Below are 56,616 nucleotides of genomic sequence, written 5' to 3'. Positions count from 1 at the left end.
ACCCCGTGTGGGGCGGGCGCATCGCCTTGCAGAGCGACGCGGCCATCGGCGCACTGGATGCCGCGCTGGCTGTGCAGGGGGCAGGGCTGGCAAGCTTCAAGGACATCGGCAACATGAGCATCGAAGAGATCGATCGGCTCGCCGATGTGCTAGTGCGCAAACAGCAGCAAGGGCATTTTGCTGCGTTCTGGTCAGGCGACGAAGAGGCCGCCGAACTGATGCTCAGCCCGAACATCGACATTCAGAGCCTCTGGTCACCGACCCTGGTCAGGCTGCACCGTGCGGGTGTGAAGTACCGCGTCGCGGTGCCCAAAGAGGGCTATCGCGGCTGGTTTGGCGGGCTTTCCCTGTCACGTCACGCCAAGGGCCCGGTGCTGGATGCCGCCTATGCGTACCTGAACTGGTGGCTGTCGGGCTGGCCCGGCGCAGTGATGGCGCGGCAGGGCTATTACATCGGCAATCCGGCACGCAGCCGCGATCACCTCAGCGCTGCCGAATGGGATTACTGGTACGCCGGCCTGCCTGCCCGCGAACAACTGCTCGGCAGCGACGGCTTGCCGCTGATCGATGCCGGAGAAGTCCGCGACGGCGGCTCGTACGAGGAACGCATGGGCCACATCGCCGTGTGGAACTCGGTCATGAACGAGCACAACTACCTGGTGCGCCGCTGGAGCGACATCCTGCGCGCCAGTGACAAAAGCAGCGCCAAAGCGCGCTAGTCATTCGCACCGGGAAGCGGACGCAGAGCGTCCAGAACGATAATCGTCTGAACATCATCGTGCCAATGCTCCGCGTTGGCATGCATTTCGTGACGCTCCGCGTCACAGATCCGCGCCGCACCGCACATTAAGAGAGGACGCAGAGCGTCCAGAACGGCATTCCCACGCAGAGCGTGCGGAACGATAGTCGTCTGGGAGGGCACTTCAGGCAGGACACTTGCGCGAGAACACTATCGTGCCAATGCTCTGCGTTGGCATGCATTTCGTGACGCTCCGCGTCACAGATCCGCGCCGCGCTGCATATTCAAGAGAGGACGCAGAGCGTCTGGAACGATAATCGTCTAGCCCGAAGATCCGCAGTCTTGCGCGGTAGCTGGCGCCACTGAATCAGGTTTCAGTGGCGACAAAAAAAGCGGCTACCTCTCGATAGCCGCTTTTCATTGACCTCAGCAACGCATCACTTCGGCAGTTTGAACGCCATCACGTAGTCACCCTGTTTGGTGCCCAGTGAGCCGTGACCGCCCGCAACGACCAGCACGTATTGCTGACCATCCTTGCCGGTGTAGGTCATCGGTGTGGTTTGCGCACCTGCTGGCAGACGAGCTTCCCACAATTGCTTGCCGTTACGCACGTCATAGGCACGCAGGTACTGGTCAAGCGTAGCGCTCATGAACGCCAGGCCGCTGGCGGTGGTGAACGTACCACCCAGGCTTGGAACGCCCATGGTCAGCGGGAGCGGGATCGGCGAGCTGTCGCGCACGGTGCCGTTCTTGTGCATCCAGATGGTTTTTTGCGTGGTCAGGTCGACCGCCGCCACGTAACCCCATGCTGGCGCCTGACAAGGCAGGCCCATCGGCGACAGCAGTGCTTCCAGGATCACACCATAAGGCGCGCCCTTGTTCGGCTGTACGCCTTCGGTTTCGCTCTTGCGACCCGGACCGCCTTCAACTTCGGCAGACGGTACCAGCTTCGAACGGAAAGCCATGTAGTTAGGATTGACGAAGGCGATCTGACGCACCGGGTCGACGGAAATACCGCCCCAGTCGAACACACCGAAGTTACCCGGATAAACGATCGAACCCTGCAGCGAAGGTGGTGTGAACGGACCATCGTAGCGCAGCGACTTGAAGTCGATCCGGCACATCATCTGGTCAAACGGCGTCACGCCCCACATGTCGCGCTCCTTGAGCGGCGGCGGCATGAAGTTCAGGTCGGACTTGGGCTGGCTCGGCGAGGTGTGATCGCCCGCGACAGCGCCTTGCGGGACTGGCACTTCATTGATCGGCACGATCGGTTTGCCGGTGCTGCGATCCAGCACGTAGATGCTGCCCTGCTTGGTCGATGCCAACACTGCAGGCTTGACGCCATCGGCTGTTTTCATGTCCAGCAGGGTCGGCTGACCACCGACGTCCATGTCCCACAGGTCGTGGTGAGTGAACTGGAAGTCCCAGCGCACACGACCGGTCGCGATGTCCAGTGCAACCAGGCCCGCGCTGTACTTCTCGGACTCTGGTGTACGGTCTCCGCCCCACTGGTCAGGGGTCTGGTTACCCATCGGCAGGTAGATCATGCCGAGCTTTTCATCGACGCTGAACATGGACCACATGTTCGGCGAGTTGCGCGTGTAGATCTTGCCTTCGGCAATCGGCGCAGTTTCTTCCGGATTGCCGCTGTCCCAGTTCCAGACCAGACGGCCGGTGTGCACGTCATAGGCGCGGATCACGCCGGACGGCTCGTCCATGGAGACGTTGTCAGTGACGTGGCCACCGATAATCACCAGGTCTTTGGTGACCGCGGGTGGCGACGTGGAGTAGTAGCCGCCCGGAGCGAAGGTGCCCATGTTGGCGGTCAGGTCAACCGAACCCTTGTTGCCGAAGTCTTCGCACATCTTGCCGGTGTCGGCGTTCAGCGCGATCAGACGGGTGTCGGCAGTCGGCAGGAAGATTCTGCGCGGGCAGGCAGCACTGGCGGTGGCCGTGCCGTCGGCAGCCGGGACCGTCGGGCTTTGTGCCGGGGCGCTGGCGGCGTAGGCAGCGTCGTCATGATAGGTGACGCCACGGCAGGTCATGTGCGCCCAGCCCTTGAAGTTGGCCGCGTTCTGAGTGCTGAGCTTCGGATCGAAGCGCCAGATTTCCTTGCCCGAATCCGGGTCAAGCGCGATCACCTGGCTGTGCGGCGTGCACACATAAAGCATGCCGTTGACCTTGAGCGGGGTGTTCTCGGCAGTGGTTTCACCCGGGTCATTCGGTCCCGGAATGTCGCCCGTACGATAGGTCCACGCCGGTTCCAGCTTGCTGACGTTCTCCGGCGTGATCTGTGCCAGTGGCGAGTAGCGGTCACCGAAGGCGGTGCGGCCGTAGGACTGCCAGTCGCCGTCAGGCATGGCCGGGGCGGTGTTGGTCGTGCCAGCCGTCTCGCGGTCCAGCTGGCCTTCGATGCGACCCGGATTAGTGAACTGGCTCGCCAGCGCGGTCAGGCCGGCCAGCACTACTGCGACGCTCAATGCACCGGTGCCCATGCGTGCCGGACCGTTGCGCAGCAGCGGCTTGCGGAACCACGGCAGCAGCAACACGATACCCAATGCGAACCACAGCGCCAGGCGTGGCACCAATTGCCACCAATCGAGGCCGACTTCCCACAACGACCACACTGTGCTCGCGAACAGCAGCAGTGCATAAAGGCCCAGCGCAGCCGCACGACCGGTGATGAGCAACACGCCAGTCACGGCGAAGCCGATACCGGCCAGCAGGTAATACAGCGAGCCATCCAGTTGCAGCAGTCGGGCACCACCGACCAGCAAGGCCAGCCCCATCAACAGGATCACCAGCCCGAGCAGGGTCGGTAACAGGCGATTTCTATTTGAAGCACTGTCAGTGCTCATAATGCGAATCTCCGCGAGAAGTAAGTAATTGACATCTTGTTTTAAGCATCGCCTGCCTTGGCGCTATTCCTTGAAGCTGCTTGTTGAGACGAATCGCCGACGGTGGAATTAAACCGTCAGGCAGAACGCGGCTGCACGTTCGGCCGGCGCGGTCATTGAGTCGTAGACCATTACCGCCCGAATTCGTGCATAGGCTTTTGTCCGAAGGAACATCTGCAGAAGGGGGAATCTTCAATCCTTAACCCGGCAATGATAGGGCGCTAACGATCTTTCTAAAAGCGAAAAACCTGACATGGATCATTGCAAGGCCGGCAATAGTGCCCCAGGTCGACGGTGTTTTATCAAAGCATGGCGCTTACAATGGCAGACTTTCGGGAAGCCCCTGCGGACTCCAGAGATCCGTTCAGGTTCGTCTCCTCTTCATCCGTTGCAAGGCTCATCATGACAACACCCAACTCCGAACCATTGCATGGCGTCACGCTGGAGCAGATCCTCAGGGCGCTGGTCGAACATTACGAATGGTCCGGCCTCGCCGAGCGCATCGATATTCGCTGCTTCAAAAGCGATCCGAGCATCAAGTCCAGTCTGACTTTCCTGCGCAAGACACCCTGGGCGCGTGAAAAGGTCGAAGCGCTGTACGTGAAATTGCATCGCAGCAAGGGCTGGTAACAGGCCCGCCAGAACAGTCCGGCATGGAGGCCGGCACTCAAGGATACCGATTGATGCTCAGCGAACATCCACAACCTGCGCACGGACAGCGCTATTACGCCCTTGTGGCCGCTTGCCTTGGCTGGTCGGGCCTGGTGATTCAGCTTTACCTGATCCTGATTGGCCGCTACGCCGATCACGCCAGTCTGCTGGGCGGGCTGGTGCGCTTTTCAAGTTTCTTCACCGTGCTGACCAACACGCTGGTAGCGGTCGCCCTGAGTTGCGCGCTGACCACACAGCAGTCGGTAGGCCACCGGTTCTTCCGGCATCCAGTCGTGTGTGGCGGCATTGCGGTGAGCATTGCGCTGGTGGGCATCGCCTACAACATTCTGTTGCGTCACTTGTGGCACCCGGAAGGCTGGCAGTGGGTGGCCGACGAACTGCTGCACGACATAATGCCGCTGGCATTCGTGCTTTATTGGTGGCTGTACGTGCCCAAGGGCGCGTTGCGTCTGAGCCACGTAGCGCTCTGGGCGATCTATCCGATCGTCTACTTCGCCTACGTCCTGCTGCGTGGCCACATGTTCGGTGATTACCTGTACCCGTTCATCGATGTCGGCACGCTCGGTTTTCCGAAGGCATTCATCAATGCGCTGGGCGTACTGCTCGGTTTCGTGCTGATCGCATTATTGCTGCTGGGTGTCGATAAACGGGCGTCTCGTCGTACGTTGTGAGTCGCCCGGTCCAGCTCATTCTTCAGTGCTGTCCAGCTTCCAGTAACCGGCGGCCTTGACGAAGTCTTCTTCCAGGCCGAACTCGTCGAGCAGCACGCGACGCAGCTTGCGTGATAGCGCAGATTCGGTCGCGACCCAGGCGTACAGCTTGCCCTCGGGCATCTCCAGGCGACGCGTGACGTCCAGCAGATTCTGTTCGTCGCGTACGATCCAGATCACGTCGACCTGTGCGGCGCTATCGAACACCTGCTGTTCCTGCGGATTGGCCACTTCGACCACCACCAGCGCAGCACGGTTGGCGGGCAGCGATTCGAGGCGTCGTGCGATGGCGGGAATGGCTGTTTCGTCGCCGATCAGCAGGTAGCTGTCGAACATGTCCGGCACCACCATCGAACCCTTTGGCCCTGCGATGTGCAGGAATTGCCCGGGCGCTGCCTGAGCGGCCCAGGTGGCCGCCGGTCCTTCGCCATGCAGCACGAAATCGATATCCAGCTCCCCGGTTTTTTCGTCGTAGCGACGCGGCGTGTAATCGCGCATCGGCGGGCGCGGCGTGTCCTTGTCGCCGGCAGGGTTGAGGTTCTCCAGCGCGGCCTGTTCTTCTGCCGTTTGCGGGAAGAACAGTTTGACATGGTCATCGGTGCCCAGGCTGATGAAACCCGCCAGCTCCGGCCCGTGCAATGTGATGCGGCGCATCAGCGGGGTCAGTTCCGTGACCCGCACCACCTGCAGCTTGCGACGCTTGATTTCATGCATGACGCGATGGATTGACTGAGGTGAATTCATGCCGACTCCTCCGCTACAGGTTGAGGCCCATCGACCACAGCCTTGGCCGTGCTGTTGAGCAGTTCGCTGACGCGCAGAATTTCTTCCGGACTCCAGCGGCCATGGTGCATCTGCAGCGCGTGGCGCAGGTTGTGCACCGCTTCATGAATTTCCGGCGGGCGATCATGGCCGCGCAGTGAACGCTTGCTGACATCGATGCGCATGCGCACACCTTCCAGAGCCACCGCCTGATCCGCCAGGGATTGGCGGCCCGCATCGGTGACGGTGTAGAGCTTCTTGCCGGCCTGGGCATCGCCGAGGACCATTTCGCTTTCTTCAAGAAATGTCAGGGTGGGGTAGATAACGCCGGGGCTGGGGCAGTACGCCCCCTCGAACAGACCTTCGATCTTGCGGATCAGGTCATAACCGTGGGCGGGCTGTTCGGCAATCAACGCCAACAGCAGCAATTTCAGATCGCCAGGGGCGAAAACCCGTGGGCCACGTCCACCGCGTTCGCGGCCTGGGCGTTTTTCAAAACCGTCGCGATCTTCACCTGCTTCACGAAGATGCGGCGGACGGTGGTGGGGTGGGTGTTTGTCTTCACGCATGTTTTTGATCTCTGGTTACAAGTTAGATATACCTTAAGATATATCTTATTGTAATCACAGAGCCGGCAGACGAGCGGTCATAGCCGATCAGGCACCCCTGGGCGGATCGGCAAGCGGGGCGTTGCACATTGCCTGTCCGTGGTTTTCGAGGTACGGCGTCAGGATCGGTGCCATGCCTTTGAGCACCTGCACCGGCAACGCCGAGGTGAAGCGAAAGCCCTCGGCAGCGCGGCCCGGCACAAACGCCGTCAGTGCGCCAAAGTGGTTGTCGCCGATATAAAACACAAACGTCGCCGTGCGGTTGATCGCTCTTGAGCTGAGAATGCGCCCGCCCGCACCGACGCTTTCGATCCTGTTGTCTCCGGTACCGGTCTTGCCACCCATCGCCAGAACGCTGCCGTCCTGCATCTTGAATGTGCCTTGCACGCGTTTGGCCGTGCCGCCGTCCACCACTTGCGACAAGGCCTCGCGCATTGCCGCTGCAACTTCCGATGGCAACACACGCTTGCCCAGTTCCGGATTGATGCTCAACTGGGTGTCGTAAGGCGTATCGGCGGCAAAATGCAGACTGTCGATGCGCACTGCAGGCAGGCGGATGCCATCGTTCTGGATGATGCCGATCAGCTCGGCTAGCGCCGCCGGACGATCTCCCGAACTGCCGATAGCCGTCGCCAGCGAAGGCACCAGGTGGTCGAAGGGATAACCCACGCGTTGCCAGCGTTGCTCGATGTCCAAAAACGCTTCGACCTCCATCATGGTCCGCACCCGGCTGTCGCGAGCGCCCTTGTGGCGACTCTTGAACAGCCAGCCATAGACTTCCTGACGCTCGAAACGACTGGCGGCCACTGCATCCTTGAACTGGGCTTCCGGGTGTTTGAGCAGGTAGCCTACCAGCCACAGTTCCAGAGGATGGACGCGGGCGATGTAGCCTTGATCGGGCAGGTCATAAGTGCCCGGACCGTAACTCTTGTACAGATCGGCAAGACGTTTGTCGGTGAGTTTCGAGCTCGCCCTGGGCTCGTCGAGGTGGGCGCGGATGAACGCGTTGAATGTTCCCTGATCAGCGCCCGGCAACAGATAACGGTGTACCGCAGCCAGGCGAATAGCCGTCGGGTGAATGCCGTCCAGAAAGGTGTCGAGTCGCTCTTGCGTAGTCTTTTCTTTGTAGCGTTTCCAGAAGCGCAGCAGAAATACCGTGCCTTCGCGGTCGGCAAACTGCGCCAGGTATTCCTGGCGGCGCGGGTTGTCGTCATCCTTGAGCAGCTCGGCGCTGTTGTTGGGCGCCTGATAGGTGCTGTAGCGCACCACATCGCGCATCAGGCGAATGAACGGCAGGTTGATCGACTCACGCAGCGATTCGCGCAGGGTCGGAATCCGCCCGTTGTCCTCGCGCCGGAAATTATTGAAACGGTGCATACCGCCACCGGTGAAGAACGCTTCTGCCGGGCTGGCCGAATAAGTGCGGTCGAGTGCGGCCGAGAGCATCTTCGCCAGGTCACGGTCCTTGTTCATCAGCAGGTAATCCACCGCCCAGCGGGTCAGCCGATCCGGTTCCTCGACAGGGACTTTGCGCAGTTGCGCAGGGCTCAAGCCTGCATAGCGCCCATGCAGCTCGGCGATGATCTCCAGATACGTCGTCAGCACGCGCATCTTCGCCGTCGAGCCCAGCTCCAGCTTGCTGCCTTCGTTGATGTCGAAAGGCTGATCGGTGCTGTCGGTCTGGACCCTGACCCGCGAGCCGTCCACGCCACGTTCAAACAGCGTGAAGCTGTAGCGCACCTGTGTTGTGCTGGCCGGGGTCAACAGGCGCTCGCCCATCAGACCGGTCTTTGCGGCAAATTCAGGGTTGGCCAGGTCACGCAGGTACTGGCTGACGCTGCGCTGCAATTCGCCATGCAGGGTGCTGGTGGCGGACAGGTCGAGACGGTCCAGGTCGTAAAGCGGGCGATTGAGCAGATTCGACAGGCGAGTGCGCGCAACACTTATACCCTTGTTGGTTTCGATAGGCTGCAGGGTCGGTTGCTGCGCCCAGTCGCGGTAGGTGACTTGGGATGCCAGCGCGGCATCGGCCAGCGGTCGGTCGATGACGTTGGCTTGGGCCAGCAAACGAATATGGCTGTCGGTCAGTTCTGCCAGCTCTGGACGACCCTTGGCCAGATAGTGCGACGGACGACGCTGGGCGATCACCAGCGAGAGCACTTCCCGCAACGCCAGCGCCTTGTCGGCCAGCGCCTGTTTATCGCCCGGATTCGAAGCCATTATCTCGTTGGTTTTGGCGAAGTCTGCGCCGAACCACACCCTCAGCCCTTCGGCCAGACCATGCACCTCGCCATGCCCCGGCACCGCAGACAGCGGTACGCTGTTCAGGTAGTCACGCACCACTCGCTGGCGCACGGCGAGTGTTTCGGTCCCCGGCTGATAGGCGCGAACGCTGGCGGAAATCATCTGCCGCAACTTTTCCGAACCCGACAGCGTCAGCCCGTCGGGGGAATGACGGTATTTTTCCAGCTGAGTGGCCAGCGTGCTGCCCCCGGCGGACTGGCCGGGGAGTGCAAACATCTTCGCCAGTTGCGACCAGGCGGCTTTGACAAAACGTGGCCAGTCCACCGCAGGGTTGGCCATGGGCTGCTGCGGATCGAGCAGATCGCGGTTTTCGATAAACAGCAGGCTGTTCACCAGCAGCGGCGGAATGGCGGCAAAGGTCGGGTAAAACTGCTGTGGGTATCTGAACTCGTACAGCGACTCGTTCCGGCAATCGGTGATCGACAGCCCGGCCTGGGTCTTTTCCTCGTAAGGGACGAAAAACCCATGCCGGACGTAACGCAACAGTTCCGGGGAAAAACGGGTCTGGCGCGTAATCACATAATCGCGCTTGAGCAGGCGCGACAGGAATTCATCCATGGATGAATAGCCCAGGCGTCTGTCGAACGGCCCGTCACCGGGATACACCACATCATGGCTTGCCCCCGGCTGCATCGAATAACCCAGGCTCGCGGCAAAGCGGCTGAATTCCCGCGCCTGAAGCCTGGAGGTTCTGCTCTCCACGGCAACCGCAACGCCCAATGCAATCCCGGCCAACACCACCACTACCCAGAACACCCGCCATCCGTATCGCTTGCGACGAGGATGTCTGGGCGTACGAGGATCATCCTCACGATCAGCGGATAGCGTCTCTTGCTTGCTATCTGAATGCCGAAATGCGCCCATAGTCGATTGTCCGGTCATCCTGTCAAAGCACCTGACACAAGCTTAGACGCTGGACGGGATTGCGGGGAGGGAATTGTCTGGAGGTTTTCGAGGGAGGATGGCGCGCAGTGGGGATGAGCGTCATCAACTAATCCCACTGCAGTCACACATGAACTGCAGTGGCGCTGGCTTGATCAGACGTGAAGATCAACCAACGGTTTGCGCTCCTCTTCACGCTTCGGCGCATTGCGCTCGATCTGGTAAATGATCGTGTCCATGAAGTTGCCAATGTGGTTGCGGCTGAAGACCTGTCCGTAGTCGATAACCTTGCTGTAATTCTCAAGGTTGAGTGTGTGCTGGTTGCCGAATTTCTCCGTGTAGTGATCGAGTAACGTCATCACAATTTTTGCGTGCGCACGCAGATCCTCCTTCAGTTGTTGACGTTCGTTCAGCTTCTCGGTCAGGTACGCGAACTCTGCCGGGGTGAGCACATCGTCTGGGTCGGTCACCTGAATGTCCTGATTAAAACCCAGCGTGAAGCCGAAGTGCTTATTTGACAGCTCCGTATTAAGGTAAAAAAGCTGCTGCTTGAAATCGTGAAAATTGTCGTACATACGGCATAGGGTCTTGTCAAAATCTTTAGTTAAGTTATTCAGGTATGTGCTTCGGAGTAAGTTCGATATCTCTTCAGACATACTGTCCAGAATAACCCGTACTGCCGCCGACGTTTTGTAGTCGGATAACCAAGGTGTTTCCTCGGTGGTATAGAACTCAGCGTTCGGATCACGCACGTTATCACGCGCCTGAGGGATTTTGATCGGCGAAGCAGCAGGTGAGGTGAGGGAACTCGAGTCTGAGAGAGTGCGTTGTTGATTTTGTGATGCAGACGCTAAAGGGTTGATATGCATGCTAAGCGCTCTTTGGTATCAATGATAACTAGCTAGCGGCAGACCTTCGCAAAACTTTGCCTGATAAGTGTGTAGGATTTTTCCTAGACTGTAGTGGTGATTATTTTTTGTAGGAAGTTTCCTTGATTTTAATGTGAGGGTTGACCAAGTGCCTAACTTTCTATTACGTCAATTTTGTCAGTGGCAACCGGCCTCTGCATAATCTGCGTGAATACCTATGAATACTTATGGAAGAAAATGTGTTGATTTTTGCTTGTTGTCTATTTTCGTGATAATGGCATCGGCTTCCGGCGCTCATGCCAATACAGGTGCCGAGGACCCGGTCGGTGCATCAAATAATGAAACTAATGAAGCCGTCGCGGCTGAAGCTGCGCAAGAAATTTCCGAGCCAAGATTTACCGTCATGCTGGATATACTACACTCGGTGGTAGATGTGTTAACAGATAAACATCCCGTCCACTACTACGGCTTTGTCTCGCATCGTGGGCAAGATGTATTGCTCTATACCCCTGTCGGTGATCCGGTCACTAACGAGTGGAAGACCGAGTATTACGAAAATGGTGAGTGGGTTGCTCAGACACTTGAGACCAAGGTTTTTAAAGATCTGGCTCCTGGGGCTGAGGTGATCATCAGGGTCACGCCAAGAAACTCACTGGTAGGTGGCAGGCTTCCATACACTGTCAGATTGGGTTCCTATCCTGTTTTAAAAAGCTATGAACTGCTCGACGAACCGGGAGTGATAAGAATTCCAAGTGGGTATACGGAGCCTCAGTGGTTGGCAACCCAGATTTATAAAGAAGCTGTCCTTGAGGTGAGGTTCAGCGATACTAAAGGTACGCCGTTGGAAGGCGGTATGGCTATTTTGGATCTGAGTTTTGGTGAAAAAGATGCCTCGATCAGGCATGTTCTGGTTAGCGGTGCTGATGGGTTCGCCTCTGAGCGCATTGAGTTCGGACGTTGCTATGGAGGTGTGGAGGCCCAAGATTTTGTCCACACGCAAAGGGGGTTCAATACTTGGAGAAGTCACTATAGAGTGGCTCGCTACTTCGTAAGTAATTTGTCTTTAGGGCCCCTCACGGCGATGCCTCATGTTTTTTACCTGGGACACATCTGCACACAAACCGTTCTGCGAACCGTCGCCCCACGTGGTTAACATTTAACTCAGCCTGGCGAGTCATTTGTCTCGCCAGACTGATGTCTCATACTGCCAGGGAAATAGATGAGGGATCTGGTTTTTCAGTAGTGCTTTAGACATGCTGTATCCATTTATCCTGCCTTTTGTACGATGCTATTCATAAATTTTCTGTAGCCGATCATGTCATGAGAATTACTGATGTCCAGATTTATATTAGCCGCCAAATATTTTATGAATTCGGGGTGGGTATCTTGTTGATCTCATACCGAATAGCGGCCAGTTCCTGAAAAACTTGGCCTGACAAACCAGTAGGAAATCTCCGAGAGGGCATGCAAACGTGACGCTGTTCTCAAGTTGGCAATAGGTGGGGCGATTTCCCCAACCGCTTATTCAACTCCAGCCCATTGGCCATCAGCATCATCAACCCCAACCCGACAATCGCCGTCGTCACTTGCATGGGCCATGTATCGCCTGCCAGTGCATTGGCCATGTCTGCCAGTGGCGCGAGCAGGACGCCCAGGCAGAAGACTTCCAGCGAATAGCGGCCCATGCGACAGGTCTGTCGCGCGGGCCAGTTTTCAAGCCAGGTGCTTGAGGTTGGCAGCAGTCGCGCGACGACGTAGACCAGGGCCAGGAAGTGCAGTAATCGGGCTGGCGCAAGATCGGTCTTGCTGATCGGGTAAAGGCTTTCAAGGTGCAGGGTGGAGATCAACGCGGCGTGCAGGTCGGGCCATTTTTCGCTGAAGGTCAGGACTCCGGCGATCATCACGTAGAAGGCGGCCAGCATGAACAGAGGCTGTTGGCGCAACGGCGGGCGCTCAGCTGTTGTGGCTGTTTCGCTGCGCAACGCGCACGCACCGCCGAGTACGAACAATAGTTGCCAGGCGACCGGGTTGAAGTACCAGACACCGCCGCCTTCGTAGGCGCGCAGGTTCCAGCCGAACAATGGCACCATCAGGTACAGGGCAATCGACAGGCCGACTGCCACCTCGAGTTTGCGCAACATCAATGGCAGGGTCAGCGGCAAGGTCAGCAACAGCACGATATACAGCGGCAACGGGTCGGTCAGGTTCGGTTTGAAGCGCAGCAGCAGTTCATCGGCCAGTGCCTGTTGCGGGTTGCCGACGAAGTATTCAAGGCCCATTTGCTGGACCATGTCGCGCGTTTCGACGTGATTGTTGGCGACGAAGACGATGCCCATCAGCAGGGTCAGCAGAAAGATGTGCACCACATACAGCACCCAGGTCCGGCGCAGGATCCGTACGCCCGCCACCAGCATGCCGTCACGTCGGGCGATCCGTCCGTAGGCCAGGATCGACGCGTAACCGGCGAGGAAAACGAAGATTTCCGCTGCGTCGCTAAAGCCGAAGTTGCGTACGGTCAGTTGCGCCAGGGGATTGTCCGGCACGTGATCCCAGAATATGAAGATCAGCGCCAGGCCGCGAAAGAAGTCGATTCGATGATCGCGTCCGTTATTCATAACGGTGGACTCTTGAAAGTGCTAATGAGTAAAGATAGGCCACAGAGGCTCAGGTTCCAGGCCAGCGACGAGTGACGTTCGGCGGCGCGGCAGGGTGCCGCTAATCGAGGGCAATTGCAAAGGTGCGATATTACAGAATGTCTCTGGGCCGGGCGGTTCAGTGGCTTCCCGCCGACAGCGGCGCCATGTGCGTGTTCGATCAACCTCACCGATGATGGCAATCAACAGCAATCATTCTCATCTTCCGTTATGTTACTGTATAACTATTCCAGTCAACTCACCGGAGAGATCACGATGAAACCCGATATCCATCCTCAATACCGCACCGTGCTGTTTCACGACACCGCTGCCGACGTCTACTTCCTGATCGGCTCGACCGTAGACACAGACCGCACGCAACAGCACACCGACGGCGCTACCTATCCTTATGTTGCGCTCGACGTTTCCAGCGCCTCGCACCCGATGTACACCGGGCAGCAGCGCAAGACCACCACCGAAGGCCGGATCGCGGGTTTCAACAAGCGTTTCGCCACCTTTGGCTCCGCTGGCAAGAAAGAAACCGCAGCCGCTCAATGAGCGGTCTGACCTCCCGGTCGTGGGCATTTCGCATGGATTGCCCACCCCCGGGATTTTTTTGTCTGAATTTCAGGCCTGCGGCCAATCATCTACTGGACTAACAGCCGACATTGCTTTTATCTTCGCGGCCTGAAAAACAGGAGTAACCGCTTTGAAAAAGTCAGTCGCCATCGTTTTCGGTGGGCAATCCAGCGAGCATGAGGTTTCGTTGCAGTCGGCACGCAACGTGATCAATGCGATTGATCGTGAACGCTATGCGCTGACCCTGATCGGCGTCGACAAGCTGGGTCGCTGGCTGCATTTCGACGAAGCCGATTACCTGCTCAATGCCACTGATCCTGCACGGATCAAGCTGAGCGCATCAGGCAAGCCATTGTCCTTGCTGCCGGGCAGCATTGGCGGGCAGTTTGTCGAGGTCGAGTCAGGCCAGCCACTGGCAGCTATCGATGTGGTATTCCCGCTGATCCACGGCGCTTTTGGTGAAGACGGTGCGTTGCAGGGTCTGCTGCGCATGCTGGCCGTGCCCTTTGTCGGCGCCGATGTGCTGTCCTCTGCGGCCTGTATGGACAAGGACGTGACCAAGCGTCTGCTGCGCGATGCGGGCATTGCCGTCGCGCCGTTCAGGGTCCTGTCGCGTGGAGAAAGCCTTTCTTTCAAGGAGGCGGCCGTACAGCTGGGGCTGCCGATGTTCGTCAAGCCGGCCAACCAGGGTTCATCGGTGGGCGTGAGCAAGGTGTCTGACGAGGCTGGTTTCGTGGCGGCACTGGCGCTGGGTTTCGAGTTCGATCACAAGCTGCTGATCGAGCAGGGCATTGTTGGCCGGGAAGTGGAGTGCGCCGTACTGGGTAACTTCGATGCGCAGGTCAGTGTCTGTGGCGAAGTGATTGCCAATGATGAATTCTATGCCTACGACACCAAGTACCTGAACGGCGATCAGGCACGCATCGCCATCCCCGCCGAGATGCCTGCCGATCTGAGCGATCAGGTTCGTGACGTCGCGTTGCAAGCGTACAAGGTGCTGGGTTGCGCAGGGCTTTCGCGGGTCGATTTCTTCGTCACCGAAGGACGCGACATCATCATCAACGAAGTCAACACGCTGCCGGGTTTCACCTCCATCAGCATGTACCCCAAGCTCTGGCATGCCAGCGGTATGTCGTACGCCGAACTGATTCATCGCCTGATCGTTCTGGCGCTGGAACGGGCCGATCAGGCGCGTCTGCTGAAAACGGAGATCTTCGCATGAAGATCATCCGCATCGCGGCGGCGCTGCTGATCGGCGCAGACGGCCGGACTTTGTTGGTGCGCAAGCGTGGTACCCAGGCCTTCATGCAGCCGGGCGGCAAGATCGAGCCGGGTGAACCGGCAGCACAGGCGCTGGCCAGAGAACTCGAAGAAGAACTCGGGCTGATCATCGATCCGGCGCAGACAGTATTTCTCGGTGAGTTCACGGCACCCGCCGCCAACGAGCCCGGTTTCGAGGTCAACTGTCAGTTGTATGAGGTCAGGACCGACGCTCAGGCAGTGCCTGCCGCCGAGATCGAGGAAGTGCTATGGGTTGACGCGGACAGTCATGCGGGTTTGCAACTGGCTCCGTTGACCCGCGATCTGATCCTGCCGCTGTATCTGAAGCGCCAGGCAGCACGTAGCTGAATGGCGCAGTCGTCCTGCATCGTGGTGCAGGACGACACTGTCAGCAAACCCCATGTCAGCGCACCACACTCACCCCATCGAGCGTCGAAAACGAGGTGTCCTTGGCGGTCAGCAGGAAATCGCGCATGTACGGGGCGTCGAGCATGTCGGCGCGGATACCGGCGTAGAGCGTTGCAAACAGTCCTTTCTCGCCCAGCCGTTTGGCCTTTACATAGCCGCGTGAGCTGTATTCATGCAGCGCCCAGTGCGGCATGCCGCAGACCCCGCGCCCGCTGGCGACCAGTTGCATCATCATCACCGTCAGTTCCGATGTGCGTACCTGTGCCGGTTCGATGTCGGCGGGTTCCAGAAAGCGCGTGAAGATGTCCAGCCGGTCGCGTTCCACCGGGTACGTGATCAGCGTTTCAGTCAGCAAGTCTTCCGGAACGACGTAGGGCCTGGTTGCCAGCGCATGTTGGTTGGCTACCGCCAGCATCGCTTCATAGGTAAACAGCGGCACATAGGTGATGCCGGGCAATTCCAGCGGGTCGGAGGTCACCACCAGATCCAGATCGCCACGCGCCAGGGCAGGCAAGGGCGCGAACGAGAAGCCGGAAGACAGGTCCAGTTCGACCTCGGGCCAGGCATCGCGGAACTGATCGATGGTCGGCATCAGCCACTGAAAACAACTGTGGCACTCGATTGCCATATGCAGCCGTCCCGCAGTGCCGCCTGCCAGTCGGGCGATGTCGCGCTCGGCACTGCGCAGTTGCGGCAGCATGGAGTCGGCCAGTTGCAGCAGGCGCAAACCGGCGCTGGTAAAGCGCACCGGTTTGGTCTTGCGCACAAACAGCGGCATGCCCATGCGCTCTTCCAGCTCCTTGAACTGATGGGAGAGCGCCGATTGCGTCAGGTGCAGGCGCTCGGCTGCTTCCACAAGGCTGTCGGCCTCGCGCAGGGCATGCAGGGTTTTGAGGTGACGTATTTCAAGCACGGTCAGTGCTCCATGAGCAGTATTTGTGATCAACACGAAAAAAATGAGTTTGTCTCATGTTGGGTCAGCTGTCGACAATAGCTCCATCTTTTATGGAGGACGCATCGTGGCCCTGACTCAACACCCTGACTATTTTCACATTGGCGCAGACCGTGAATTGCAGCACGCTCTGCAGGCTTTCTGGAAACAGGATCAGGGTGTCACAACCACTGGCGCCGAACTGCGTACCTGGTTGATGACGCGTTGTCCGCAGCAGGTGCCGCACCTGAAACGCGACCAGCGTTTTCAGCCCGCTTGGGCGCCGCTGCTGGCGAGCGTCGGCGAAGCCTGCGAGCAAGGCCGCAAACCTGCACTGATCGGCCCTCTGACACTGCTCTGGCTAAGTGAAGTTCAGGGTGATGAGGTGGATCGTCTTGACCTGCTGGAGCATCTGCTCCCTGTCTACGGCGAGATTTTCGGGCGGCTGGCTGCGCGTGGTGTCGAGTGGATACAGATCGATGAACCGATCCTGGCGCTCGATCTGCCACTGGCATGGAGCAACGCCTTCGAACGTGCCTACCACATTCTCCAGTATTCGCCGTTGAAGAAGCTCATCGGCCTCTATCACGGTGATCTGCGGGCCAACCTGGGTGTCGCGACCTTGCTGCCGGTTGCGGGTTTGCATCTGGACAGTGTGACCGAACCGGAGCTGATGGCCCCGGTGTTTGATCGTCTGCCCGTTTACAAGGTCCTGTCCCTGGGCGAGTGCGACACGCATTCGAACTGGCACCATGAATCGTTACTCGAAGCGCGCGCCCGTTTTGGGGAAAACCTGATGATGGCGGATCAGGTGGCCGCGTAACGAAACACTCGATTAACGACCGCTCAGCGCCATTCATCAAACTGTCACGCAAGTGTGGCAGCGCGCTTGGAAAAACATCATCAGACTCGCGGCCTACTGGGGTTCTGTTTTTTGGTGTTTTTCATGCGGGTTTTAATTTTTCTGGCCGCGCTTCTGTGCGGCTTGCCGTCTTTTGCGGCCGATCGTTGTGATACCGATGTTCCTGTACAGATGGCCGACCTCAAGGAAGTACGGATTGCCTACCAGAGTATTGGTAGCGAGTCCGACCCTGCCTTGCTGTTGGTGATGGGGCTGGGTGGGCAGTTGATTCACTGGCCGGATGAGGTCGTGGTCGCCTTGTGTCAGCAGGGCTATCGGGTGATTCGCTACGACAATCGCGATGTGGGTCTGTCTTCGTGGGTGCAACAGCCAGCCGATGCCAATCTGACGTTCGAAGTGCTGCGTTATAAACTCGGCCTGCCTGTCTCGGCGCCGTACTCCTTGACTGATATGGCCGACGATGCGCTGGGTCTGATGGATGCGTTGCAGATTCGCCAGTTTCACGTGTTGGGCGCGAGCATGGGCGGCATGATCGCCCAGCACCTCGCTGATCTGGCGCCATCCCGGGTCGAAAGCCTGACGCTGATCATGACCAGTTCGGGTGCGCAGGGTTTGCCTATGCCCAGTACCGCGCTGATGCAACTGTTGGCGCGTCGCGGCGCGCCCAACCGGGAAGTAGCAATCGAGCAGCAGGCCGATCTGCTTGCGGCGCTGGGCAGCCCGCAGGTCAAGGACGATCGCCAGCAGTTGCTGCATCAGGCGGCTGTTTCATATGACCGGGCGTTCAATCCCGAGGGCGTGAAACGCCAGATCATGGCGATTCTGGCCGAGCCCAGCCGCGTGGAGCTGCTGAACCGCCTGCGTCTGCCGGTACTGGTGGTTCATGGCACGGCTGACCCGCTGTTGCCAGTCATGCATGGTGTGCATGTGGCCGCGCACATTCAGGGTAGTCAGCTGCGCCTGATTCCGGGGTTGGCGCATCGTTTTCAGGAAGCCTTCAAGGCTCCGTTGCTCGGTGCAGTGCTGCCGTACCTGAAAGCCCAGCATGAAGACGGTCGCAACCTGGCTCAGTTGTAAGTCTGCCCGGTTGTCAGGCATGGGCAGAGGTGTATCGTGTGACCTTTGCTTACCGAAAAGGGCCGATATGACAACTGCACTGAAGATCGACTTCATCTCCGATGTTTCCTGCCCCTGGTGCGTCATTGGTCTGCGCGCGCTGGATCAGGCGCTGGAGGCGCTGGGGGATGAGGTGCAAGCGCACATTCACTTCCAGCCTTTCGAGCTGAACCCGAACATGCCTGCCGAAGGCCAGGACATCAAAGAGCACATTGCCGAAAAGTACGGCTCCACGCCGGAACAGATCGAGGGTATTCACGAGACCATTCGTGAGCGCGGTGCCGAGCTCGGCTTCACCTTTGCCAAGGGTGAGCGACGTATCTACAACACGTTCGATGCCCATCGGCTGCTGCACTGGGCCGAACAGCAAGGCAAGCAGCATGCGTTGAAGCAGGCGCTGTTCGAGGCGTATTTCAGTGACCTGAAAGACCCGTCCAATCACCAGACTCTGGCGGATGTGGCGCAGAAGGTTGGCCTGGACCGTCTGCGTGCCCAGGCCATTCTGGACAGTGACGAGTACACCACCGAAGTTCGCGAGGCGGAGCAGCTCTGGACGTCTCGCGGTATCACGTCCGTGCCGACCATGGTCTTCAACGATCAGTACGCCGTCTCGGGCGGTCAGCCGGTCGAGGTATTCGTCAGCGCGATCCGCCAGATTGTCAGCGAATCAAAGTAACCCGCTGGCTGCGCAGGATCGGACGCAGAGCGTCCGGAACGGCATGCCCACGCGGAGCATGGGCACGATAATGTTAGAGCACTGATCGTTCCGCACGCTCCAGCGTGGGAATGCATTGGGTGACGCTCTGCGTCACAGATCTGCGCTACACCGCACCCTCAAGATCGGGCGCAGTGCTCAAAGCCCGTATTTCTTGACCTTGTCAAACAGTGTGGTCTTGGCCATGCCCAGTTCCTGGCTGGCCTGGCTGAGGTTGCCGCCGCTGCGTTGCAAGGCGTCGCCAAGCAGAGAGCGTTCGAAGGCTTCGACCGCTTCGGCAAACCCCAGGCTCTGGTTTTCACTGACCGTGCCTGACTGCTTGAACGCTGGCAGGCCCAGGGCAAAGCGCTCGGCGACGTTGCGCAGTTCGCGTACATTGCCTGGCCAGTCGTGGCTCATCAGGTTCGAGCTGGTCTGCCGATCCAGCACGGGCGGTTCGCGATCAAAACGTAACGACGACAACTGCAGAAAGTGTTCGAACAGCTGCAGAATGTCTTCGCGGCGTTCTCGCAAGGGTGGTAGTTCAAGCGTGACGACGTTCAGGCGGTAATACAGGTCGCTGCGGAACTGATTGGTCTTGCCCAGGGCATTCAAGTCGGATTTGGTCGCCGCTATGACCCGGCAATCCACGGCGACGCTCTGGTTGGAACCCAGCCGCTCAAGGGTTCGCTCCTGCAGGACGCGCAACAGTTTGATCTGCAGATTGACCGGCATGCTTTCCACTTCATCGAGAAACAGCGTGCCGTTGTGCGCGTGCTCGATCTTGCCGATGCGCCGCTTGCCCGCGCCGGTAAAGGCGTTGGCTTCGTGGCCGAAGATTTCCGACTCGAATAGGCTTTCCGCCAGCCCGCCACAGTTGAGCGCCACGAACTGACTGTCCTTGCGCCGGCTGAAGTCGTGCAGGCAGCGTGCGACCAGTTCCTTGCCCGTGCCGGTTTCGCCTTCGATCAGCACGTTGGCCGAGGTGTCGGCGACGTTGGCTATCAAAGCACGCAGGTTTTGCATGGCCGGGGAGCGGCCGATGATCCGGCCTTCCAGCGAATCGCGCTCGGCCAGTTGCTTGCGCAACGCCCACACTTCACGGGCCAGCCCGCGTTGTTCCAGTGCGCGCCGGGTGACGTCGACCAGACGCTCGGGCGAAAAGGGTTTTTCCATGAAATCGTAAGCGCCATCACGCATTGCGTTGACGGCCATAGTGATGTCGCCGTGGCCGGTGATCAGCACCACCGGCAGGCTGCTGTCACGGGCCTTGAGACGGCTCAGCAACTCCAGCCCGTCGATGCCCGGCAGGCGAATGTCGCTGATGACGATACCGGCGAAGTTGTCACCGATGAGCTTCAGGGCCTCTTCTGCGCTGGAAACGCCCTCGCTGGCGATGTCTTCCAGCGCGAGGGCCTGCTGGCAGCCGAGCAATACATGCGGATCGTCTTCGACGATCAGGACAGTCAGGTCGCTGTTTATGCTCATGGGTGTCGTCTCATGTCGGGCTGTCCGGGTGGCGGGCATCGGGAATGAACGGCAGGCTCAGGACAAACGTTGTTCCGCCGTCCTCCGGATGCTCTGCGCTCAGGCTGCCGCCGGCTGCGGCGGCAAGGCTCGCCGACAGCGTCAGGCCCAGCCCCAGGCCTTGTTCGCCCGGTTTGGTGGTGAAGAAAGGTTCAAACAGATGCTTGCGCGCCTCGGCGTCGACGCCGTGCCCGTTATCACGTACCCGCAGACGGTATCGGCCGTCGACAACCGACCCGGCGAGCCATACCTCCGGTTGCTGCTGGTCGGACATGGCATCCAGTGCGTTGCCGATCAGGTTGACCAGAATCTGTTCCAGGCGGGTCTGGTCGATGGTCAGCGTGGCATCGACGAAATCTCGATGCAGTGTCAGGCCGGACTGCTCCAGACGCACACCCAACAACTGCGCCGCCGCATCGACAGCCTTGCTCAGTTGCGCCTGGCCCTGATCGTCGCCGCGTCTGGCGAATGCGCGCAGGCTGGCGGTGATGCGGCCCATGCGGTCGACCAGATCATTGATGGTGCGCAGGTTGGTACTCGCGGTGTCCAGCGCACCTCGCTCCAGAAAGCGCACGGTGTTGCCGGACAAGGTGCGCAGTGCGGCCAGAGGCTGGTTCAGCTCATGCGCGATGCTGGTCGACATCTGGCCGATGGCGGCCAGCTTTCCGGCCTGGACCAGTTCGTCCTGCGCCTTGCGCAAGGTGTCTTCAGCCTGCCTTCGTTCACGAATCTGCGCCTTGAGGCGTTCGTTGCTGGCCCGCAGGTGTTCGGTACGTTCGGTGATCTTGCGTTCCAGCTCGTTGTTGGCAGCCTGTAGCGCTTCCCTGGCGGCAAGCCGGGTCGAGATCACCTTGCGCCGCTCGTTCCAGGCGATCAGCAGAAAGGTCACCAGTGCGCAGGCCACGGCGACCAGCATGCCCTGATTGGCCGCTTCACGGCGCAGATCCTCCAGCGGGGTAAGCAGTGTCAGGTGCCAGGCGGTATCACTCAACGGGCGGCTCTGGGCCAGATAACTGACCTGTTTGTGTTCGCGGTCGACACTGATGTTGGCGGGGAACACCAGCGTCTCGACGCCTTCTGACAGGGTTTCCCGTTCCAGTGGCACCAGTTCGTCGAGCGGCCACCAGTAATATTGCAGGCTGCGAGCCAGACGCTCCTTGACCTCGGCAGTGAGCGGGCGCACTGATTTCAGGCGCCGGGCCGGGTCGCTGGAGAGGATGATGATGCCATTCTCGTCGCTGACAAACGCCTCCAGCCGCGCCCTCTGCCAGCGTTCTTCGAGCGCTTCGAGGCGTACCTTGATCACCGCAACGCCGATGATGCGGCCTTTGTCTTCAAGCCCGTGCGCCAGGTAATAGCCCGACTCGCCCGTGGTAGTGCCGATGCCGTAAAAGCGCCCGGGCAGGCCACGCACGGCGTCCTGGAAGTAGGCACGGAAAGACAGGTCTTCACCCTGATAGCTGTCGGAGTCGCGCCAGTTGCTGGTGGCCAGCACACGTCCGGTGGTGTCCATCACGTAAATGGCACGACTGCGGCTGCGTCGATTCAGGCCTTCGAGATAGCGGTTGACCTGCTGCTGAAGCTCGGGTCCCGGTTCGTTCAGCAACTGCGACACGCTGGACTCCAGCTCCAGCACGCTGGGCAGGTAGGTGTATTTGCTGATTTCGCTCTCGACCGTGCGGGCGTGAAGCTCAAGCTGGCGCTCACCGGTTTCGCGCAGGCCCTTGATGGCGCTGTGTTCACTGACCAGATAGGCGATATAGCCCAGCCCGATCATCAGCATGAGGATCAGCGGCGGTAAAAACAGTTGACGGATCAGACGGGGTTTCACGGCGAGTGATGGCGGGGCGGCGCGATAAAGAGTGGGGTCGCATTTCATCACAGTCGTCCTGGACCGAACAGCTGCCCGCAGATGAGCGGGCAGCCGTTAAAGTACTGCCTAGTGCTGGAGAATCTTGGCGAGGAATTGCTGGGCACGTTCAGAGCGTGCGCTGACGTCACCGAAAAACTCTTCCTTGGCGCAATCTTCGACGATCTGTCCCTTGTCCATGAAAATCACCCGATTGGCGACTTTGCGAGCGAAGCCCATTTCGTGGGTCACGCACATCATGGTCATGCCTTCATGAGCCAGTTGCACCATCACATCGAGCACTTCATTGACCATTTCCGGGTCGAGCGCGGACGTGGGTTCGTCGAACAGCATGACCACCGGGTCCATCGCCAGCGCCCGAGCGATGGCGACACGCTGTTGCTGCCCACCGGAAAGCTGACCGGGGTGCTTGTGCGCATGCTCGGAAAGGCCGACGCGGTCCAGCAGCTTCAGACCCTTCTCGGTGGCTTCGGCCTTGCTGCGGCCCAGCACCTTGATCTGTGCGATGGTCAGGTTTTCGACAATGCTCAGGTGCGGGAACAGTTCGAAGTGCTGAAATACCATGCCGACCCGCGAGCGCAGTTTCGGCAGGTTGGTCTTCGAGTCGGAGATCGATGTGCCGTCGACGACGATATCGCCTTTCTGAAACGGTTCCAGTGCGTTCACACATTTGATCAGGGTCGATTTGCCGGAGCCGGACGGGCCGCACACCACAACCACTTCGCCCTTGCTGACCTCGGTGCTGCAATCGGTCAGTACCTGGAAGTCCCCATACCACTTGTTGACGTTTTTGATGGAAATCATACGGCAAACCTTTTTTGCAGACGCTTCACCAGCAGCGAGGCGGCAAAGCTGATCGTGAAATACACCAGACCGGCAATGATCAGGAACTCGTTGGCGCGCCCGATGATGTCGCCACTGGAGCGCGATGCGTTGAGAAAATCGACGAGGCCGACGGTGTACACCAGGGAGGTGTCCTGAAACAGAATGATGCTCTGTTGCAGCAGCAGCGGGGTCATCTTGCGAAACGCCTGGGGCAGGATGATCAGTCGCATCATCTGCGAGTAGTTCATGCCCAGCGCCTGAGCAGCGCCCATTTGTCCCTTGGAGATCGACTGCACGCCGGCACGGACGATTTCGCAGAAGTACGCGGCTTCGAACATCATGAAGGCCACGACGCAGGAGGCGAACGCACCGATGGGCGTGTCTTCACCGGTAATCCAGCGCAGCACGAACGGCACGGCCAGATAGAACCAGGTGATCACCAGCAGCAGCGGGATCGAACGAAAGTAGTTCACGTAGGCGCCGGCCACATTGGCCAGCAGCTTGTTCGATGACAGGCGCATCAACGCCAGCAGCGTGCCCAGCACCAGGCCGCCGACAACACCCATCGCCATCAGCTTGAGGGTCATGACCATGCCGTTCCACAAGCCGGGAATGGCTGGAACGATTCCAGTGAAGTCCATTTATTTGCCCCCCAGTGAGATGAGTCCCGGTACGGCGACTTTCTTCTCGATCACACGCATCAGCAGCATCAGGCTCATGTTCAGCGTGAAGTAGATGAGGGTCGCGAGGGTGAAGGCTTCGAACAGGTTGGCGGAAAACTCGGCAGTCTGTTTGGTCTGCGCGAGCAGCTCCATCAGGCCGATCAGCGACGCGACCGATGAGTTCTTGAACACGTTCAGGAATTCGGAGGTGAGCGGTGGAATGATGATCCGGTAAGCCTGCGGCAACAGCACGTTCCAGTAGATCTGTGGTAGCTTGAAGCCCATGGCGCGTGCGGCCGATTCCTGGCCCTTCGGCAGTGCTTCAATGCCGGTACGCACTTGTTCGCAGACCCGTGCAGCAGTGAACAGGCCGAGACATACCACCACGCTGAGGAACGCGGAGGTGGTCGGGTTCAGGTCTTGCTTGTACCACTCCTGCAGGTTTTCCGGCAGCAGGTCGGGCACCAGGAAGTACCAGATGAACAGCTGCACCAGCAGTGGCACGTTACGGAAAATTTCCACGTATACCGTGGCGATACCCGACACCAGACGGTTTGGCACGGTGCGCATCACGCCCAGCACCGAACCCAGTATCAGGGCAATGATCCAGGCAATGACAGCAATGGCGATGGTCCAGCCCAGACCGGAGATGAACCAGTCCAGATAGGTCTCGCTGCCGACGCCGGTGGACTTGAAGAATACGCCCCAGTCCCAGTTGTAATTCATCAGGGTCTCCCCCTCTTTTTCTATTTATATCGAGATGCACGCACTGTCGTCAGCCAAGAGTGACCAGGCGATCCCGGGCAGGCTTTGCCCGCCCGGGATACCGTCAGTTCAGACTGGCAGGACTGGTCACTCAGGCTTTCTTGTCGTCAGCCGCTTTGTCGGTCGGGTTCTGAATCAGCTCCTTGAGCTTGTCGCTCATCGGGAAATTCAGGTTCAGACCTTTCGGAGGGACAGGGGACATGAACCACTTGCTGTAGATGGCGTTGATGTCGCCCGACTTGTAGGTAGCGACAATGGCGTCATCCACGGCTTTCTTGAACGGCGCATCGCCCTTGCGAACCATGCAGCCGTAGATTTCGTAGGATTGTGCCGTGCCGGTCACTGCCCAGTCGTCCGGCTTCTTGGCCTTGGCCATTTCGCCTGCCAGCAGCGCGTCGTCCATCATGAAGGCGACTGCACGGCCGGACTCGAGCATTTGGAACGATTCACCGTGGTCTTTGGCGGAGATCACGTTCATGCCCATCTGCTTGTCAGCGTTCATCGCCTTGAGGATGCGCTCGGAAGTGGTGCCAGCCGTGGTCACGACGTTCTTGCCTTTCAGGTCGTCGAAATCCTTGTAGCTGGAATCCTTTTTCGACAGCAGGCGCGTGCCGACTTCAAAGATGCCGATGGAGAAATCGACCTGCTGCTGGCGTTCGGCATTGTTGGTGGTCGAGCCACATTCCACATCGACGGTACCGTTCTGAACCAGCGGGATACGGGTCTGCGACGTCACCAGGTTGTACTTGACCTTGAGGTCAGGCATGTCCAGGTCTTTTTTGATGGCTTCGACGATTTTCAGCTGGATGTCGTGGGAGTAGCCCATCGGCACGCCAGAGGCATCCGCGATGTAGGAAAACGGGATGGAGGCGTCACGATGGCCCAGCGTGATGGTGCCGGATTCCTTGATCTTCTTCAGAGTGCCAGTCAGTTCGGCGGCGAAAACCGGCGTGCTGATCAGAGCGGCAGCGATTGCTGCGCCCAACAGGTGGGGAACGATGCGCATGGTTGAGTCCTTGATTTCATTTTTATTGATGGGGCCGTAATCAGAGTGGGCCCGCTTCTTGGCGAATGCTTCAACGGCGTCCACATCCAGACACACGCCCTTGTCGAAACGCTCGGTGCAGAATGTAGAGCATGAGTCGTGCCAGGCGGTTTTAAGAAATCAACATGCTGAATTTAAAAGGATTTTTTGTAGATCGGCTCTGCTGCTGCGGATCAAGGCGTCCGGGAAGCCGAATAAGGCGGGGTCAATTGTTCGGAAAACCGAATGGAATGTGTTGCGCGGGAGGGGGGCAGCAAGGAGAGAAGCCTGTTCACCGCGCGGTGGGTGAACAGGTTGCGGGCGGATTATCAGGCAGCTTCGAAAGAGGCTTTGTTGCGCACCACTGTTTCCAGGTAGCTGCTCACGGCGGCCTGCTCCTCAGGCGTGGTGAACAAGCCGAGTTTGGTGCGGCGCCACAGGATGTCTTCGATACTGGTGGCCCATTCCTGATCGCACAGGTAATCGACCTCGCGGGTATACAGGCCTGCACCCAAATGCTGACCAAGGTCTTCCAGGCTTTGCGCACCCTCCAGCAAGCGCCAGCTGCGGCTGCCGTAAGTGATCGACCAGCGCTTGGCGATAGGGGCTGGCAGCCAGCTGAAGCGACGGGTCATGTCTGCTGCCAGCGCTTCGGCAGTGGTCATGTCTTCGCCACCCGGCAGGGCAGCCTTGGCCGTCCAGCTAGGTTTCATCTGTTTGAAGAACGGTGCCAACTGCGCCATCGCCGACTCGGCCAGTTTGCGGTAGGTAGTCAGCTTGCCGCCGAACACCGACAGAATCGGTGCTTCGTCAGCGCCACCTGACAACGAAAGCGTGTAATCACGAGTGATGGCAGAAGGATTATCCGACTCGTCGTTGCACAGTGGGCGCACGCCAGAGAACGTGTGCAGCACGTCTGCGCGACTCAACTGTTTCTTGAAGTGGTCATTGGCCACCTTCAGCACGTAATCCATCTCGCCTTCAGTGATATCCACCTTGTTCGGATCGCCCTGATACTCACGGTCGGTGGTGCCGACGATGGTGAAGTGTTCCAGGTACGGGATCGTGAACACGATGCGCTTGTCTTCGTTTTGCAGAATGAACGCGTGCTCACCCTCGTACAGTTTCGGCACGATCAGGTGGCTGCCTTGAATCAGGCGGATGCCGTAAGCCGAGTCGAGCTTGAGGTCTTCGCGGATGAACTTGGCCACCCACGGGCCTGCCGCGTTGACCAATGCCTTGGCATGGATCGAAAACAGGCTGCCGTCGCTGCGTTCCAGGTGCAGATGCCACATGCCCTTGATACGACGGGCGCTGACACAGCGGGTCTGAGTATGAATGTGCGCACCGTTTTCACGAGCGGACATGGCATTGAGCACCACCAGACGCGCATCGTCTACCCAGCAGTCGGAATATTCGAAACCGCGAGTGATGCTCGAGTTGAGCGGGCTGTCCGCACCGAAATGAATGGTCCGCGAGGCTGGCAGCTTTTCGCGCTTGCCGAGGTTGTCATAGAGGAACATCCCTGCACGAATCATCCAGGCCGGACGCAGGTGCGGACGATGAGGCAGCACAAAGCGCATCGGCTTGACGATATGCGGTGCTTTGGCAAGCAGCACTTCGCGTTCTGCCAGTGCTTCACGCACCAGGCGGAACTCGTAGTGCTCCAGATAGCGCAGGCCACCATGGATCAGCTTGCTGCTGGCCGAGGACGTGTGGCTGGCCAAATCGTCCTTTTCGCACAGAAAAACCGAAAGGCCGCGACCGGAGGCATCCGCTGCGATACCGACACCGTTGATGCCACCGCCAATAACGGCAATGTCGTAGACCTCTGAGAGGGGCGGGGTTGGCACGTTGGTGTGGGGCATTGGTGGCCTCCTGGACAATTCGTGAGCAGTGCTCGAAAGGCGAATCTGAACATTAATGTTCACTTTCGAAAATAATAGCTCAATAAAATGACCCTTGCTAGCACGTATCGATTGAAAATACTGATGACTGAATCATAAAAAGAACAAATATGAACATTGTAGGGCGGGATTTGGAGCTGGGAGGATCGGTGCACGGCCTGCCGGAATTGCTCTGCGTCACAGGTCTGCGCTGCGCCGCTTAGGCATGAGAGGACGCAGAGCGTCCAGAACTGCATGCCCACGCGGAGCATGGGCACGATAGTGTTCTTCGGGGCACCTATCGTTCCTCGCGCTCCAGCGTGGGAGTGCTTGGATAACGCTCTGCGTCACGCTTTTGTGTTGCGCCTCTGAGGCAGGAGAGGACGCAGAGCGGCATGCCCACGCGGAGCATGGGCACGAAGGTATTCTTGCGGACACCTATCGTTCCTCACGCTTCAGCGTGGGAGTGCTTGGATAACGCTCTGCGTCACGGTTTTGTGTTGCGCCGCTGAGGCAGGAGAGGACGCAGAGCGGCATGCCCACGCGGAGCATGGGCACGAAGGTATTCTTGCGGACACCTATCGTTCCTCACGCTCCAGCGTGGGAATGCCTTGGGTGACGCTCTGCGTCACAGATGCGTGCCGCGCCATACAGACACAAGTCTTGTGGGAGCGAGCTTGCTCGCGAAGAGGCCGGTACAGACTCCAGAAAGTAGGGCGCTCGATACACCGTCTTCATGAGCAATGCGGACCGCCGCGCGAACACCGCTCGCGCCTGACAATCACACCACTTCCAGACGAATCTTGTGCTGATTCAGCAACTGCTGCAGCGCGGGTACCGGTGGCTGGTCGGTGACCAGGCAATCGATGAGGGTGATCGGTCCCAGGCGGACCATGGCGTTACGTCCGAACTTGCTGGAGTCAGCTGCCAGCAGCACTTTGCGTGCGTTGGCGATGATCGCCTGGGACACCCGTACTTCCTGGTAATCGAAATCCAGCAGGCTGCCGTCTTCGTCGATGCCGCTGGTACCCACCAGGGCGAAGTCCACTTTGAACTGAGTGATGAAGTCGATGCTGCCCTGGCCAACAACGCCGCCGTCACGCCGTACATTACCGCCTGCTATCAGCACCTCGAAATCATCCTTGGTGCTGAGGATCGACGCCACATGCAGGTTATTGGTGATGATCTTCAGGTTGTTGTGGTTGAGCAACGCACGTGCGATGGATTCGGTGGTGGTACCGATATTGATGAACAACGAGGCGTTGTCCGGGATCTGCGCGGCGATGGCCTCGGCGATCCGTTGTTTTTCGTCGCGCATCTGGTCCGCACGCATGGCGTAGGCGGTATTTTCGATGCTGGAGTCATAGGCTGCGCCGCCATGGTAGCGGCGCAACAGGTTCATTTCCGCCAATTGATTGATATCACGGCGAATGGTTTGTGGGGTCACGACGAACAGCGTCGCCATCTCCTCGATGCTGACATAACCACGGTCACGGACCAGTTCGAGGATCTGTTGTTGGCGGGGAGGCAGGTTCATTGTTTTTCCTTGGGCGCCCTCTACAAATGGCGCCCATCATGCCGCAGGAAAGTGCAACCTGTCAGCCGGAATCCTGCTCCCCGCTTTACAACAGCGCTGTCACTCTTCGTTTTCGTGCGGTTCCCAGTCACGAGTACGCGCGACTGCTTTCTGCCAGCCTGCGTAAAGTTTTTCGCGATGTGCTTCTTCACAGGAAGGTTCGAACACGCGCTCGATCACGGCCTTGTTACGCAACTCGTCCAGGCTGCTCCAGAAACCGATCGCCAGACCGGCCAGGAATGCTGCACCCAGTGCCGTGGTTTCGCGCATCTGCGGACGCTCGACATGAGTGCCAAGGATGTCTGCCTGGAACTGCATCAGGAAGTTGTTGGCCACTGCACCGCCGTCCACGCGCAGCGACTTGAGGCGTTCGCCGGAGTCCTGTTGCATGGCGTCGAGCACGTCGCGGGTCTGATAGGCGATGGATTCCAGCGCTGCGCGAATGATGTGATCGACTTTTACGCCACGGGTCAGGCCGAACAATGCGCCGCGTGCGTAGGGGTCCCAGTAAGGTGCGCCCAGGCCCGTGAACGCAGGCACCAGGTACACGCCGTTGCTGTCCTTGACCTTGCTGGCGAAGTATTCGGTGTCCAGTGCGTCATTGATGATCTTCAGTTCGTCGCGCAGCCACTGCACGGTCGAGCCTCCGTTGAAGACCGCGCCTTCCAGTGCATAGGCCACTTCACCACGAGGGCCGCAGCCGATGGTTGTAAGCATGCCGTGCGCCGACTTCACGGCTTTCTTGCCGGTGTTCATCAGCAGGAAGCAGCCAGTGCCATAGGTGTTCTTGGCCTGGCCGGGTTCGACACACATCTGGCCGAACAACGCCGCCTGCTGGTCGCCTGCGATACCGGCAATCGGGATGCCGCTCTTGCTGTGGCCGTAGACTTCGGAGGAGGCTTTGACCTCTGGCAGCATCTCGCGCGGGATGTCCAGCACGTCGAGCATGCGTTGGTCCCATTCCAGCTTATGGATGTTGAACAGCATGGTCCGCGAGGCGTTGGTGTAGTCGGTGACGTGCACCTTGCCACCGGTAAATTTCCAGATCAGCCAGGTATCGATGGTGCCGAACATCAGCTCGCCTTTGCGGGCGCGCTCGCGGCTGCCTTCGACGTTGTCCAGGATCCACTTGACCTTGGAGCCGGAGAAGTACGGGTCAATCACCAGACCCGTGGTGTCCTTGATGTACTCCTCAAGACCGTCGCGCTTGAGCTGCTGGCAGATCTCGGTGCTGCGGCGGCACTGCCAGACGATTGCATTGTAGATAGGGCGGCCGGTGTCGCGCTCCCAGATGACCGTGGTTTCACGCTGGTTGGTGATACCGATGGCAGCGATCTGGTTGTGGTGCAGATCGGCCTGCGCCAGTGCCTTGGTCATGCACGCCGTCTGAGTGGCGAAGATTTCCATCGGGTCGTGTTCGACCCAGCCTGCCTGCGGGTAATGCTGGACGAATTCGCTTTGGGCAGTGCTCACCACGTTGGCGTCGCGGTCGAAGATGATGGCGCGCGAGCTGGTGGTGCCCTGGTCAAGAGCAATGATGTAGTTCTTGTTCTGTGTGTCAGTCATGTCGATTGCCTTGCATTATTGGGTGGGATTCAGTTGTGTGAGATTCAAATTGAGTGACATTCAAGATGAAACCTGAACTTTGCCGCGAACCACAGGAGCCTCTTTTTCATTTTCAACAGGAACGGCGCTTGGCAGATGACGCGCAATCAATGCGCGGTAGCCAGCAGCACCAAGGCAGGCACCCAGAATGGGCGCAAAAATCGGAACCAGGAAATAAGGAATGTCGCGACCGCCGGTGAAGGCCATTTCACCCCAGCCGGCGAAGAACGTCATCAGCTTCGGACCGAAGTCGCGCGCCGGGTTCATGGCGAAACCGGTCAGCGGGCCCATCGAGCTGCCGATCACGGCTACCAGCAGGCCGATCAGCAAGGGTGCCAGCGGGCCGCGCGGCAAACCATTGCTGTCATCGCCCAAGGCCATGATCACACCCATCAGAATCGTGGTGATGACCACTTCGACCAGAAAGGCCTGACCGACCGAAATGGCCGGGTTTGGATACGTCGAAAACACCGACGCCAGTTCAAGGCTCTGCACGCTGCCGCGAACGATATGGTGAGCATGTTCGAAGTCGAAAAAAAGGCTGATGTACAGCAGGTACACCAGACCCGCTCCGCAGAACGCGCCCGCGATTTGCGCCGAGATATAAAAGGGCAATTTACGTTTTTCAAAACCGGCGAACAGACTCAGCGCGATGCTGACGGCCGGGTTGAGATGGGCACCCGAAATGCCGGCGCTGAGGTAGATCCCCATGCTGACGGCCATGCCCCAGATGATGCAGATTTCCCAAAGGCCGAAGGTGGCTCCCGCGACCTTGAGCGCTGCAACGCATCCTGTGCCGAAAAAAATCATCAGGGCGGTGCCAAGAAATTCAGCCACACATTGCCCGGTGAGCGTCGGTTGTTTTAGTGCGATGGACATGGATACCTCATTTTTTGTTTTTGTCTCGGCACCCTGAGACAGGCGTGGGTGCTCGTTATTCGTGCGTCTCAGAAAAAACCCCATTTCTGATCGCCGATGCGAGTTATACCGAAAAACCGCTTTCGATAATATTCGTAAACGAAAAAATATAGACAAGAAACAACGCTGTCAAAGGTCGGAACCGAACGGTCAGAAAATCGCCAGTAGCCCACAAAGACCCCGTAGGACCGCTTTATTCCGGTGAATTCAGACTGTTTTCAAAAGGCCATCAGTGTCGCAGGTGGCGTGAATCAAGGCATGTTCACTTTACTTCGCTTAAAGTGACGGGCATTCGGAACCCTTTGGAGCGCTGCATGACACCCGCACTGGATTTGCTGAAAAAAAACCGCGCCGAACATCGCATTCACAGCTATGAACATGATCCGAAAGCGCCGTCATATGGGCTGGAGGCAGCGGAAAATATGGGTCTGGAGCCTGCACAGGTTTTCAAGACGCTGCTCGCCAGCACCGAAAAAGGCGAGTTACTGGTGGCCGTCGTGCCAGTCGTCGGAACACTTGATCTGAAGGCTCTGGCGCAGGCTGCGGGGGCAAAAAAAACCGAAATGGCCGACCCGGCCGCGGCACAGCGCTCGACGGGATACCTGTTGGGTGGCATCAGCCCCTTGGGCCAGAAAAAGCGTCTGCGTACCTTTATCGACGAGACCGCGCAGCGTTTTGCAAGCATTTATGTCAGTGCCGGGAGGAGGGGGCTCGAGGTCGAGCTTTCGCCAGCGGTGCTGGCTGAGCATACCCAGGCCAGGTTTGCCCCGATCGGCAGGGAATAACCTGCGCCTCAGTTATTGAGCGTATGCACTGCCACGCTGCCGGGCGCCGGGAACAGCACCAGATGGTCTGCTGCCACACGAATACCGACCTCCTCACCCTGGCTGTGGTCGGCATGGCTGGGGAAAATGGCTTCCAGCTGACTGCCGGTCGACAGTTGCAGTCGATACAGCGTCGAGGCGCCTTGAAACGTCCGACCGATGACCCGTGCTTTCAGGTCGCTGTCTGGGGCGTAGACGATGTCGTCAGGGCGTAGCAACACATCCACCGCGGCGCCACTGACGCCCGGGTATGCCCGGTTGCCGCGCAGAATGCCGAGTTCGGTATGCACCGATTCCGGATTCATCATTTGTCCGCGAATGAAATAGCCCTGACCGATGAAGCTGGCAACGAACGGCGTTTTGGGTTCGTGATACAGATTGTAAGGCGTGTCCCACTGTTCCAGACGCCCCTCCTTGAATACGCCTACGTGATCGCTGACGGCAAACGCCTCTTCCTGATCATGTGTCACGAGGATCGCGCTGGTGCCCCGCGCCTTGAGAATATCGCGCACCTCATGGCTCAGACGCCGACGCAACTCGCCGTCCAGATTGGAGAAGGGTTCATCGAGCAGCAGGAGTTGCGGCTCGGGCGCCAGCGCTCTGGCCAGCGCCACTCGCTGTTGCTGGCCACCGGACAGCTCGTGAGGATAGCGCTTGCCCAGCGCGCCGAGGTTGACCAGTTCAAGCAACTCGGCGATCACCTGATCCAGGCGCGGGTGGTTGCGAATGCCGAATGCAATGTTTTCGGCGACACTCAGGTGCGGGAACAGCGCGTAATCCTGAAACACCATACCGATGCGGCGTTTCTCCGGAGGCAGCGTCCAGCCCGGACGGGAGATTACTTCGCCCGCCAGGGTGATCTCGCCCGCATGGATCGGTTCGAAACCGGCAATGGCGCGCAGTGTTGTGGTCTTGCCGCAGCCCGATGAGCCCAGCAGGCAGCCGATATCGCCCGCGTTGAGGTGCAGGTTCAGATCCTGCACCACACGCTGGTTCTGATAGCCGCAAGCGAGGTTGCGCAGGTTCAGCAGCAACGGGTTCATGCGGGCTTGCAGGACGGCGCGACGAGGAACTCCAGCAGAGCTTTCTGCGCATGCAGGCGATTTTCGGCCTGATCCCAAGCGACCGAGCGCGAATCATCCAGCAAATCGACACTGATTTCTTCGCCACGATGGGCCGGCAGGCAGTGCATGAACAGCACGTCCTTGTCAGCCAGGTCGAGCAGGGCGCGCGTGACCTGAAACGGCGCGAACAACTTCTTGCGCCGCGCGGTTTCCTCTTCCTGGCCCATGGAGGTCCACACATCGGTGCTGACCAGATGGGCGCCGGCAACTGCGGCTTTCGGATCGCGGACCACGGTGACACGCTCACCGGCCAGTGCCAGGAACTCGGCGTTTGGCTCGTAGCCGGCAGGGCAGGCCACACGCAACTGGAAGTCGAATTGAGTCGCCGCTTCTATATAGCTGTTGCACATGTTGTTGCCATCGCCGATCCAGGCGACGGTCTTGCCCTTGATCGAGCCGCGATGCTCCAGAAAGGTTTGCATGTCGGCGAGCAACTGGCACGGGTGCAGGTCATCGGACAGGCCGTTGATGACCGGCACGCGTGAATTGGCCGCGAATTCGGTCAGATTGCTGTGCGCGTAAGTACGGATCATGACCGCATCCAGCATGCGCGACATGACTTTTGCACTGTCGGCAATCGGTTCGCCACGGCCCAACTGGGTGTCTCGATGGGACAAAAAGATGGCCTGACCACCGAGCTGAATCATCCCTGCTTCAAAAGAAAGACGGGTACGTGTCGAGGATTTCTCGAAAATCATCCCCAATACCCGATTCTTCAGCGGTTCAAAAAGTACACCGCGATTTCGCAGGTCTTTAAGCTCTACGCCACGACGGATCAAGCCCAAGAGTTCATCCGGGGTGTAATCCATCATCGAGAGAAAGTGCCTGGCGTTCATGATTAACTACCTTTTCTGCAACAGACCGCAGGTTATCAAAGCCGGTTTTTATCGATAAAACGGGCGAGACCTGCGGCGGAGGCCGCACGGGGCGACGAATAAGAAAGGCGCGATAGTATAAAAAAATGTCGCGTCTTACCAATAGCATGCGTTTTTATGAAGCATGGGTACTACTGGCGTCCCGGACAGAAGGGGCGCCGTTATTCTGTGTTGACGGGGCAAAAACTGGCTACGCTGAGAAGGTTGACAGCCATCTGCACTTTTTCCGAAGGCAGCATTTGTACACTGCCCAAATAGCGCTTGGCAATTAGTACCAATCCTGTAACAGTCCACGTTTGCGCGGGCGTTGCCTGATGGGATGCACTTCACGGGCTTGAAACAAGGACCGTTTCTTTAATCCCGGACGTGGGTTATAAATCGTTGCCGATACATTACTGATCAAGGGGTGGGGGAATGGACTCAAAAGAGCATCAATTAACGGAGTTGCTCGGGCTCACCGCCCGCACGCTTACCCATCTGACAGCCTCGATGACCTCGATGTCTTTCGAGCTGCTGCGCAGCGAGGACGAAGTCACGCGAACGGCGGGGCGGCGCATGATTGATCGCATGGCCACCATCAGCTCAGGCCTCGACGAGCACTGGCGCCTGATTGGCGACCTGACCGGCGTCCACGTGGCGCAGGAACAGGTCGAAACCGTGGCTGAAATCCAGCAACAGCGCAAGGTCGTTACGCCTATCGGCGGTTGATTCGGCCAACTCATCCGCGTGCCTGATGCACCCCGATTCATGAGGTGAAGGTCAGTGGCGCGGGGCATGGCAGAGCACCATAGTGAGTGTTCGGCAATCAATCGGATTGCCATGCCAGGATCTGAGGCTGCGATGACCCGGACTGAACACTACCGAGCCTGCCATCTGTGCGAGGCCATATGTGGTCTTGTGATCGAGACCGTTGTGGAGGCGGATTCTGCGCCGCGTATCACCTCGATCAAAGGTGACCCGCTGGACACGTTCAGCCGCGGTCATATCTGCCCCAAGGCCATAGCGCTGCAGGACATCCAGAACGACCCTGATCGCCTGCGACAGCCGATGCTACGCACTGGTGATCAGTGGCAGCCGATTGCCTGGCAGCAGGCGTTCGATCTGGTGGCTGAACGGCTTTACGCCATTCAGCAGCTCCATGGGCAGAATGCAGTAGCGGTTTATCAAGGCAACCCCAGCGTGCATAACTATGGGTTGATGACCCACAGCAATTACTTTCTCGGCCTGCTCAAGACCCGCAATCGCTTTTCGGCCACGTCGGTCGATCAGTTGCCGCATCACCTCACCAGTTTCCTTATGTATGGCCACGGCATGCTGTTGCCGATTCCGGATATCGATCACACCGACTTCATGCTGATTCTCGGCGGCAACCCGTTGGCGTCCAACGGCAGCATCATGACGGTACCGGATGTCGAAAAGCGTCTGAAAGCGATCCAGCAACGCGGCGGCAAACTGGTGGTCATCGACCCGCGCCGCAGTGAGACGGCAGCCATCGCCGACCAGCATCTGTTTGTACGGCCGGGCGGTGACGCGGCATTGCTGTTCGGGCTGCTCAACACACTATTCGAGGAGGGGCTGACCCGCGAGAGCCACTTGCCTGTCGACGGTCTGGAGCAGGTTCGACACGCCATTGCCGGCTTCACGGCAGAGGCCATGGGCCCGCGCTGCGGTATCGCTGCCGAGCAGATCCGGCAACTGGCACGGGATTTCGCGGCCGCTGACAAGGCGGTGTGTTATGGGCGAATGGGCGTGTCGACTCAGACCTTCGGCACGCTGTGCCATTGGCTGGCACAACTGATCAATCTGGTGACTGGCAACCTGGATCGTGTGGGTGGCGCGCTGTGTACAGAGCCCGCCGTCGACCTCGTCAGCTCGACCTCCGGTGGTCATTTCAATCTGTGGCAAAGCAGGGTGTCAGGCCTGCCGGAGTATGGCGGCGAGTTGCCGGTTTCGGCGCTGGCCGAGGAAATGCTCGTGGAGGGGGAAGGGCAGGTTCGCGCGTTGGTGACCGTTGCGGGCAACCCGGTGCTGTCGACGCCCAACGGCCGTCAGCTGGAGCGGGCGCTCGAAGGGCTCGAGTTCATGCTCAGCATCGATCTTTACATCAACGAGACCACTCGCCACGCCGACTTGATCCTGCCGTCCACCTCGGCACTGGAAAATGATCACTACGACACCACCTTCAACACTCTGGCCGTGCGTAACGTCACGCGCTTCAATCGGGCCATTTTCGACAAGCCCGAAGGTGCGCTGCACGACTGGGAGATCTTCGTCGGGCTGGCCAGCTCCTTTGCTGCCAAGGCCGAGCGCGCGCTGAAACCTACGTTGCCGCCTGCGCAGATGATTGATCGCGGGCTGCGTGCAGGTCTCTATGGCGATGCATCACCCCATAAGCTGTCACTGGAAACTCTGGACAATCATCCGCACGGTCTTGATCTGGGCGCTTTGAAGTCTAATCTGGCAGAGCGCCTGAAGACCGCCAATGGCCGCATTCAGGCCGCGCCAGAGGTGATCATGGCTGACCTGGCGCGCTTTGCAGCCGAGCCTGCTCCACAGGCAGGCGAGTTGCTGCTGATTGGCCGCAGGCATGTGCGCAGTAACAATTCCTGGATGCACAACTACCATCGACTGGTGAAGGGCAAACCCCGGCATCAACTGCTGATGCATCCTGACGATCTCGCGTGCCGTGGTCTGAGCGACGGCCAGCAGGTTCGGGTCAGCTCCCGGATCGGGATGATCGAGGTTCAGGTGCTGGGCAGTCTGGACATGATGCCCGGTGTGGTCAGCCTGCCGCACGGTTGGGGCCATTCGCGTGCAGGGGTAAAAATGGCGATCGCCCAGAGCCTGCCCGGCGTCAGCGCCAATGACCTGACCGACGAACGGCAACTCGACGTACTGTCCGGCAACGCGGCGTTGAACGGGGTGCCGGTGCGGGTAGTGGCGTGTTAAGGCTCAAGACAGAGCGTCATGCTCGGGATTTCGTTACAATGCGCCACCGTGCCGACAACTGAGTCGGATATTTCAGCCGAGGTGCTCCATGGATATCATCGAAACGATCAAAGAGCAGATTGCCAACAACACCATTCTGCTTTACATGAAAGGCGCTCCGAACGCCCCGCAATGCGGCTTTTCGGCCAAGGCTTCCCAGGCATTGATGGCGTGTGGCGAAAAGTTTGCCTACGTCGACATTCTGCAAAACCCTGAAATCCGCGCCAACCTGCCAAAGTACGCCAACTGGCCGACGTTCCCGCAACTGTGGGTTGCCGGTGAGCTGGTGGGTGGTAGCGACATCATCACCGAGATGATGGCTGACGGTTCGTTGCAGACCTTGGTCAAGGAAGCATCCGCCGCCAAGGCCGAGTAAAGTCTTGCACAGAGCGTCGCACGATAGTCGCGATTACCGTTCCCTACGCTCCAGCATGGTTTTACGCACAAGAAAAAGCCCGCTCTCGATTGAGGCGGGCTTTTTCATTGCGGCGCGATGGGGAAATCAGTCACCCATCTGCGACTGCAGGTAGTTCTCGATACCGACTTTGACGATCAGACCCAGCTGAGTCTCCAACCAGTCGATTTGCTCTTCCTTGGGCTCAAGGATGTCTTCCAGCAGCTCACGGCTGCCGAAGTCACCGACCGTCTCGAAGTGAGCGATCGCGGCTTTAAGATCGGCCAGACCTTTTTGCTCGATCTTCAGGTCGCACTCCAGCATTTCCTTGGTGTGCTCACCAATGAGGATCTTGCCCAGGTCCTGCAGGTTTGGCAGCCCTTCCAGAAACAGCGTGCGCTTGATCAGCTTGTCAGCGTACTTCATCGCATGGATGGACTCTTTGTACTCATGCCCACCCAGCTTTTTCAGACCCCAGTCTTCGTACATGCGCGCATGCAGGAAATACTGATTGATAGCGACCAGCTCGTTCCCGAGGATCTTGTTGAGATGCTGGATGACGGTAATGTCGCCTTTCATGTTCGAGGTCCTGCCGGTGGCTTGTGTATATAAGTGCCGAGTGTGAGCTGCACTCAAACGCCTGTCAAACCTAAGTTGTTGAATAATAAGTGAAATTAAATAGGAATAAGAATGTTTGAGTTCCGCATCTTGACGCTAAGCGCTTGAATTACAGGCATAAAAAAACCGGACAGGGTGTCCGGTTCTTTAAAAGAGGGGGATTCAGGCAGCTGAAAATTTTGCCGGATAGGCCAGCAATGCATGACTTGTTTGCAGTTCGGTCAGCGTATCACGCACCACTTCCTTTGCCAGGCAGGCGCATTTTCCGCATTTAGTCGCAACACCCAGCGTTTCACGGACTTCACGATAACTGCAGCAGCCTTCCAGAATTGCATCCCGGATTTGACCGTCGGTGACACCTTGGCAGAGGCAAACATACATAAGCTATGGACCGTCGCTGGTTTATTGCTTGGTGCCGAGGAGCTTAATGTTAATGAGAATGCTTGTCAAAACTGTTTTGGGTTGTATTCAGGTCGAGCGATGAGCGGTTGCTTTCGCAAGAAAAGCATCATGGATGTGCTCTCTGGGTCGTCCCGCTGCAGGCATGAAAAAACCGGCACAAGGCCGGTCCATTCACAGACGTCACGACCTCAGTCGTCGAAATCTTGCCAACCGCCCATTTCTTTCCAGCGGTTGACGATGCCGCAAAACAGCTCGGCCGTCTTCTCGGTGTCGTAACGGGCCGAGTGCGCCTCGCGTCCGTCAAAGTCGATGCCGGCAGCCTGACAGGCCTTTGCCAGCACGGTCTGACCATAGGCCAGGCCGGCGAGGGTGGCGGTGTCGAAGCTGGAGAACGGGTGAAACGGGTTGCGCTTCATGTCCATCCGCGCAACGGCGGCATTCACGAAGCCGAGGTCGAAGCTGGCGTTGTGGCCGACCAGCACCGCACGCTTGCAGCCATTGGCTTTGAGGGCCTTGCGCACGCCGCGGAAGATGTCGTTCATCGCGGTTTCTTCGCTGACTGCCATGCGCAGCGGGTGATCGAGCTTGATGCCGGTGAACTCCAGCGCGGCCGCTTCGATGTTGGCACCCTCGAACGGTTCCACGCGGAAGAAATAGGTGTGTTCCGGGAACACGAAGCCTTTTTCATCCATGCCGATAGTCACCGCAGCGATTTCCAGCAAGGCGTCGGTGGCTGAATTGAAACCGCCGGTCTCTACGTCGACGACCACTGGCAGGTAGCCGCGAAAGCGCGCTGCCATCGGGTGACGGGAACCGCCGCCACCGCCGTGGCCTTCGTGTTCGTCGTCAAAATGATCTTCACTCACGCGTGTTCCTCCAGACGCCAGCGCAGTGTTTCACCAGCGCGCAGCGGGATAACGGTCAACTCGCCGAACGGCAGGCTGGCAGGGGCGGTCCACTCGTCACGCACCAGCGTGATGGTGTCCTGATTGGCGGGCAAGCCGTAGAACGCCGGACCGTGAAGGCTGGCGAAGCCTTCCAGCTTGTCCAGAGCGTTACGCTGCTCGAAAGCTTCTGCATACAGTTCGATGGCTGCGTAGGCGGTATAGCACCCGGCGCAACCGCAAGCGTTTTCCTTGGCATGCTGAGCATGTGGCGCCGAGTCGGTGCCCAGGAAGAACTTGCCGCTGCCGCTGGTGGCCGCGTCGAGCAGGGCCGTCTGATGCGTATTGCGCTTGAGGATCGGCAGGCAATAGAAGTGCGGACGAATCCCGCCGACCAGCATGTGGTTGCGGTTGTACAGCAGGTGATGCGCGGTGATGGTCGCCGCGACATTGGCTGAAGCCTCATTGACGAACTGCACCGCTTCACCGGTGGTGATGTGTTCAAACACCACTTTCAGGGTCGGGAAGCGCTCGACTACACGGCGCAGGTGCTCGTCGATGAAGACTTTCTCGCGATCGAACACGTCGATTTCGCCACGCGTCACTTCCCCGTGCACCAGCAGCAGCATGCCGACTTCGGCCATGGCTTCGAGGGCAGGGAAGATCTTGTCGATGCTGGTGACACCGGAATCGGAGTTGGTGGTGGCGCCGGCCGGATACAGCTTGGCCGCGTACACGAAGCCACTGGCCTTGGCGGTGCGGATGTCCTCGGGCGTGGTCTGGTCAGTGAGGTACAGCACCATCAACGGCTCGAAGCGGCTGCCGGCCGGGCGTGCAGCCAGAATGCGCTGGCGATAGGCATCGGCTTGCTGCGCGTTGCGTACCGGAGGCACGAGGTTGGGCATGATGATTGCGCGGCCAAAAGTTCGCGCTACGTCAGCAACGGTATGAGGCAAGACAGCTCCGTCACGGAGGTGAATGTGCCAGTCGTCGGGACGCAGGAGGGTCAGGCGGTCAGACATTGGGGATTCCAGGCGGGTCAAACTCGCTGGGAATGCTACCGGAAAAGACTCTCTCAGGCATCCGCTATCAAGTTTTGCATGAAGTTACCGATAGCTCCCTTGTCAGTCGGTATTTTCTGTTTCGCGTTCATTTCCAGTGGAGCCTCCCGTGCGCCAGCGATATTTAGCCCTGCTCAGCATGTTTGCCAGCCTCCCGGCGATGGCTATCAGTTTCCAGACGCGTCTGGAGAGCATTGAGTGGAAGGTCGAAGGCGATCAGTTCGAGTGCCGCCTGACTCAACCGATCACCGACTTCGGTGCCGGTGAGTTCGTGCGCCGCGCGGGCGAGCAGGCGACGTTTCGCCTCAAGGCTTCATACAACATGCTCGGTAACGGCTCTGCGACGTTGCTGGCGGCTGCGGCGCCCTGGCAGCCGGGACGCGGCGATATCAACCTGGGATCGGTGCGCGTCAACAATGGCGATATTCCCTTCAATACCTCTCAGGCCCAGGCCGGACGTCTGATCAGCGGCCTGATGGACGGGCGCAGTCCACTCATTCGCCACTACACCCGAGACGGCGGTCAGATGGAAGTGCGTCTGCTGCCGGTCAAGTTCAGCAAGGCATTCAACGACTACCAGGCATGCACTTCCAAACTGTTGCCGATGAACTTCGATCAGATCAAACAGGCCGAGGTAGGTTTCCCGGGCGGCGGTATCGAGCTGGACGCCCGTGCCAAGGCGCGTCTGGACAACATGGTTGCCTATTTGAAGGCCGATCCGACCGTGAACCGCATCGAACTGGACGGCCATTCGGATAACAGCGGCAATCGTCTGACCAATCGTGACCTGTCCCGCCGTCGCGCGTTGGCAGTCATGGATTATTTCAAGGCTCAAGGCATACCCGAGCAGCAAATCACCCTGCGCTTTCACGGCGAACGCTATCCGCTGGCGCCCAACACCAATGAAGCCAACCGTGCGCGCAACCGCCGGGTGAACGTGCACCTCGAACGCGTTGCACCCGATGAGCGCCCGGTACCGGTCGCATCTGCCAACGCGGCACACACCTCTTAAGGCCTGTAAAAGGCCCCTGTCAGACGTCGCCTTGTCGTCACAAGCTGTCGCGCCCCTGTAAATTTGCTGGTTTGAACGGTAGAATCAGCGGTTTTCCGTACAACCCGGTGGAGTGATGGCATGGCGGACGTAAACAAGGTAGTTCTCGCGTATTCCGGTGGCCTGGATACTTCGGTAATCCTCAAGTGGCTGCAAGATACGTACAACTGCGAAGTGGTGACCTTTACCGCTGACCTGGGTCAGGGTGAAGAAGTAGAGCCGGCACGCGCCAAGGCTCAGGCCATGGGCGTGAAAGAAATCTACATCGATGACCTGCGCGAAGAATTCGTGCGCGATTTCGTCTTCCCGATGTTCCGTGCCAACACCGTCTATGAAGGCGAGTACCTGCTGGGTACCTCCATCGCCCGTCCTTTGATCGCTAAGCGTCTGATCGAGATCGCCAACGAAACCGGCGCTGACGCCATTTCCCACGGCGCAACCGGCAAGGGTAACGACCAGGTACGTTTCGAGCTGGGTGCCTACGCGCTCAAGCCAGGCGTGAAGGTCATCGCTCCGTGGCGTGAATGGGATCTGCTGTCGCGTGAAAAACTGATGGACTACGCCGAGAAGCACAACATTCCGATCGAGCGTCACGGCAAGAAGAAATCCCCGTACTCCATGGATGCCAACCTGCTGCACATCTCTTATGAGGGCGGCGTGCTGGAAGACACCTGGACCGAGCACGAAGAAGACATGTGGCGCTGGACCAAGTCCCCTGAGGACGCGCCAAACGTTGCGACCTATCTTGAGCTGACCTATCGCAATGGCGACATCGTTGCTCTGGACGGCGTCGAAATGACTCCGGCCACTGTGCTGGCGACCCTGAACCGCATCGGTGGCGAAAACGGTATCGGCCGTCTGGATATCGTTGAAAACCGTTATGTGGGCATGAAGTCCCGTGGCTGCTACGAGACCCCTGGTGGCACCATCATGCTGCGCGCTCACCGCGCCATCGAATCGATCACCCTGGACCGCGAAGTCGCCCACCTCAAGGACGAACTCATGGCCAAATACGCCAGCCTGATCTACACAGGTTACTGGTGGAGCCCTGAGCGTCTGATGCTGCAGCAGATGATCGACGCATCCCAGGCTCACGTGAACGGCGTTGTGCGTCTGAAGTTGTACAAGGGCAATGTGATCGTTACCGGTCGCAAGTCGGATGATTCGCTGTTCGACGCCAACATTGCCACGTTCGAAGATGACGCAGGTGCCTACGATCAGGCCGATGCAGCGGGCTTCATCAAGCTCAACGCATTGCGCATGCGGATTGCAGCCAACAAGGGTCGCAAGCTGTTCTGATGCCGCACGTTTGATAAGTGCAGCCCCTCAGGGCTGCACTTCAGATGCTGACGGCCCTTCATGCGTCAGCGGCTGTACGCGGTTTTTTTCAGAGCTGCCGTAAGGCGCCTTTTTTCTTGCACAGCAACTGCGGCATGCTCGGGCGCAGGGCTAAGATAGTTCAGAATATCCTCCTGCCTCACGCCGTGACGCTTCATTAACGCCTTCAGCTGTTTCTCGAATTCGAGTGTGTGGACAAATTGCTTATTGCACTTGAGTGTTTCAAGCAGTGCCTGCTGTTTGCTCACTGCGTTTCAATGGCGCGGTATTCTTTTAATATCGACATGGTCCTTCCTTCGAGGTGTCATGTAAAAAACAGTGAATCAGTAAAATCATGTTGGCTCATGAGTGAGAAGGCGCTCCTCTGTGTTAGGTGGCAGTGTGCAAAGAAGCCTGTCACTGTTTTTACATGGAATTTCAATGCGCAGTCATTGCCCAGCATGATTCTGTGGTCGTGTGTATGCAGTCGTCGAAGAACTTCTTACCGTTGGCGTCGAAAAGCGCCTACTTGTTTTAGTGTTTTCCTACAGCACCTGTAGATGTTCAACGCAGGGCATGACAGCGCTTTCCATCGGCTATCTGACATCTATCGCACACCGTGTCTGTTCCTGGCGTGATTATTCAGTGCCTGTCGCGCTCCCGTTGTTGCCCGAACTCAAGCCGGTAGGCCTTGCCAATGTTGAGTATCTGACGGAGACTCAGGTCGAGTATCCCGGCGATCTCGGACGCGGTGTAGCCCAGTGCCGAGTAGTGCATGGCGTGGCCTGCAACGACGTCGTCGATATCCGTAAGGTCATGAGCTGCCTGCCTGCCAGAGGGCAGCGAGGGGTGGCTGAGTTTAATGGCCACGCCGTTTTCTGTCGCCAGCCGACGAATAGCCCTTTTATTCATGCGTAATGAGTACTGCAATGCGGTAAAGCCCGCCCCCTTGGCGGCCAGATACTTCAGTTGCTGAACTTTTCCAGCGAGTTCAGGTGTATGTTCCTCAGCAGGCGTTGTACTCGATAATGCTGCAGTCTCTCCTTCGGGGATGACTGCAATAACACCGCCTTTGGCAACAAACGCTTCCACTGCGGTCATCAGGTCAGACGCGGTGTGGGGGGATGGCCGCGTACGGGTGTATTTAGTGTTCATGGTAAATCCCTTTTTGAACATGGTTATACAGGGCCCATTCAAAAGAGTTGCCAGGCGCCCCGAGAGTGTCCAGAAGACAGTGGTGCTGAATCGGCGATATAACCCTTTGCCTGTATTCATCCGGCCACGCGATACACAAAGCCTGTGTCAATGCGCCGCGGATGAAGTACATAAGTACCGTGCGTAGCGACAGGATGCCACAGGGCTTCGCGTGTTCAAGAACAGCAAGTAATGAAGTTGCTGTTAAAAAAGTAACGACTGGTAATAAAATTTGCAAGGGAAAAATGGTGAGTTACAAGATTTGATTGGACGGTTTTTATAAGGTCTTACGAGTTGTAATGGTGCGTCTGTTAATTGTGTAGTCCGTTTCCTGTTCGAAAGAGCGCGGCTGGCTTTGAAATAAAAAATGGTATTTGCTACTTGTCGAAGGAGCTGCTCATGCTCTTGAATGATGTAGGGTTATGCTATGGTGTGTGTAAGATTTTGCGGTGGTAAGAGGTGAAGGGATGCTGGGTGAAAACATGGCAGTGATCGGTTCATGGAAGCATGGCATGTTGATGTCGTGAGTTCAGATGTAGGACTTTTCTTGATGTTTTGTAAGGCTTCTCCTTAAATAAATATTTGTACGAAATTCTGTAAATGGTGTGTAATTTTTAAACCTTGTTTACGTATGTAGCATGTGAATGTATTCCTTGCTCTTCAAGCGTGTGTGCAGGACCGGGCGTCCGCATGCGGGGGCTTTTCAGTCGCCCTGCCAGGGGGGCGCCATGTGCACGTTTCGTTTTCCATGCTGCATGCCGATAACAGTGCGCTGTGATGGGGGCCTTGTTTTTGCGGGGCGCGAAGGGCATGACCTGTTTCAAATGACTCGACTAAAGGTATTGGTTTTAATTTGCTGGCGATAAGCCATGTATTGGTCTCGTGTCGTGACGCCGATGCAGGAATACGCTGGTGATACTTTGACAGGTGCAGCAGGGGCATTTCGAACTTGAAAGTTCGGCAAGCGTCTGGTGCGCGCATTTATCTACTGATGCTGCGATGCTTGTGCCGTAGCTATCAGAAAAAATTCACCAGGTTCCGAAAAGGAAGGCTCTGTGAAAATTAATAAAAAATGTACGGTTCTGCCAAGTATTGTAGGAAGTTTCTGCTGTAATTGTAGGAATGGTCTTTGGCTGTCGGTCCACAAGGGTGAGCGCCATGCAAAGCAGTAAACGACTAAGTTATTGTGCTGGCTCTGAAAATTCGAATAGCGAAAAATGGACTGCCCATGAATAAAGTGCTGATCGTGGATGATCATCCCGTCATTCGCCTTGCTGTGCGCATGCTGATGGAGCGTCATGGCTATGAGGTCATTGCGGAGACTGACAACGGTGTGGATGCTCTGCAACTGGCGCGTGAACACCTTCCGGATATCGTCATTCTCGATATCGGTATCCCCAAGCTCGACGGGCTGGAGGTGATTGCCCGTCTGTCAGCCATGACGTTGCCATTCAAGGTTTTGATCCTCACCTCCCAGGCACCGGGTCACTTTTCCATGCGCTGCATGCAGGCCGGGGCAGCCGGTTATGTCTGCAAGCAACAGGATCTGACCGAACTGCTCAGTGCCATCAAGGCGGTATTGTCAGGGTACAGCTACTTCCCCAACCAGGCGTTGCACACTGTTCGCTCCAGTATGGGCAACGCAAGTGAGTCGGACATGGTCGACCGGCTTTCCGGCAGGGAGATGATGGTTTTGCAGCAGTTGGCCAGAGGCAAGACCAACAAGGAAATTGCCGACGGCATGTTTTTGAGCAACAAGACCGTCAGTACTTATAAAACGCGTTTGTTGCTCAAGCTCAACGCGCACTCACTGGTCGATCTGATCGAGCTCGCCCAACGTAACGGGCTTGTCTGAGTAAGGGGCTCCCTAGAGTCGTCGTGCCTGATGCCCACTGGTGCAGTTCAGCTATCGAGTAGTCATTTCACGTCGTGATCACATAGTGAAGCCTCTTCTGCGAGAGGCTTCAGGCAACACATGAAAGGAAGTCGGTGGCGAGGTTTCGGATCAATCTAGAAATCGAAGTCGTAATCAGCCAATTGTTTCTGCAAACGTCTTTCTTCAAGAAGGTTGTCGATGGTGCGTCGTTTGCTCAGGTTGGTCTTCGCCGGCTCGACAGTTGCGGGTTCTGTGTCGTCCGCATCAACGGCGACAAGGTCGTCATCTACGTCCAGTTGTTCGTTGTCAGTGCTCATGAAGTCGACTCCAGGGCTTGGGCTCTCTGGCGCTTCTTATAGCGACAATCCACAGACGGGTAAAAAAGATTTTTTCAATCGACCAGACATCAATGAACTGTCGGGCTCAATCGTCGGACGTTTTTGCCTTGTAATCGCACAGGTCCTCTATGCGGCAGCTGCCGCACCGCGGTTTACGTGCCTGGCAAACGTAGCGTCCGTGCAGAATCAGCCAGTGATGGGCATCGAGCAGGTAGTTTTTCGGCACAAATTTCATCAGTTGTCTTTCTACCTCCACCACATTTTTGCCGGGCGCGATGCCCGTGCGATTGCTGACGCGAAAGATATGCGTATCCACGGCCATCGCGATCTGACGGAAAGCGGTATTGAGCACAACGTTAGCCGTTTTGCGCCCGACGCCCGGCAGCGCCTCGAGTGCTTCCCGGGTTTGCGGTACTTCGCCGTTGTGCAGTTCCACCAGCATGCGGCAGGTTTCAATCACGTTTTTGGCTTTGCTGTTATACAGGCCGATTGTCTTGATGTACTCGGAAAGCCCTTCTACACCCAGCTCGTAGATGGCCTGTGGCGTATTGGCTACCGGGTAGAGCCTGGCAGTCGCCTTGTTGACGCTGACGTCGGTGGCCTGGGCGGAAAGGATGACGGCTATCAACAGTTCAAAAGGCGTGGTGTAGGCCAATTCGGTTTTTGGGTCCGGATTGTCCTCGTGCAGCCTGCGAAAGATTTCCTGGCGTTTTGCGGCATTCATGGGCGGAGCTTTTCCTCGGAATTGGCCTGTGCGGGGGGTGGCAGAAGTGCTGCAAGTGTCTGCTCGGCAGCTTCGTATTCGCGCTGCAATTCCACAAGCCTGGCGGCCTGTTCCGCAATCGGAGGGTGACCAAATGCCTTGAGTGACTTGTTGAGCTGCGCGCGGCTCATGGCCAGGGCAATTCGGGCTTTTTTCAAGGCTTCATCCGGCCCGGCAGGTTTGTCGTTCCGGGCGAGTGCGACGGCGGATCGGGGCAGATTGTCACGAGCTGATTCAACGCGCTGCGACCGCGCAAGGCGCTCTGCCAGCCGCGTTTGCTGTTCGCGGTGCAGGCGTGCATTGCGTGCTTCGAAACGCAGTCGGGCATGGGTACGCTTGCGCTGCCGCGCCTCCTGCAGCTCGGGGGTAGGGGCCAGACCACCCACGATGGGAGTGACCGTTGCCAGCGGCAGCGGATGCATTTCAATGCAATCCACCGGGCACGGCGCAATGCACAGATCACAGCCTGTGCATTCATCGATAATCACGGTGTGCATCAGCTTGGCTGCGCCGAGAATGGCATCCACGGGGCAGGCCTGAATGCATTTTGTACAACCGATGCACTCTGCTTCGCGAATGAATGCAACCTGCGCCGGTGCAGTGCCGCGTTGCATATCCAGTGTCAGGACCGGAACCGACAGCAGTTCGGCCAGCTGGACGATCGTTTCGTCGCCGCCCGGTGGGCATTTGTTGATGGCTTCACCGCCAGCGATACCCTCGGCGTAGGGCTTGCAGCCAGGATGGCCGCACTTGCCGCACTGAGTCTGCGGTAGAAGGGCATCGATACTGCGGATGAGGTCCACGTCGGGAAGCAGGCGAATCAATTCAGTCATGGTCTTGCCAGGTGACCAACAGGTGTTCTGTCTATCGAGAGAGCAGCATTATCGGACAGATCAGGGAGCTTGCGAATGCACAGAGGCCCGGTATCCGCCTGATGGCAGGATACCGGGCCTCACGTCGTTTACTTGATGCGCTGGCCTGGTTTGGCACCGCTGTCAGGGCTGAGCAGATAGATCTCTTCACCACCGGGGCCTGCCGCCATCACCATGCCTTGCGAAATGCCGAAACGCATTTTCCGCGGCTTGAGGTTGGCGATCATCATGGTCAGGCGACCTTCGAGTTCGGACGGGTTCGGGTAGGCGCTCTTGATACCGGAAAAGACATTGCGCTGCTCGTCGCCGATGTCCAGGGTCAGACGCAGCAGCTTGTCGGCACCCTCAACATGTTCGGCTTTGAGGATCAGTGCGACGCGCAGGTCGATGGCAGCAAAGGCATCAAAGTCGATTTCCGCCGACAGCGGGTCTTTGGCGAGTTCGCCATTACCGGCAGGCGCGGTGTCCGCCGACGAGTCGGTAGCGGTCAGGTCTTCCTTGGAGGCAGTGGCCATGGCCTCGACCTTGACCGGGTCGATACGGGTCATCAGTGCCGAGAACGGGTTGAGCTGATGATTGGCCAGCAAGGTCTTGTGGTCTTCCCAGGTCAGCGGTTCGACATTGAGGAATTTTTCTGCATCGGCGGCCAGATTCGGCAGGACCGGCTTGAGGAAAATGACCAGTTGGCGGAACAGGTTGATGCCCAGCGCGCATACGGCCTGGACTTCATCCTGTTTGCCTTCCTGTTTGGCCAACGCCCATGGCGCTTTTTCCGCGATGTAGGCATTGGCGCGGTCCGCCAGCGCCATGGTCTCGCGCATGGCACGGGCGAAGTCGCGGGCTTCGTAGGCGTCGGCAATGCTGGGGGCAGCCGCCAGAAACGCGTCGGTCAGTTCGGGTGCGGCATTGGTTTCGACCATCACACCGGCGTTGCCCTTGTGAATGAACCCGGCGCAGCGACTGGCAATGTTGACCACCTTGCCGATCAGGTCGGAGTTGACCTTTTGCACGAAGTCTTCGAGGTTCAGGTCCAGGTCGTCGACGCCACGGCCCAGTTTCGACGCGTAGTAATAGCGCAGGTACTCGGGCGGCAGGTGATCGAGGTAGGTGCGCGCCTTGATAAAGGTGCCACGCGATTTCGACATCTTCTGGCCATTGACGGTCAGGTAGCCGTGTACGTTGATGCCGGTCGGTGTGCGCAATGCTGCGCCTTCCAGCATGGCAGGCCAGAACAGGGCGTGGAAGTTGACGATGTCCTTGCCGATGAAGTGATAGAGCTCGGTGGTCGCGTCCTTTCCCCAGTACGCATCGAAGTCCAGGTCCGGACGACGCGCACACAGGTTCTTGAAGCTGGCCATGTAACCGATCGGCGCGTCGAGCCACACATAGAAGTATTTGCCTGGCTCTTCGGGAATTTCAAAGCCGAAATAGGGTGCATCGCGGGAGATGTCCCACTGCTGCAGGCCGCTGTCCAGCCATTCGGCAATCTTGTTGGCAACGGCGTCCTGCAGGGTGCCGCTGCGTGTCCAGCTCTTGAGCATGGCGTCGAATGCGGGAAGGTCGAAGAAGAAGTGCTTCGAGTCCTTGAGCACCGGCGTGGCACCGGAAATCGCCGACTTGGGGTCTTTCAGATCCGTAGGAGCATAGGTAGCGCCGCACTTTTCACAGTTGTCGCCGTACTGGTCCTCGGCCGCGCATTTCGGGCAGGTGCCCTTGATGAAACGGTCGGCCAGGAACATTTTCTTTTCCGGGTCGAAGTACTGGGTAACCGAGCGCGTCGCGATATGACCCGCATCGCGCAGACGCTTGTAGATCATGCTCGACAGCTCGCGGTTCTCGTCCGAGTGCGTCGAGTGGAAATTATCGAAGTCCACCAGGAAGTCGGCAAAGTCGGCGCTGTGCTCGGCCTTGACGTTGGCGATCAGTTGCTCTGGCGTGATGCCTTCCTTTTCGGCGCGCAGCATGATTGCCGAGCCATGGGCGTCGTCCGCGCAGACATAGATGCATTGATTGCCGCGGTGCTTCTGAAAACGCACCCACATGTCGGTCTGGATGTACTCGAGCATGTGGCCAAGGTGAATGGAACCATTGGCATAGGGCAGGGCGCTGGTAACGAGAATCTTGCGTGGCTCGGACATGGGGCTCGGCTACTTGAAGTGAAACGGAGACCGGCCACTATAAAGGTCTGAACGATTTTTTTCACCCGTGCGGTTGTGGGAATGCTCCTGAAGGCTTGGGCGCGGTTCAGTGAAATCATGTGGGCGGCTGGCAGAACAGGTACGATAGCCGGCTGTTCCAGTCAGTCTTTTTACGGAGTAAGCCCATGAGCGCAGTCAATCGCGCAGCGGTGGAGACGATTCTTCGCCAGTACACCGACCCCTATCTGAATCAGGATCCGGTCACTGCCGGTTGCGTCCGGTCTATCGATATTCAAGGGGCGCAGGTCAGCGTGCAACTCGAATTGGGCTATGCCGCCGACCTGTTCAGGAACGGCTGGGCGCAAGTGCTGAAAAGCGCCATCGAGAATCTGGACGGTGTCAGTTCCGCCACGGTCGCCATCACCAGTGTGATCGGCGCGCACAAGGCCCAGAGCCAGATTCCGGGGCTTGCCAATGTGAAAAACATTGTTGCTGTCGCGTCCGGCAAGGGCGGTGTCGGCAAGTCCACTACCGCCGCCAACCTGGCCCTGGCGCTGTCTCGCGAGGGCGCCCGCGTCGGCATCCTCGATGCCGATATCTATGGCCCGAGCCAAGGGGTGATGTTCGGTATTCCCGAAGGCACGCGGCCGAAGATCAAGGACCAGAAGTGGTTCGTGCCGGTCGAGGCGCATGGCATCGAGGTGATGTCGATGGCCTTTCTGACCGACGACAACACGCCGATGGTCTGGCGCGGACCGATGGTCTCAGGCGCGTTGCTGCAACTCGTCACGCAGACTGCCTGGAATGATCTGGATTATCTGGTCATCGACATGCCGCCTGGCACCGGTGATATCCAGCTCACGCTCGCGCAGAAAGTCCCGGTCGCGGGTGCCGTGATTGTCACCACACCGCAAGACCTGGCGCTGCTGGATGCGAAAAAAGGTGTCGAGATGTTCCGCAAGGTCAACATTCCGGTATTGGGTGTCGTTGAAAACATGGCGGTGCACATCTGCTCCAACTGCGGCCATGCCGAGCATCTGTTCGGTGAAGGTGGCGGCGAGAAGCTGGCGACACAGTACGACGTCGAGCTGCTGGCGTCATTGCCGCTGTCGATGCTGATCCGCGAACAGGCAGATGGCGGCAAGCCTACGGCGATTGCCGAGCCGGAGAGTCAGATTGCGATGGTGTATCAGGAACTGGCACGTCACGTCGGTGCACGGATCGTGCTGCAGGAAGCTGCAAGCCCAGCAATGCCGACCATTTCGGTAAGCGACGACTGACTGTATGGTGATGATCGGGCGAGGGAGGTGCTTTGCTTCTCTCGTTCTGGTCAGGTGTTCAGCCAGTGAGAGGTCAAAAGGCGGGCAATAAAAAACCCCGCTTTTAAGGGCGGGGTTTTTAAGCGAATCAGTACAAGTTAGATAACTTGAACTTCTTCAGCTTGCATGCCTTTCTGACCGCGGGTAGCGATGAAAGAAACCTGTTGGCCTTCTTTCAGGCTTTTGAAGCCGTCGGATTGGATAGCTTTGAAGTGCACGAACAGGTCGTCACCGGATTGTGGAGTGATGAAGCCGAAGCCTTTTTCATCGTTGAACCACTTAACGGTACCAGTTTGGCGATTGGACATAGTATATCTCCTTGGACAAAGTTAACTGCGGCGTAGGAAGAGCCCTGGCCGAGACTGAGTGCAAAGAGCTGGAAAATTCATGGAGATGGTTGGATCGAAATTCAACATCGTGTAGAGATTCTCAGTGACACAAGCAACACAGTGACGCCACCTTAACCCTTTTTTCCGAACGTGCCAATGGTCTGTTGATGATTATTTCCATTCGCAGCGAAACAGCCCGGCCGGTCACGCAAACTCGCTATCTGTTGCCTTTGAACCGTCGGCCTCAGCCCGGTAAGATGCCGGATATCTTTTTCACCTCGCTATTCAGGACACCGCCATGAGCATCAAATCGGACAAGTGGATTCGCCGCATGGCGCAGGAACACGGGATGATCGAGCCCTTCGTCGAGCGCCAGGTGCGTGGCGAAGGCGCTGATCGAGTGATCTCCTTCGGCGTGTCCAGTTATGGCTACGACGTGCGTTGTGCCGACGAATTCAAGGTGTTCACCAACATCAATTCGGCCACGGTCGATCCGAAAAACTTCGATGAAAAAAGCTTCGTCGATATCAAGAGCGACGTGTGCATCATCCCTCCCAACTCGTTCGCCCTGGCGCGCACCGTCGAATATTTCCGCATTCCGCGTAACGTTCTGACCATCTGTCTGGGCAAGAGCACCTACGCGCGCTGCGGCATCATCGTCAATGTCACGCCGCTCGAACCTGAGTGGGAAGGCCATGTAACGCTGGAGTTTTCCAACACCACGACACTGCCGGCCAAGATCTACGCCAACGAGGGTGTGGCGCAGATGCTGTTCCTGGAGTCCGACGAGGAGTGTGAAGTGTCCTACAAGGATCGGGGTGGCAAGTACCAGGGCCAGCGTGGCGTTACCCTGCCGCGTACCTGATTTGAGCTTCAGGTGACTAGTGGAATTGAATTAATACTCTATTTCGCACTCTATCTGCTCACATGCTTTCGCATAATTCATTACGTGCGACGGCCTTTGATCTGGAGTGCCCTATGAAGACTACTTTCAAAATCTCTGAACAGGTTCAATCTCCGCTTAACGAGATCGGGCTGCTCGCCTGGTCATTGATGGCTCATTCCGATCTCAGCCCGGAGCTGAACATGGTCGGTGGCGGGATCCCGGGTAATCCAGATCCCGATACTCCGTTTCAGCCTACCGAGCCAGGCGGGCCTACTGTTCCTGACGAGCCGCCACCTGCACCTGTGGCCTGATTATCACAAAGCTGCCTGCTGTTCTCGCGAGCAGCAGGCAGTCTTGTATGTGGCGACCCACGACGCTATGCCACTCGCCATACCGCATCGCCGCCGGTGACATAGACCGTGCTGTCCTGCGCGGGACGAATCTGAAAACCGCCCGTGAATTCGCCGAACGCTGGCAGCAGACTGACCTTCCGGCCCAGGTAAAAGCACGCCAGCCGCAAACTTTGCCGACCGCGCCCATGCAGCCGGTACACCGGGTGAACGTGCCCGGCCAGTACATGCAGGTCAGGGTGCGGATCGGGTTCGTGCTGCAGGGCAAAGGGTCCGAGCGCCAGCGGCTCGGGAACCACATCGATACCCAGATAGGCGGGCGGATCGCCAGCCCGTTTGTCATGGTTGCCGCGGATCAATGTGATGCGCAGCGTCGAGCGCTCTGCTCGCCACTGCTCCAGCGCCGCCAGCGTGCCGACGGCATGAGATTCTGGTGCGTGCAGGAAATCACCGAGGAAGATCAGATGATCGCAGGGATAGGCATTCAAAAGGCTGTCCAGGCGGCGCAGGTTGGCCTGTGTAGTGCCATGCGGCACCGGCTGACCGAGCTTGCGATAGGCGGCTGCCTTGCCAAAGTGCGCATCGGCAATTAGCAAGGATCGTTCGGCGGGGTAGTAGATGGCCTTGTCGGCCAGCAACCACAGCTCTTCTCCTGCCAGCGTGACAGCCATATGCGGGTTCATTGTTCAGGCTCCGGGCCAGCGGCTTTCTCCAGGTCGCGGACCATGCGTGCGATGCGGTCGGCAAGTTTCTCCGAACTGAGGCTTTCGCGAAAGCGTTCGACCAGTAATGGAAAGGCCAGCGGGGTCGCGCGCTTTATCGCGTGCAGGTCAAGCGTGCGGCTGTTGATCTGGCGCAACGTCAGTTCCAGGCGCTGCAGGTCCAGTTCCTGACGCAGTACTTCCTGTTCGGCTTGAGTCAGCAGCATGTTGTCAGCGTCGTATTGCTTGAACACCTCGAAAAACAGCCCGCTGGATGCCTGAAGCTGACGATTGCTCTTGGCCGCGCCAGGGTAGCCGGAAAACACCAGTCCGGAGATGCGCGCGATTTCCCGAAAGCGTCGCAGAGCCAGTTCGCCAGCGTTGAGGCTGGCGATAATGTCGTCTAACAGATCCGTTTCGCTGAACAGGTCAGCCTGCAACGTCTGCGCCCAGTCGATTTCGCTGGCGCTGAGCAGCTCCAGCCCATAGTCGTTGACGGCAATGGAAAAGGTCAGCGGTCGGTGCCGGCTCAAGCGCCAGGCCAGCAGGCTGCCTAACCCCAGATGCACATGACGACCGGCGAACGGGTAGAGAAACAGATGCCAGCCTTCGCGGGATTTGAGTGTTTCAGCCAGCAACGTGTCGCGTCGCGGCAGCCCTGACCACTGTCGCTGCACTTCCAGCAAGGGTTTGATGGCGCGCATTTCCGGGCTGTCGAATTCGCCCCGCGCAGCAGCATCGAATTTCTCTACCACGGCATCCGCCAGTTCGCTGGACAGCGGCATGCGACCGCCATTCCAGCGTGGCACGGCGGCTTTCTTGCCGGTCGCGCGTTTGACGTAGGCCGTCATGTTTTCCACTCGAACCAACTCCAGCAAACGCCCGCCAAACAGAAAGCCGTCACCGGGTTTGAGTCTGGCAATGAAGCCTTCTTCGACGCTGCCCAGCGAGCCACCGCCGCCGCCTTTTTTCCAGTATTTCAGGTTGACGGTGGCCTCACTGACGATGGTCCCCACGCTCATGCGGTGACGTCTGGCCAGGCGCGCATCGGGGACGCGCCAGATCCCTTCCTCGTCGGGTTCAGCACGGCGGTAATCAGGGTAGGCGGTCAGTGAATGGCCGCCGTTGCGGACAAACGCCAGCGCCCATTGCCATTGCTCGTCGCTGAGGTCGCGGTAAGCCCAGGCGCTGCGTACCTCGGCCAGCAGCTCGTCGGGAAGGAAACCACCGCCCAGGGCGATGCTGACCAGGTGCTGGACCAGCACGTCCAGTGGCTGGTGTGGTGATTCGCGGGGCTCGATCATCCGCGCTTCGACGGCGTCTTGGGCGGCAGCGGCTTCGACCAGTTCCAGGCTGTGGGTCGGCACCAGCGTCACGCGCGAAGGGCGACCCGGCGCGTGCCCCGATCGCCCGGCGCGCTGCATCAGGCGTGCGACACCTTTGGGCGAGCCGATCTGCAACACGCGCTCGACCGGCAGAAAGTCCACGCCCAGGTCCAGGCTCGAGGTACACACCACGGCCTTGAGTGCGCCTTCTTTCAGCGCGCGCTCGACCCAGTCCCGGACCTCTCGGGCCAACGAACCGTGGTGCAGGGCAATCAGCCCGGCCCAGTCGGGGCGGGCTTCCAGTAGCGCCTGATACCAGATTTCCGATTGCGCGCGGGTGTTGGTGAACACCAGACAGCTTGCGCTGCTGTCCACCTCGGCAACGACCTGCGGCAACATGCGCAAGCCCATGTGCCCGGCCCACGGGAAGCGTTCGATGGAAGGCGGCAACAGCGTATCGACCTGCAAGTCCTTGACGATCTTGCCTTGCACGGTCACGCCGCCGTCGCCGATCAGTACCTGCTGCGCGTGCTGCTGATTACCCAGCGTCGCGGAAATGCCCCACACGATCAGTTGCGGATTCCAGCGCCTCAGGCGCGCCAGGGCCAGTTGCAACTGCACGCCGCGCTTGTTGCCGATCAGTTCGTGCCATTCGTCCACTACCACCATCTTCAGCGTCGACAAGGCGACCTGCGCGTCGGCACGGGTCAGCAGCAGCGTCAGGCTTTCAGGGGTGGTGATCAAGGCCGAGGGCAGCCGCCGACTCTGCCGGGCGCGTTCGCTGCCGCTGGTATCGCCGGTGCGCAGGCCCACCGACCACGGGATATCCAGTTCTGTCAGCGGTGCCTCAAGGGCTCTGGCGGTATCCGCGGCCAGGGCGCGCATGGGCGTGATCCACAGGACACTCAGTGGTTCAGCAGGCGGTTTGCGTTTGCGTGGTTTGTTATCAGCGGTGAGCGTATTGGCTTTGGCGAAGCGGTTGAGCGCGGCGAACCACACGGCGTAGGTCTTGCCCGAGCCGGTGCTGGCATGCAGCAAACCGGACTCGCCGTTTTTTACCGCTGCCCAGACCTCCTTCTGAAACGCAAAGGGCTTCCAGCCCCGGGCGAGAAACCATCGTCGAGCGAAATCGGTGGGTCTGCTCATCCGTTTGAGTGTGCTCTGAGTGGCGTTAAGTCAGAGACAGCAGAGAAAGGGTAATAGTTTTAAATGGTTATGTGGCTGATCGTTCCTGGATTACCTATCGTGCCGATGCTCTGCGTCGGCATGCAGTTCTGGACGCTCTGCGTCCTCTTTATGACGCGGAGCGTCACGAAATGCATTCCCACGCTGGAGCGTGGGAACGAGATTGAATCCAACTGACTATCGTGCCGATGCTC

At 58.4% G+C, this 56,616-nt stretch carries 52 protein-coding genes (1 of these 52 only partly in view); 20 read left to right on the top strand and 32 right to left on the bottom strand.

From position 1 onward, the window contains the following. Positions 1-719 carry the 3' portion of an ABC transporter substrate-binding protein gene (locus tag BLR20_RS17515; RefSeq protein ID WP_054993442.1) on the top strand. Its footprint begins 478 nt before the window's first position, so the window shows 719 of its 1,197 coding nt (coding positions 479-1,197); its start codon lies beyond the left edge, outside the window; the stop codon is at positions 717-719. Between the two features lie 457 nt (positions 720-1,176). Here BLR20_RS17515 and BLR20_RS17505 read toward each other — a convergent pair whose 3' ends face one another. Further along, positions 1,177-3,600 (bottom strand): glucose/quinate/shikimate family membrane-bound PQQ-dependent dehydrogenase, encoded by a 2,424-nt coding sequence (locus BLR20_RS17505; RefSeq protein WP_054993441.1) that lies wholly within the window; start codon positions 3,598-3,600, stop codon positions 1,177-1,179. Between the two features lie 441 nt (positions 3,601-4,041). Between BLR20_RS17505 and BLR20_RS17500 the strand changes: the two genes are divergently transcribed. Beyond that, positions 4,042-4,269, top strand: a complete 228-nt coding sequence (locus BLR20_RS17500) for a VF530 family protein (RefSeq protein WP_054993440.1) — start codon at positions 4,042-4,044, stop codon at positions 4,267-4,269. 53 nt (positions 4,270-4,322) lie between these two features. Further along, positions 4,323-4,982: a Pr6Pr family membrane protein gene (locus tag BLR20_RS17495; protein ID WP_054993439.1), complete on the top strand. Its 660-nt coding sequence runs from the start codon at positions 4,323-4,325 to the stop codon at positions 4,980-4,982. Between the two features lie 15 nt (positions 4,983-4,997). On the opposite strand, the gene BLR20_RS17490 is transcribed toward BLR20_RS17495, so the two are convergent. From BLR20_RS17490 to BLR20_RS17475, 4 genes are all read right to left on the bottom strand, one after another. Continuing rightward, the gene (locus tag BLR20_RS17490; RefSeq protein WP_054993438.1) at positions 4,998-5,765 is read right to left on the bottom strand and encodes a siderophore-interacting protein; all 768 of its coding nucleotides are present in this window, start codon (positions 5,763-5,765) and stop codon (positions 4,998-5,000) included. After that, positions 5,762-6,352, bottom strand: coding sequence for a PadR family transcriptional regulator (locus tag BLR20_RS17485; RefSeq protein WP_054993437.1), 591 nt, complete (start codon positions 6,350-6,352; stop codon positions 5,762-5,764). The genes BLR20_RS17490 and BLR20_RS17485 overlap by 4 nt, the downstream gene beginning before the upstream one ends. An 87-nt stretch (positions 6,353-6,439) precedes the next feature. Beyond that, positions 6,440-9,559 carry a transglycosylase domain-containing protein gene (locus BLR20_RS17480; RefSeq protein WP_054993436.1) on the bottom strand — a complete coding sequence of 1,040 codons (3,120 nt, stop codon included), beginning with the start codon at positions 9,557-9,559 and terminating at the stop codon, positions 6,440-6,442. A gap of 173 nt (positions 9,560-9,732) precedes the next feature. Further along, on the bottom strand, positions 9,733-10,446 hold the full coding sequence (locus tag BLR20_RS17475; RefSeq protein ID WP_074594900.1) for a hypothetical protein: 714 nt from the start codon (positions 10,444-10,446) through the stop codon (positions 9,733-9,735). A gap of 403 nt (positions 10,447-10,849) precedes the next feature. Between BLR20_RS17475 and BLR20_RS17470 the strand changes: the two genes are divergently transcribed. Further along, the gene (locus tag BLR20_RS17470; RefSeq protein WP_054993435.1) at positions 10,850-11,599 is read left to right on the top strand and encodes a hypothetical protein; all 750 of its coding nucleotides are present in this window, start codon (positions 10,850-10,852) and stop codon (positions 11,597-11,599) included. A gap of 331 nt (positions 11,600-11,930) precedes the next feature. Here the strand turns inward: BLR20_RS17470 and BLR20_RS17465 are convergent, their stop codons facing one another. Continuing rightward, the gene (locus tag BLR20_RS17465) at positions 11,931-13,061 is read right to left on the bottom strand and encodes an OpgC domain-containing protein (RefSeq protein ID WP_054993434.1); all 1,131 of its coding nucleotides are present in this window, start codon (positions 13,059-13,061) and stop codon (positions 11,931-11,933) included. Positions 13,062-13,355: 294 nt separating this feature from the next. On the opposite strand from BLR20_RS17465, the gene BLR20_RS17455 reads away from it, so the two are divergent. The 3 genes from BLR20_RS17455 (at position 13,356) to BLR20_RS17445 (ending at position 15,287) form a co-directional block, all read left to right on the top strand. After that, entirely contained in the window at positions 13,356-13,637 is a 282-nt protein-coding gene (locus BLR20_RS17455) for a type B 50S ribosomal protein L31 (RefSeq protein ID WP_010428161.1), read from the top strand. A 151-nt stretch (positions 13,638-13,788) separates the two neighbouring features. Further along, on the top strand, positions 13,789-14,880 hold the full coding sequence (gene ddlA, locus BLR20_RS17450) for a D-alanine--D-alanine ligase (RefSeq protein WP_054993433.1): 1,092 nt from the start codon (positions 13,789-13,791) through the stop codon (positions 14,878-14,880). Beyond that, positions 14,877-15,287 (top strand): NUDIX hydrolase, encoded by a 411-nt coding sequence (locus BLR20_RS17445; RefSeq protein ID WP_010428159.1) that lies wholly within the window; start codon positions 14,877-14,879, stop codon positions 15,285-15,287. The genes ddlA and BLR20_RS17445 overlap by 4 nt, the downstream gene beginning before the upstream one ends. 55 nt (positions 15,288-15,342) lie before the next feature. On the opposite strand, the gene metR is transcribed toward BLR20_RS17445, so the two are convergent. Then, positions 15,343-16,260 (bottom strand): transcriptional regulator MetR, encoded by a 918-nt coding sequence (gene metR / locus BLR20_RS17440; protein ID WP_010428158.1) that lies wholly within the window; start codon positions 16,258-16,260, stop codon positions 15,343-15,345. A 106-nt stretch (positions 16,261-16,366) separates the two neighbouring features. Here metR and BLR20_RS17435 point away from each other — a divergent pair, with 106 nt between their 5' ends. From BLR20_RS17435 to BLR20_RS17425, 3 genes are all read left to right on the top strand, one after another. Beyond that, entirely contained in the window at positions 16,367-17,101 is a 735-nt protein-coding gene (locus BLR20_RS17435) for a uroporphyrinogen decarboxylase/cobalamine-independent methonine synthase family protein (protein ID WP_054993432.1), read from the top strand. A 123-nt stretch (positions 17,102-17,224) separates the two neighbouring features. Continuing rightward, a complete protein-coding gene (locus BLR20_RS17430) occupies positions 17,225-18,217 on the top strand; it encodes an alpha/beta fold hydrolase (RefSeq protein WP_003412945.1) in 993 nt (330 codons plus the stop codon). A 67-nt stretch (positions 18,218-18,284) separates the two neighbouring features. Beyond that, positions 18,285-18,932 (top strand): DsbA family oxidoreductase, encoded by a 648-nt coding sequence (locus BLR20_RS17425; protein WP_032614878.1) that lies wholly within the window; start codon positions 18,285-18,287, stop codon positions 18,930-18,932. Positions 18,933-19,109: 177 nt separating this feature from the next. Here the strand turns inward: BLR20_RS17425 and aauR are convergent, their stop codons facing one another. The 10 genes from aauR to BLR20_RS17360 form a co-directional block, all read right to left on the bottom strand. Then, complete coding sequence (gene aauR, locus BLR20_RS17415) at positions 19,110-20,438, bottom strand: two-component response regulator AauR (protein ID WP_054993431.1); 1,329 nt, start codon at positions 20,436-20,438, stop codon at positions 19,110-19,112. A 10-nt stretch (positions 20,439-20,448) separates the two neighbouring features. Next, positions 20,449-22,356, bottom strand: a complete 1,908-nt coding sequence (aauS, locus tag BLR20_RS17410; RefSeq protein WP_054993430.1) for a two-component sensor histidine kinase AauS — start codon at positions 22,354-22,356, stop codon at positions 20,449-20,451. Between the two features lie 60 nt (positions 22,357-22,416). Further along, positions 22,417-23,151 carry an amino acid ABC transporter ATP-binding protein gene (locus tag BLR20_RS17405; protein ID WP_003412939.1) on the bottom strand — a complete coding sequence of 245 codons (735 nt, stop codon included), beginning with the start codon at positions 23,149-23,151 and terminating at the stop codon, positions 22,417-22,419. Next, the gene (locus tag BLR20_RS17400) at positions 23,148-23,813 is read right to left on the bottom strand and encodes an amino acid ABC transporter permease (RefSeq protein ID WP_002554865.1); all 666 of its coding nucleotides are present in this window, start codon (positions 23,811-23,813) and stop codon (positions 23,148-23,150) included. The genes BLR20_RS17405 and BLR20_RS17400 overlap by 4 nt, the downstream gene beginning before the upstream one ends. Beyond that, the gene (locus tag BLR20_RS17395) at positions 23,814-24,560 is read right to left on the bottom strand and encodes an amino acid ABC transporter permease (RefSeq protein WP_003363624.1); all 747 of its coding nucleotides are present in this window, start codon (positions 24,558-24,560) and stop codon (positions 23,814-23,816) included. Between the two features lie 130 nt (positions 24,561-24,690). After that, complete coding sequence (locus BLR20_RS17390) at positions 24,691-25,605, bottom strand: glutamate/aspartate ABC transporter substrate-binding protein (RefSeq protein WP_003428827.1); 915 nt, start codon at positions 25,603-25,605, stop codon at positions 24,691-24,693. A gap of 347 nt (positions 25,606-25,952) precedes the next feature. Beyond that, positions 25,953-27,491, bottom strand: coding sequence for a glycerol-3-phosphate dehydrogenase (gene glpD, locus BLR20_RS17385; RefSeq protein ID WP_054993429.1), 1,539 nt, complete (start codon positions 27,489-27,491; stop codon positions 25,953-25,955). Positions 27,492-28,290: 799 nt separating this feature from the next. Continuing rightward, on the bottom strand, positions 28,291-29,046 hold the full coding sequence (locus tag BLR20_RS17370; protein WP_054993428.1) for a DeoR/GlpR family transcriptional regulator: 756 nt from the start codon (positions 29,044-29,046) through the stop codon (positions 28,291-28,293). Between the two features lie 99 nt (positions 29,047-29,145). Next, entirely contained in the window at positions 29,146-30,651 is a 1,506-nt protein-coding gene (gene glpK, locus BLR20_RS17365; protein ID WP_054993427.1) for a glycerol kinase GlpK, read from the bottom strand. A 60-nt stretch (positions 30,652-30,711) separates the two neighbouring features. Next, the gene (locus BLR20_RS17360) at positions 30,712-31,569 is read right to left on the bottom strand and encodes an MIP/aquaporin family protein (RefSeq protein WP_054993426.1); all 858 of its coding nucleotides are present in this window, start codon (positions 31,567-31,569) and stop codon (positions 30,712-30,714) included. A gap of 353 nt (positions 31,570-31,922) precedes the next feature. Here BLR20_RS17360 and ybaK point away from each other — a divergent pair, with 353 nt between their 5' ends. Further along, positions 31,923-32,393 carry a Cys-tRNA(Pro) deacylase gene (ybaK, locus tag BLR20_RS17355; RefSeq protein WP_054993425.1) on the top strand — a complete coding sequence of 157 codons (471 nt, stop codon included), beginning with the start codon at positions 31,923-31,925 and terminating at the stop codon, positions 32,391-32,393. Between the two features lie 8 nt (positions 32,394-32,401). Here the strand turns inward: ybaK and BLR20_RS17350 are convergent, their stop codons facing one another. Both BLR20_RS17350 and argF read right to left on the bottom strand, forming a co-directional pair. Next, positions 32,402-33,475, bottom strand: coding sequence for an ABC transporter ATP-binding protein (locus BLR20_RS17350; RefSeq protein WP_054993424.1), 1,074 nt, complete (start codon positions 33,473-33,475; stop codon positions 32,402-32,404). Further along, complete coding sequence (gene argF / locus BLR20_RS17345) at positions 33,472-34,392, bottom strand: ornithine carbamoyltransferase (RefSeq protein WP_054993423.1); 921 nt, start codon at positions 34,390-34,392, stop codon at positions 33,472-33,474. Before argF ends, BLR20_RS17350 begins: the two co-directional genes overlap by 4 nt. A 453-nt stretch (positions 34,393-34,845) precedes the next feature. Between argF and BLR20_RS17340 the strand changes: the two genes are divergently transcribed. The 3 genes from BLR20_RS17340 to grxD all read left to right on the top strand — a co-directional run bounded on the left by BLR20_RS17340 (position 34,846) and on the right by grxD (position 37,795). Then, the gene (locus tag BLR20_RS17340; protein ID WP_010426627.1) at positions 34,846-35,139 is read left to right on the top strand and encodes a hypothetical protein; all 294 of its coding nucleotides are present in this window, start codon (positions 34,846-34,848) and stop codon (positions 35,137-35,139) included. A gap of 132 nt (positions 35,140-35,271) precedes the next feature. Further along, positions 35,272-37,380, top strand: coding sequence for a molybdopterin oxidoreductase family protein (locus tag BLR20_RS17335; RefSeq protein ID WP_054993422.1), 2,109 nt, complete (start codon positions 35,272-35,274; stop codon positions 37,378-37,380). An 88-nt stretch (positions 37,381-37,468) separates the two neighbouring features. Then, the gene (gene grxD, locus BLR20_RS17330; RefSeq protein WP_002554852.1) at positions 37,469-37,795 is read left to right on the top strand and encodes a Grx4 family monothiol glutaredoxin; all 327 of its coding nucleotides are present in this window, start codon (positions 37,469-37,471) and stop codon (positions 37,793-37,795) included. Positions 37,796-37,921: 126 nt separating this feature from the next. Here grxD and bfr read toward each other — a convergent pair whose 3' ends face one another. The 4 genes from bfr to pyrC all read right to left on the bottom strand — a co-directional run bounded on the left by bfr (position 37,922) and on the right by pyrC (position 40,739). After that, positions 37,922-38,392 (bottom strand): bacterioferritin, encoded by a 471-nt coding sequence (gene bfr, locus BLR20_RS17325; RefSeq protein WP_002554851.1) that lies wholly within the window; start codon positions 38,390-38,392, stop codon positions 37,922-37,924. A 201-nt stretch (positions 38,393-38,593) separates the two neighbouring features. After that, entirely contained in the window at positions 38,594-38,812 is a 219-nt protein-coding gene (locus BLR20_RS17320) for a bacterioferritin-associated ferredoxin (RefSeq protein WP_010426625.1), read from the bottom strand. A gap of 209 nt (positions 38,813-39,021) precedes the next feature. Then, positions 39,022-39,699, bottom strand: coding sequence for a ribonuclease T (gene rnt, locus BLR20_RS17315; protein WP_003412908.1), 678 nt, complete (start codon positions 39,697-39,699; stop codon positions 39,022-39,024). Continuing rightward, on the bottom strand, positions 39,696-40,739 hold the full coding sequence (gene pyrC, locus BLR20_RS17310) for a dihydroorotase (protein ID WP_054993421.1): 1,044 nt from the start codon (positions 40,737-40,739) through the stop codon (positions 39,696-39,698). Before pyrC ends, rnt begins: the two co-directional genes overlap by 4 nt. 148 nt (positions 40,740-40,887) lie before the next feature. Between pyrC and BLR20_RS17305 the strand changes: the two genes are divergently transcribed. Both BLR20_RS17305 and BLR20_RS17300 read left to right on the top strand, forming a co-directional pair. Then, positions 40,888-41,790 carry a flagellar protein MotY gene (locus BLR20_RS17305; RefSeq protein ID WP_054993420.1) on the top strand — a complete coding sequence of 301 codons (903 nt, stop codon included), beginning with the start codon at positions 40,888-40,890 and terminating at the stop codon, positions 41,788-41,790. Between the two features lie 120 nt (positions 41,791-41,910). Further along, positions 41,911-43,128: an argininosuccinate synthase gene (locus BLR20_RS17300; protein WP_003412906.1), complete on the top strand. Its 1,218-nt coding sequence runs from the start codon at positions 41,911-41,913 to the stop codon at positions 43,126-43,128. A gap of 65 nt (positions 43,129-43,193) precedes the next feature. On the opposite strand, the gene BLR20_RS17295 is transcribed toward BLR20_RS17300, so the two are convergent. Both BLR20_RS17295 and BLR20_RS17290 read right to left on the bottom strand, forming a co-directional pair. After that, entirely contained in the window at positions 43,194-43,415 is a 222-nt protein-coding gene (locus tag BLR20_RS17295) for a hypothetical protein (RefSeq protein ID WP_010426622.1), read from the bottom strand. Positions 43,416-43,788: 373 nt separating this feature from the next. Then, positions 43,789-44,301, bottom strand: a complete 513-nt coding sequence (locus BLR20_RS17290; protein ID WP_010426621.1) for a hypothetical protein — start codon at positions 44,299-44,301, stop codon at positions 43,789-43,791. Between the two features lie 1,267 nt (positions 44,302-45,568). On the opposite strand from BLR20_RS17290, the gene BLR20_RS17285 reads away from it, so the two are divergent. Beyond that, positions 45,569-46,195, top strand: coding sequence for a response regulator transcription factor (locus BLR20_RS17285; protein ID WP_002554843.1), 627 nt, complete (start codon positions 45,569-45,571; stop codon positions 46,193-46,195). Between the two features lie 155 nt (positions 46,196-46,350). Here BLR20_RS17285 and BLR20_RS17280 read toward each other — a convergent pair whose 3' ends face one another. The 4 genes from BLR20_RS17280 to metG all read right to left on the bottom strand — a co-directional run bounded on the left by BLR20_RS17280 (position 46,351) and on the right by metG (position 50,327). Then, positions 46,351-46,533 (bottom strand): PA3496 family putative envelope integrity protein, encoded by a 183-nt coding sequence (locus BLR20_RS17280; RefSeq protein ID WP_010426620.1) that lies wholly within the window; start codon positions 46,531-46,533, stop codon positions 46,351-46,353. Between the two features lie 106 nt (positions 46,534-46,639). After that, entirely contained in the window at positions 46,640-47,278 is a 639-nt protein-coding gene (nth, locus tag BLR20_RS17275; protein ID WP_003363585.1) for an endonuclease III, read from the bottom strand. Further along, positions 47,275-48,150 (bottom strand): electron transport complex subunit RsxB, encoded by an 876-nt coding sequence (gene rsxB / locus BLR20_RS17270; RefSeq protein WP_054993419.1) that lies wholly within the window; start codon positions 48,148-48,150, stop codon positions 47,275-47,277. The genes nth and rsxB overlap by 4 nt, the downstream gene beginning before the upstream one ends. Before the next feature lie 128 nt (positions 48,151-48,278). After that, complete coding sequence (gene metG / locus BLR20_RS17265; RefSeq protein WP_054993418.1) at positions 48,279-50,327, bottom strand: methionine--tRNA ligase; 2,049 nt, start codon at positions 50,325-50,327, stop codon at positions 48,279-48,281. Positions 50,328-50,512: 185 nt separating this feature from the next. Between metG and apbC the strand changes: the two genes are divergently transcribed. Then, positions 50,513-51,607, top strand: coding sequence for an iron-sulfur cluster carrier protein ApbC (gene apbC, locus BLR20_RS17260; protein ID WP_010426617.1), 1,095 nt, complete (start codon positions 50,513-50,515; stop codon positions 51,605-51,607). 137 nt (positions 51,608-51,744) lie between these two features. Here the strand turns inward: apbC and BLR20_RS17255 are convergent, their stop codons facing one another. Further along, the gene (locus tag BLR20_RS17255; protein ID WP_002554837.1) at positions 51,745-51,954 is read right to left on the bottom strand and encodes a cold-shock protein; all 210 of its coding nucleotides are present in this window, start codon (positions 51,952-51,954) and stop codon (positions 51,745-51,747) included. 319 nt (positions 51,955-52,273) lie between these two features. Between BLR20_RS17255 and dcd the strand changes: the two genes are divergently transcribed. Both dcd and BLR20_RS17245 read left to right on the top strand, forming a co-directional pair. Continuing rightward, positions 52,274-52,840, top strand: a complete 567-nt coding sequence (gene dcd, locus BLR20_RS17250) for a dCTP deaminase (RefSeq protein WP_002554836.1) — start codon at positions 52,274-52,276, stop codon at positions 52,838-52,840. Positions 52,841-52,953: 113 nt separating this feature from the next. Next, entirely contained in the window at positions 52,954-53,172 is a 219-nt protein-coding gene (locus BLR20_RS17245) for a hypothetical protein (protein ID WP_004389919.1), read from the top strand. A gap of 65 nt (positions 53,173-53,237) precedes the next feature. On the opposite strand, the gene pdeM is transcribed toward BLR20_RS17245, so the two are convergent. Then, complete coding sequence (pdeM, locus tag BLR20_RS17240) at positions 53,238-53,894, bottom strand: ligase-associated DNA damage response endonuclease PdeM (protein WP_054993417.1); 657 nt, start codon at positions 53,892-53,894, stop codon at positions 53,238-53,240. Next, on the bottom strand, positions 53,891-56,383 hold the full coding sequence (locus tag BLR20_RS17235; protein WP_054993416.1) for a ligase-associated DNA damage response DEXH box helicase: 2,493 nt from the start codon (positions 56,381-56,383) through the stop codon (positions 53,891-53,893). Before BLR20_RS17235 ends, pdeM begins: the two co-directional genes overlap by 4 nt. Positions 56,384-56,616 lie beyond the last annotated feature (233 nt).

The sequence above is a fragment of the Pseudomonas congelans genome (assembly GCF_900103225.1).
Taxonomy (GTDB): domain Bacteria; phylum Pseudomonadota; class Gammaproteobacteria; order Pseudomonadales; family Pseudomonadaceae; genus Aquipseudomonas; species Aquipseudomonas congelans.
This window is presented reverse-complemented; position numbering and strand designations above follow the sequence as displayed.

Bases quoted from the DNA above. Each gene is read 5' to 3' on its own strand.
- BLR20_RS17505 (WP_054993441.1), bottom strand. From the start codon at position 3,600: ATGAGCACTGACAGTGCTTCAAATAGAAATCGCCTGTTACCGACCCTG.
- BLR20_RS17500 (WP_054993440.1), top strand. From the start codon at position 4,042: ATGACAACACCCAACTCCGAACCATTGCATGGCGTCACGCTGGAGCAG.
- BLR20_RS17495 (WP_054993439.1), top strand. From the start codon at position 4,323: ATGCTCAGCGAACATCCACAACCTGCGCACGGACAGCGCTATTACGCC.
- BLR20_RS17490 (WP_054993438.1), bottom strand. From the start codon at position 5,765: ATGAATTCACCTCAGTCAATCCATCGCGTCATGCATGAAATCAAGCGT.
- BLR20_RS17485 (WP_054993437.1), bottom strand. From the start codon at position 6,352: ATGCGTGAAGACAAACACCCACCCCACCACCGTCCGCCGCATCTTCGT.
- BLR20_RS17480 (WP_054993436.1), bottom strand. From the start codon at position 9,559: ATGGGCGCATTTCGGCATTCAGATAGCAAGCAAGAGACGCTATCCGCT.
- BLR20_RS17475 (WP_074594900.1), bottom strand. From the start codon at position 10,446: ATGCATATCAACCCTTTAGCGTCTGCATCACAAAATCAACAACGCACT.
- BLR20_RS17470 (WP_054993435.1), top strand. From the start codon at position 10,850: ATGCTGGATATACTACACTCGGTGGTAGATGTGTTAACAGATAAACAT.
- BLR20_RS17465 (WP_054993434.1), bottom strand. From the start codon at position 13,061: ATGAATAACGGACGCGATCATCGAATCGACTTCTTTCGCGGCCTGGCG.
- BLR20_RS17455 (WP_010428161.1), top strand. From the start codon at position 13,356: ATGAAACCCGATATCCATCCTCAATACCGCACCGTGCTGTTTCACGAC.
- BLR20_RS17445 (WP_010428159.1), top strand. From the start codon at position 14,877: ATGAAGATCATCCGCATCGCGGCGGCGCTGCTGATCGGCGCAGACGGC.
- BLR20_RS17430 (WP_003412945.1), top strand. From the start codon at position 17,225: ATGCGGGTTTTAATTTTTCTGGCCGCGCTTCTGTGCGGCTTGCCGTCT.
- BLR20_RS17425 (WP_032614878.1), top strand. From the start codon at position 18,285: ATGACAACTGCACTGAAGATCGACTTCATCTCCGATGTTTCCTGCCCC.
- aauR (WP_054993431.1), bottom strand. From the start codon at position 20,438: ATGAGCATAAACAGCGACCTGACTGTCCTGATCGTCGAAGACGATCCG.
- aauS (WP_054993430.1), bottom strand. From the start codon at position 22,356: ATGAAATGCGACCCCACTCTTTATCGCGCCGCCCCGCCATCACTCGCC.
- BLR20_RS17405 (WP_003412939.1), bottom strand. From the start codon at position 23,151: ATGATTTCCATCAAAAACGTCAACAAGTGGTATGGGGACTTCCAGGTA.
- BLR20_RS17400 (WP_002554865.1), bottom strand. From the start codon at position 23,813: ATGGACTTCACTGGAATCGTTCCAGCCATTCCCGGCTTGTGGAACGGC.
- BLR20_RS17395 (WP_003363624.1), bottom strand. From the start codon at position 24,560: ATGAATTACAACTGGGACTGGGGCGTATTCTTCAAGTCCACCGGCGTC.
- BLR20_RS17390 (WP_003428827.1), bottom strand. From the start codon at position 25,605: ATGCGCATCGTTCCCCACCTGTTGGGCGCAGCAATCGCTGCCGCTCTG.
- glpD (WP_054993429.1), bottom strand. From the start codon at position 27,491: ATGCCCCACACCAACGTGCCAACCCCGCCCCTCTCAGAGGTCTACGAC.
- BLR20_RS17370 (WP_054993428.1), bottom strand. From the start codon at position 29,046: ATGAACCTGCCTCCCCGCCAACAACAGATCCTCGAACTGGTCCGTGAC.
- glpK (WP_054993427.1), bottom strand. From the start codon at position 30,651: ATGACTGACACACAGAACAAGAACTACATCATTGCTCTTGACCAGGGC.
- BLR20_RS17360 (WP_054993426.1), bottom strand. From the start codon at position 31,569: ATGTCCATCGCACTAAAACAACCGACGCTCACCGGGCAATGTGTGGCT.
- ybaK (WP_054993425.1), top strand. From the start codon at position 31,923: ATGACACCCGCACTGGATTTGCTGAAAAAAAACCGCGCCGAACATCGC.
- BLR20_RS17350 (WP_054993424.1), bottom strand. From the start codon at position 33,475: ATGAACCCGTTGCTGCTGAACCTGCGCAACCTCGCTTGCGGCTATCAG.
- argF (WP_054993423.1), bottom strand. From the start codon at position 34,392: ATGAACGCCAGGCACTTTCTCTCGATGATGGATTACACCCCGGATGAA.
- BLR20_RS17340 (WP_010426627.1), top strand. From the start codon at position 34,846: ATGGACTCAAAAGAGCATCAATTAACGGAGTTGCTCGGGCTCACCGCC.
- BLR20_RS17335 (WP_054993422.1), top strand. From the start codon at position 35,272: ATGACCCGGACTGAACACTACCGAGCCTGCCATCTGTGCGAGGCCATA.
- grxD (WP_002554852.1), top strand. From the start codon at position 37,469: ATGGATATCATCGAAACGATCAAAGAGCAGATTGCCAACAACACCATT.
- bfr (WP_002554851.1), bottom strand. From the start codon at position 38,392: ATGAAAGGCGACATTACCGTCATCCAGCATCTCAACAAGATCCTCGGG.
- BLR20_RS17320 (WP_010426625.1), bottom strand. From the start codon at position 38,812: ATGTATGTTTGCCTCTGCCAAGGTGTCACCGACGGTCAAATCCGGGAT.
- pyrC (WP_054993421.1), bottom strand. From the start codon at position 40,739: ATGTCTGACCGCCTGACCCTCCTGCGTCCCGACGACTGGCACATTCAC.
- BLR20_RS17300 (WP_003412906.1), top strand. From the start codon at position 41,911: ATGGCGGACGTAAACAAGGTAGTTCTCGCGTATTCCGGTGGCCTGGAT.
- BLR20_RS17290 (WP_010426621.1), bottom strand. From the start codon at position 44,301: ATGAACACTAAATACACCCGTACGCGGCCATCCCCCCACACCGCGTCT.
- BLR20_RS17285 (WP_002554843.1), top strand. From the start codon at position 45,569: ATGAATAAAGTGCTGATCGTGGATGATCATCCCGTCATTCGCCTTGCT.
- BLR20_RS17280 (WP_010426620.1), bottom strand. From the start codon at position 46,533: ATGAGCACTGACAACGAACAACTGGACGTAGATGACGACCTTGTCGCC.
- nth (WP_003363585.1), bottom strand. From the start codon at position 47,278: ATGAATGCCGCAAAACGCCAGGAAATCTTTCGCAGGCTGCACGAGGAC.
- rsxB (WP_054993419.1), bottom strand. From the start codon at position 48,150: ATGACTGAATTGATTCGCCTGCTTCCCGACGTGGACCTCATCCGCAGT.
- metG (WP_054993418.1), bottom strand. From the start codon at position 50,327: ATGTCCGAGCCACGCAAGATTCTCGTTACCAGCGCCCTGCCCTATGCC.
- apbC (WP_010426617.1), top strand. From the start codon at position 50,513: ATGAGCGCAGTCAATCGCGCAGCGGTGGAGACGATTCTTCGCCAGTAC.
- BLR20_RS17255 (WP_002554837.1), bottom strand. From the start codon at position 51,954: ATGTCCAATCGCCAAACTGGTACCGTTAAGTGGTTCAACGATGAAAAA.
- dcd (WP_002554836.1), top strand. From the start codon at position 52,274: ATGAGCATCAAATCGGACAAGTGGATTCGCCGCATGGCGCAGGAACAC.
- BLR20_RS17245 (WP_004389919.1), top strand. From the start codon at position 52,954: ATGAAGACTACTTTCAAAATCTCTGAACAGGTTCAATCTCCGCTTAAC.
- pdeM (WP_054993417.1), bottom strand. From the start codon at position 53,894: ATGAACCCGCATATGGCTGTCACGCTGGCAGGAGAAGAGCTGTGGTTG.
- BLR20_RS17235 (WP_054993416.1), bottom strand. From the start codon at position 56,383: ATGAGCAGACCCACCGATTTCGCTCGACGATGGTTTCTCGCCCGGGGC.